Below are 56973 nucleotides of genomic sequence, written 5' to 3'. Positions count from 1 at the left end.
CGACCACTTGGAGGGGTACCTGGGGTGGAGCGATCTTTCGTGGAACAAGACCCTGGAGAGAGTCCTTGAGATGTGGAGCGCTGCGTCCGGTGGCGCCGACGCCGCCATTCGCGGACACCTCGGCCCCGCCCCAAACTAGGCCGCTCGCTTCGGCGCGGTACCCACGCACATCGGTGCCGGTCAGAGGACGGCGGGGCGGGTTCTAGGCGCCTGTCATCATCGCTCGGGGATGCCGTGCAGACGGAGACGACCATCTAGCTCGGAACCACCCTCTAATCGTTCTATCCTCCAGCCATGAGTGATGCATGGGGGACGCCGAGGGAGACTTTGGCCTGGACGTGTCGCTGCCTGAATCATCCAACGACTCTTGAGGTCATTGATCGCTGGTCGATAGCTGACTACGACGTGGAACCGTTCGAGAACACTGCCGCGAAGTGCACTAACTGTCAGATGCCGTTTCTCCTCCAGAGAGACGGTATTCAGACCCCGGACGGGTGGGACATGGGCCCGTACCAGCAGGTTTACCCGGCGGACCGTCAGCCGCTCCCCCACTACGTTCCAGCGAGCATCCGCGACTCGCACGACGAAGCTCTTCGGTGCCTCGGAGTTCGCGCCTACACCGCGGCGACCATCATGGCGTGACGCGGAGTTGAGGCCATCTGCTCAGAGCATGGGCAGGCTCGCGGGACTCTTGCGACCAAGCTCACCACTCTAAAGGACACCGGAACGATCGACGAGAGACTCCATGATTGGTCCTCCGTGGTGCGCGACCTCGGGAACACCGGCGCGCATGATGTGGAAGCAACGCTTACGCGCGAGGACGCAGACGACGCGATCGCCTTCTTCGAGGCGCTGGTGAACTACCTCTACACGTTCAAGCGCCGCTACGAGACGCACCTTCAGCGAAAGACAGTGGAGCAGGACCTCAAAGAACTTCTCTAGTGCCCTGCAGGCGACGTTCCAGCAGGCGCGAGCCCACCCCTTGAATGTTCAGTACGGGGGGATGTAGGAGGAATTGCCCCTTCGGCGCGCGACGCTCGGTCGGCGAGACCGGGCGCCGCGACTCTCCCGCATGGGATGTCGGCGCTGCCGAGTCTAGCGGGAACGCAGGAGAAATGACCGAGGCGCGAAATGACCGAGGCCGCCCGGTGTGCCCGGGCGGCCTGGTCGGAGGGTGTGGGCCGGTGCTCGTACGGAGAGTGCCGGTGGAGGGTGCGGTCAGCCGGTCTGGCGGGCTGCGCGGCGTGCGGCGAGCTCGTCGCCGGTGACGGAGGCGCCCGGCTGCTCGGCGGTGCGCTCGGAGGGCAGCTCGGCGAGCGTCCCCTCGATCTCGCGCCACACGCCGCCGATCGCGATGCCGAAGACGCCCTGGCCGCCCTGGAGCAGGTCGATGACCTCGTCGTTGCTGGTGCACTCGTAGACCGAGGCCCCGTCGCTCATGAGGGTCACGCGCGTCAGGTCGTCGGTGCCGCGCTCGCGCAGGTGCGCCGTGGCGGTGCGGATCTGCTGGAGCGAGATGCCGGCGTCGAGCAGGCGCTTGACGACCTTGAGGATCAGGATGTCGCGGAAGGAGTAGAGGCGCTGGGAGCCCGAGCCGGCGGCGCCGCGGACGCTGGGCTCGACGAGGCCGGTGCGGGCCCAGTAGTCGAGCTGGCGGTAGGTGATGCCGGCGGCGTTGCAGGCCGTGGGACCGCGGTAGCCGGTGTCGCTGGGCAGCGGCGACACGTCGTCGTCGAAGAGCAGCCCCTGCTCCTGCGCCTTGTCGGCGGCCTCGGCCTCGGCCTTGAGGCGGGCTGCGTCGGCGCCCTGCTCGTTCTCGTTGCTAGCCACAGTGACCCTCCAGGTCAGTTCCTCCGCTGAGCGGTAACTCCTGGGGGAAGGGCCCGCCCGGCGGCCGACACGCGGCAACCACAACGGTGGAGTTACAACAGAGACAGTTCACCGTAGGCCCCGGAATCCGGGTTGTCCATCCACGCCGCGGCGTGTCGCCAACCCTCGACCTTCACTTGAGGGTGAGGGTTGAGCGGCGCCACGCCGCGGTCACTCGGACTCGAAGTCGTCGGGTGAGACGTGGTCGAGGAACTCGCGGAACCGCTCCACCTCGTCCTCCTGCTCGGCCGGGACCGCGAGTCCCGCCTCGTCGAGCACGGCCTCCGCGCACACGATGCGGGAGCCGGTGCGCAAGGCCAGCGCGATCGAGTCGGACGGCCGCGCCCCGACCTCAGCGCCGCCGTCGAAGACGAGCTGGGCGAAGAAGATGCCGTCCTGCATGTCGACGATGCGGACCTCGTCGAGCCGCTGGCCGGTCGCCTCGAGCATGTCGCGCATCAGATCGTGGGTCAGCGGACGCGGCGGCGTGACGCCCTGCTGGGCGAAGGCGATGGCGGTGGCCTCGACCGCCCCGATCCAGATCGGCAGGTAGCGCTCCCCCGTCGCCTCGCGCAGCAGCACGATGGGCTGGTTGGAGGGCATCTCGACGCGGACTCCCACGACGTCCATTTCGCGCATGGCCCCACCCTACCCACGCGCCCTGATGCCTGCGCGCGGGCTCCTGGCCCGGGTCACCCCCGGTCGAGACCGACCTTCACCAGCGTCGCGTGCAGTCGCACCGACAGCGCGGCGATCTCGGAGGTGGCGTCCTCGGCGCGGCCACGGGCGGCGGCGTCGCGGCCCCGCGCGAGGGGGGCCACCACCTGCTGGACGAGACCGACCTCGCGGTCGGCAGCGTTCTTGAACGCGCGCAGGTGGCGCGGCTCGAAGCCGTAGTCGGCGAGCTCGCGGGCGGTCTGAGCGACCACGAGGGCGTCGCTGTCGAAGTGGCCGGTGCCGCTGCGCGCGCTCACCAGGCCGTACTGCTCGAGCTCGGAGAGCAGCTCCTCGGAGATCTCCGCGACCTTGAGCAGCTCGCGCCGCGACAGGCGCAGGTCACTGCTGCGGCGGAACGACTCAGGGCTGGGAAGTCCGTCGGCGCTCAGCGCGACCTTGGGGACGGTGGGCACGACCGACTCGATCGCCGGCGGCTCGAGCCCACGGTCGATCGCGTCGAGGTGGTCGCCGATGACCTTGAGCGGGAGGTAGTGGTCGCGCTGCATCGTCAAGATGTAGCGCAGCCTCGACACGTCGTCGCCGGAGAACTTGCGGTAGCCGGCCGCGGTGCGCTCGGGCTTGACGAGTCCCTGGTCCTCCAGGAAGCGGATCTTGGGGATCGTCACCCCGGGGAAGTCGGCTCGCAGCTGGTCGAGGACCTGCCCGATGTTGTAGCGGGCGCCGCGACCCGCCCCCGGGGCCGTCGAGGCACTCACGGATCAGCTGTCCGGGTGGGAGGAGAAGAACACGAGGCGATACTTGCCGATCTGCACCTCGTCGCCGTCGTGGAGCTCGAGGGAGTCAATCCGGTCGCGGTTGACGTAGGTGCCGTTGAGGCTGCCCACGTCGCTGACCGTGTAGCCGCCCCCGGAGCGGCGGAACTCCGCGTGGCGACGCGAGACGGTCACGTCGTCGAGGAAGATCTCGCTGTCGGGGTGCCGCCCGGCGCCGACCACGTCGGTGTCGAGGAGGAACCTGCTGCCGGCGCTGGGGCCGCGCTGCACGACGAGGAGCGCGTGACCGGCGGGAAGCGCGTCGACCGCGGCGGCGTCGACGGGGCTGAGCTGGCGGTCGGAGGACTCGCGCTGGTCCGGGACCCCGAAGGTGATGGTCGCAGTGGTCTCGACCGGGCTGGGACCCGGCTCCTCCCCAGCGAGCAGCTTGGTGCCGCACTGGGCACAGAAGCGGGCATCGTCAGGGTTCTGCTTGCCACAGGCGGTGCAGAACGGCATGGAAAGCTCCTCGACGTATCGACGCTGAACCCTCAGCCGAGGGTTGAGGTTGATGGTTTCCCCGAACCTACCAGCCCGGCGCTGGTCACCGCGGCCGGTCCGGGAGACCCACCGGGGCCGGCGGGCGTCGGCTCAGCCGTCGAGCCCGGACTGGTAGGCGGCCGCGTCCATCAGCCCGTCGAGCTGCGAGTCGTCGGCCACCGTGACCTCGAAGAGCCAGCCCGCCTCGTAGGGGTCGCTGTTGACGAGCTCGGGGGTGGAGTCGAGGGCCGCGTTGGTGGCCACGACCTCGCCGGTCACCGGGGCGTAGATGTCGCTGACCGACTTGGTGGACTCCAGCTCACCGCAGGTCTCCCCCGCCGCCACCTGGTCGCCGACCTGGGGCAGCGAGACGTAGACGATGTCGCCGAGCGCGTCCTGGGCGAAGTCGGTGATGCCGACCCGGACCGAGCCGTCGGCCTCGCCCGGGGTGCGGACCCACTCGTGCTCGCTGGTGTACTTCAGGTTCTCCGGATACACGATGGCTCCTCGCGGGGTCGGGCTGGTGTGGCGTGGGTCGCTCGGCAGGCTACTGGCCGGTGCCGAACTCCGCATACTCAGGCCGGGTCGCGGGGCGGACGCTGGCGATCTCGATCGTCTCGTCCTCCGCCACCTCCACCGACGCGCCGTCGTAGGTCTCCAGCGTCTCGATGGGGCCGGTCGAGAACGTCAGCGCAGTGCGCAGGACGTGGGGGTCGCCGATCACGTCGATGACGTAGGGCGGCTCGAGGAGCTCGCCGTCGAGCTCGATGCCGCCGACGGCGTTCTCGAACGAGCTGTCGGCGCCGAGCCGCACGGAGTCGTTGAACTCGATCGCCTCCGCGCCCGCGGTGCGCAGCTCCTGCACGGTGTCGAGCAGGGACCCGACGTTGACCCGGCTGTCGGACTCGGTGATCGTCACCCGAAGGCCCGGGCCGGCGACCGGCACCAGCCCGGCGATGATGTTGAGCGTGCGCACGCGCTGCTCGGCCTCGGCGAGGGCGGCGGACCGGGCCTGGTTCTCGTCGGTGAGCTCGTCGCGCCTGGCCTCCAGTCGGTCGACCTCGCGACGGGCCCGCTCGGCGGTGCCCGTCAGGCCGTCGAGCACCTCGATGAGCTCACCCTCGCGCAACCCCTCGTAGGTGTCGTTGGCCGCCGTGTCGCGCACCTGGACGACGAACGCGAAGCCGAGGACGGCCAGCAGCACGGCGACGACCCCCTGGCGCCGCGACGGCCGCGTCAGCGCCACCCGCATCCGCGCGCGCCCGGTCGTGGTCCCGGTCGTGGTCCCGGGCTCCGGCTGCGCCTCGGTCCCGGTCTCGGGCGTCGGGTCGTCGCGGTCGGGTCGCTGCTCAGGCATGGAACACGTGCCTGCGGATGGCCGCGACGTTGGCGAAGATGCGGATGCCGAGGACGACGATGACGCCGGTGCTGAGCTGCGAGCCCACGCCGAGCTGGTCGCCGAGGTAGACGATGGCCGCCGCGACCACCACGTTGCTCACGAAGGAGACGACGAAGACCTTGTCGTCGAAGATGCCGTCGAGGTGGGCGCGCAGACCGCCGAAGACGGCGTCGAGGGCCGCGACCACGGCGATGGGCAGGTAGTTCTGCAGGCTGAGCGGCACGTCGGGCGCGAACACGAGGCCGGCGACGATGCCCAGGAGCAGGCCAAGGGCGGCGATCACGGCGAGCTCCCCCCTCCTTCAGGTGCGCCGTCGGGGTCGGCGCTGAGCTCGATCACATCACGAAGCGCGCGTTCGGGCGCAGCCGGCAGGCTGACGTCGTCGACGTTCTGGGCCTCGTAGACGAAGCCGAGACCGTTGACCAGGCCGAACCACTGCTGGCCCTGGGAGGTCTCCACGAGCCGGGCCTGCAGCGTGCGCGGGTCGCCGATCACCGACACGACGTAGGGCGCGTTGACGGGGCGGCCGTTGACGTGGACGGCGCGGTTGGTGTTGCGGATGGCCCCCAGGGCGTTGAGCCGCTGGTCGTTGATGGCGATGGCCTCGGCCCCCGCCTGGAACAGCCCGTCCACGAGCGTGGCGAGGTCCTCGTCGCGGATCTCGCTGTCGACGTCGGCGCCGGGGGCGTTGTCGACCGTGATGCGCACGCCGGGGCCGTGGGCGGCGGAGAAGCCGGTGAGGAGCTCGGCGCGCCGCACGCGGGGGGCGATCTCGTCGAGCTGGCCCCGGATCTTGGTGCTGCTGCTCGCGACGGCTGCGTTGGAGCGGGTCAGCCGGCCGACCTCGGCCTGGAGGTTGCGGACCTGGTCGCCCCGGACGTCGATCTGCTCGATGAGCGCGGCGCGGCCCATCTCGTTGGCCGGCGCCTCCCGGGCGGTCTGCACCGCGACCACCGCCGTCATCGCCCCGAGGGCGGCCACCGCCAGCACGCTCGACCAGTGCGGGCGCGCCACCTTCGGGCGTACGTCGCCGGCCGCGGCCCGCTGCTGGGCGACGTGGGCGTAGTCCTCGTCCATCGAGCGGGCGGTGACCAGCGCGAGCAGCGGGGTGGTGACGTGCTCGGGCAGCCCGCTCGCACCGTCCGCGACCGGCGCGGGAGCGGGTCGCGCCTCAGCCATGGTCGCCTGCCGGTGACGGGTGGCGTGGCGTCTCGCGCAGCAGCGTGCGCACCTGCCAGGCGTAGAGCACCCCGGCCCACCAGTAGAGCCCGATCCCCCACCACGCGAAGGCCCACCCGAAGTTGCGCGCGAGAGTGGCGACGATGCCGTCGCCGTCGCCGAGCAGCAGCAGCGGGAAGGCGTAGAGCAGGTTGAACGTGGCGGCCTTGCCGAGGAAGTGCACCGGGAGCGCCGAGAAGCCCCGGGTGCGCAGGATCGGGACGAGGCCCCAGAGGAGGAGGTCGCGCAGCGGCAGGGCGATGGCCACCCACCACGGGATGATGTCGCGCATGTACAGCCCGACCACGACCGCGAGGATGTAGAGCCGATCGGCCACCGGGTCGAGGATCTCGCCGAGCACCGAGTACTGGTCGAGCCGGCGCGCCAGCCACCCGTCGAGGAAGTCGGTCAAACCGGCCACCATCAGCACGACGAGCGCGATCGCGTCGGCCTCGGGCCCGAGCACCAGCCACAGGAACAGGGGCACGCCGGCCAGCCGCACCACGCTGATGACGTTGGGCACGGTCCAGACGCGAGTAGCTCCCTCGGACACGATCAGACCCTACCGAGCACTCAGCGAGCCTCGACGGCGGACACGTCGTGGTGGGCGGCGTCGCGGATCTCGCCGACGAGCTCCTCGAGGACGTCCTCGAGCGTGACCACGCCGATGACCGTGCCGTCACGCTCGACGACCCGGGCCATGTGGGCCCCCTTCACCTGCAGGCTCTCCAGGGCGTCGTGGAGCAGGTCGTGGGGGTGGACGGAGGCGAAGGGCCGGATCCACTTGTCCTCGATGACGCGCGAGCGCTTGTCGTCCTCGGACTCGAGGGCGTCCTTGATGTGGAGGTAGCCGAGGAGGGTGCCGTCGTCGGCGGCCACCGGGAACCGGCTGAAGCCGGTGGCGGCGCAGACCGCCTCGACGTCGGCCACGGTGGAGCCCGGCGCCACGGTGGCGAGCGTGTCGGTCGTCATCACGATCGAGGCGACCGACTTCTCGGTGAAGCCGAGCGCACCCGCGAGACGGTCGTACTCGTCGGCCTCGATCAGGCCCTCGCCGCGCGACTCCTCGACCAGCGCGGCGACCTCCTCGCGCGTGAAGCTGGAGTGGACCTCGTCCTTGGGCTCGATGCGCAGCAGTCGCAGCACCCCGTTGGCGACCATGTTCATGCCGCCGATGACCGGGCGCAGCACCGTGACGATCACCATCATCGGCGGGCTCAGCACCAGGGCGGCCCGGTCGGCCCCGGCGAGGGCGATGTTCTTGGGCACCATCTCGCCGAGCACGACGTGCAGGTAGACCACGATCGACATCGCCACCACGAACGACACCGGGTGGAGCAGGTCCTCGGGCAGCCGGGCCGCGTGGAACAGCGGCTCGAGCAGGTGGGCGACTGCGGGCTCGCCGATGGCGCCGAGGCCGAGCGAGCAGACGGTGATGCCGAGCTGGGCGCCGGCCATCACCAGCGAGACGTTCTCCATGGCGCGCAGCGTGGTGCGAGCTGCGCGCGAGCCCTCCTGGGCCCGCGGCTCGATCTGGCTGCGGCGCGCGGCCAGCAGCGCGAACTCGGCGCCGACGAAGAAGGCGTTGAGGGCGAGAAGCACGACGGCCAGGCCCACCCCGAAGAGGTCACTGTTCATGGTCGGACTCCCCCACCAGGACCAGGTCGAGCCGGTCGATGCGCAAGCCGTCCATCCTCTGCACGGTCAGGGTCACCAGTCGCTCACGCACCTCGTTGGGATCGCTGCGGTCGGGCACCGGCACCTCGATCCGGTCGCCGGGCTCGGGGATCTTGCCGAGCTCACGCATCACCAGTCCGGCCACGGTGTCGTAGTCCTCGTGGTCGGGCAGCTCGATGTCGGTGACGTCCTCGACCTCGTCGGGGCGCAGCAGCCCGGAGAGGGTCCAGCTGCCGTCGCGGCGCTGCCGGATGCGGGCGCCCAGGCGGTCGTGCTCGTCGGAGATGTCGCCGACGATCTCCTCGACGACGTCCTCGAGCGTCACGATGCCCGCGTGACCGCCGTACTCGTCGAGCACGACGGCCATCTGGAAGCCGTCCTGGCGCAGCAGCGCCAGCAGCGGGTCGAGCCGGAGGCTGTCGGGCACGACGACGGGCTTGACCATCACGTGCTTGATGCGCGTGGTGGCACGCTCGTGGACCGGCACCGCCACCGCGTGCTTGACGTGCACGGTGCCGACGACAGCGTCCTCCGCGTCGAGCACGGGGAAGCGGGAGTGGCCGGTCTGGCGGGCCAGGTCGATGACCGTCGACACGCGGTCGCCGTCCTCGACCGTCGTGGTACGCACGCGCGGCGTCATGATCTCGCCGGCGGTGCGGGTGCCGAACTCGACGGAGCGCTCCACCAGCTCGGCGGTGTCGGCGTCGAGTGTGCCCTGGTCGGCGGAGCGCTGGACGAGCGAGGACAGCTCCTGGGAGCTCCGCGCGGAGCGGAGCTCCTCCTGCGGCTCGATGCCGAGTCGGCGCACGATCGCGTTGGCCGAGCCGTTGAGTGCGCGGATCGGCCCGCGGCTGAGTGCGGTGAAGCCGCGCATGAAGCCCTGGGTGGCGCGCGCGGTCTCGAGCGGCCGGGCGATCGCGATGTTCTTGGGCACCATCTCGCCGAAGATCATCGTGATCACCGTGCCGAGCGCCAGGCCGAGCGCGATGGACAGCGGGCTGACCGCGCCGTCGGGCACGCCCAGCGCGGCCAGCGGCTCGTCGACGAGGTCGGAGATGGCCGGCTCGGCCAGGAAGCCGATGGCGAGGTTGGTCACGGTGATGCCGACCTGGGCGCCGGAGAGCTGCGTCGACAGCGAGCGGAGCGCCAGCTGGACCCCTCGGGCGCCCTCGTCACCCGACGCGGCCGCGCGCTCGACGCCGGGGCGGTCGACGGTGACGAGGGAGAACTCGGCGGCCACGAAGAGGCCGCAGGCAGCCACGAGGGCCAATGACACCAGCAGGAGCAGGAGGGGGGTCACGACGCGCACCCGGTGGTGGTCGGTGCGGTCGTGCGGGGACTTTGACTCTCGTCCATGGCGGCTGCTGCGGGTTCCTTCGTCCGGGGTCGTGGTCGTGGCGGGCCCCGCAGAGGGGGCCGCCGACGCGCCCAAGGGTAACGGTCGGGACCTTCTCGGCCCCAGTCGTCGTGTCGCTTTTGGGGTGGCGGGTCCCCGCGGCCTAGGGTGGCGCCGACACAGGGCGTGCGACAGGTGCCCTCCGGGTCTCGGCGAGGGGCACAATGCGAGCGTGGGCACAGTCTGTCTCGGCTGCCCTCCTCGTCGTCCTCATCGCCACCCTGGCCACGGTCAGCGCCACCGGCGACCCGGGTGACGCCAGCGGGCCCGACGCGGCGCGGATGGTGCAGGGCACCCAGGCCGCCGACGCCGGCCCCGCGCGCCCCAACCTGGTGTTCGTGCTCACCGACGACATGCGCGACGACGACCTCGACCACATGCCGATCACCCGCCGGCTCCTGGCCGACCAGGGCATGGAGTTCACCGACGCGATCTCCCCTCACCCGCTCTGCTGCCCGGCCCGCGCGCAGCTCGCCACGGGCCAGTACGCCCAGAACAACGGCGTGCAGCACAACCGGGGCGTCCACGGGGGGTTCCAGGCCCTCGATCCCACCCGGGAGGCGAGCGCATGGTTCCGCGACGAGGGCTACCGCACGGCGTTCGTCGGCAAGTTCCTCAACGGCTACGGCCCCCGTGACGTCCGGCCCGCCGGCTGGTCGCGCTGGGACGCGCTGACCCGCGGCACCTACGACTACGTCGACTTCACGATGACCAACGACGGCGAGCCGCGTCACCACACCGACGCCTACGTCACCTCGGTCATCGAGGACCACGCCAACGAGGCGGTCCGCGACTTCGCCCGCAGCGGCGACCCGTTCGTCGTCTACGCCTGGCACATCGCGCCCCACTACCGGATCACGCCCGAGGGCGGACGCAGCCTGCCGCTCGCCGAGCCCCGCGACGAGCAGCTGTTCCTCGACGAGCGCCCCGCGTCCTTCGACGACCCCGCCTTCGACGAGGACGACGTCACCGACCAGCCCCGCTACCTCCGCAACCGCGCCCGGGTCTCGCGTCCCGACGTCGCGGCCGAGAACACCGCTCGTCTCCAGGCGCTGCAGTCGGTCGACCGGGCCGTCGGCTCGCTGGTCGAGACGCTGGCGACCGAGGGCGTCCTCGATGAGACCTACCTCGTGTTCGCCTCCGACAACGGCTACTCCCTCGGCGAGCACCGCTACCTCGGCAAGGACGTGCTCACCGACGAGGCCCTCCAGGTCCCGCTGCTGGTCCGGGGCCCGGGCATCGTGCCGGGGAGCACCTCGGCGCTGCCGGTCACGCTCGTCGACCTCCCGGCCACCTTCGCCGCCCTCGCCGGCGTCACCCCGCAGTGGCAGGTCGACGGCACGTCGCTCGCACCGACCCTGCGCGGGGAGGACCAGGCCTTCCGCGACACCACCCTGATCCAGACCGGCCGCACGCTCGGCGACGGCTGGTCGCACCGCGGGGTGCGCACGGAGCGCTACCTCTACGGCACCGACGGGACCGACGGCTTCCTCTACGACCGCCTGCTCGACCCCGACGAGCTGGTCAACCTCGTCGACGATCCGGCCTACGCCGGGGTGCGGGCGGTGCTGGAGCAGCGCCGCCGCGAGCTCACCGAGTGCGCGGGATGGACCTGCAACCAGCAGTTCGGCCCGGTGACCGAGCCGGTGACCGACCCGGTGACCGACCCCACCCAGGGGCCGTCGTGACGGCGTGAGCCAGACGCTCCTCGCCGCCCTGGTCCAGGTCGCTCCGATCGCCGTGTTCCTGGTGGCGATCACGGTGACCGCCGAGGTCGCCCAGCTCGCCGGCGTGTTCGACGTGGCCGCCCACGCCCTCGCGCGGCGCGCCCGGCACCGCGTGCTGCTGCTGTGGCTCGCCTTCGCCGCCCTGGCCGTGGCCTGCACCGTCGTGCTCAGCCTCGACACCACCGCGGTCCTGCTCACGCCCGTCGGCATCGCCGTCGCCCGGCAGACCGGCATCGCACCGCTCCCCTTCGCCCTCACCACGCTCTGGATCGCCAACACCGGCTCGCTGCTGCTTCCGGTCTCCAACCTGACCAACCTGCTCGCCGTGCACCGGCTCGCCGACCTCGACGCCGGTCACGGCGACTACGTGCGGGCGGCGGCGCTCCCGGCGCTGGCGGCCGTCGCTGTCACGCTCCTCCTCATCGCCGTGCTGCAGCGCCGCGCGCTGCGCGGCACCTACGCGGTGGAGCCCCCGGCCGATCCCCACGACCGGGTGCTGCTCGTCGTCGCCGGCGGGGTGTGCCTGCTCATCGGTCCGCTCTTCGCGGTGGGCGCCCCTCCCGCTCTGGTGGCGCTGGGTTCGGCCGGCGTCCTCCTCGCCGTCCTCCGCTGGCGCGCGCCGGGCCTGGTGCGGGACGTCCGACCCCCGTGGCTGATGGCCGGCGCGTTCCTCGTGGTGGCGGGGCTGCTGCGGCTCGCGCAGGGCGAGGGGATGCTCGACTGGCTCGCACCGGCGTTCGGCGCCGGCACCCGGACCCTCGACCTGCTCCACCTGTCCGCCACCGCGGCGCTCGCGGCCAACGCCGTCAACAACCTCCCGGCCTACCTGCTCGTGGAGCCAGCGGCGTCCGACGACGTGCGCCGCCTCGTCGCGTCGCTGGTGGGGGTCAACGCCGGTGCCCTGGTCACCCCCTGGGCGTCGCTCGCCACGCTCTTGTGGCTGCAGCGCTGCCGGGCGGCCGGACTGCGGATCCCGCTGCTGCGCCTGGCCGCCTGGGGGGCGTTGTGCGCGACCCTCAGCGTGACCGCCGCCACCCTCGCGATCCGCTGAGCCGCGATACCCCCCCGGTGACGATCTCCCGCGACGACGTCCTCGCCGCCCGGCGCCGCATCGACGGCCGGGTGCGGCGCACTCCCCTGCTCGCCCCGGCCGGCAGCGACACGCTCTGGCTCAAGTACGAGCACCTGCAGCACTGCGGCGTGTTCAAGACCCGCGGCGCCTACAACCGCCAGCTGGCCGCGCGCGAGCGCGGCGAGCTCGGCCCGGCCGGCGTCGTGGTCGCCTCAGGCGCCAACGCCGGGCTCGCCCAGGCGTGCTCGAGGACGAGCCGGGCATCGCGATCGTGGTGGCGGTCGGGGGCGGCGGGCTCTACGCCGGCTCGGCGACCTCGCCGACGCCGCCCTCCGGGCCGAGCCGCCGGTCTCGGTCCTGGTGGGCGAGGACGACATCGTCGCGGCCCGCGACCACCTCTGGGCCGAGCACCGCATCGCGTCCGAGCACGGGGCGGCGACCGCGATGGCGGCGGTCCTCAGCGGGGCGTACGTCCCGCATGACGGCGGGCGGCTGACCAGCACACAGCAGCGGCGTGGCCCCGGAGGGCCACGCCGCTGTGGTTCGCGTTTTCGGGCCGACCCACTGTCTCTGGGGGGATCCGTGCCACGGCGGGAGGTCGAGGCACGGACGACACGGTGGTGGACCCAGCGGAACGCGGCCGCTCACCTCCTCAGCGTGCTCGCGGCCCGTGGTGTTACGGGCCGGGAGCACCTTTTTCCGCTGGCCCGGACCTCGGGCTCAGTCGGCCTCCCAGTAGGGACCCGGGCGGTAGGGATCCGGCTCGATCGTGGTGACCGGCCGCCGCTCCGTCCGCCACACCGTGCGCCACGTGCCGTCGGGGTTGCGCACCTTGGTCGAGACGCGGAAGTTGAGGTAGGTCGTGGTGTAGGCGTTGCGGGAGTTGCGCTTGTTCTTCCACTGGTAGTCGAAGTTCTTGAGGTACTTCCGCGCCACCCGCTTGCCTTGGATGGTGAAGAGGAGCTCGTCGTTGCCGGGGCTCAGGCTGGCCCAGTTGGACGACCCGGTGAGCACCAGGTGGGAGTCGGGCACGCCGTTGTAGGTGCCCTGGACGACGAGGTACTTCTGGTGGCTGTAGTAGCTCAGGATCAGGTCGTCCTTGCCGTCCTTGTTGAGGTCGTAGTTGTCGTCGGGGTTGAAGTCGAGCCCGGTCGAGCGGAGCGGGATCCGCCCCCGCGGCGTGGGCGCGCCGATGACGCGCTTGGTGTGGTAGCCGATGAGCCCGTAGCTGACCCGCACCTGGCAGCCCTCGATGTACTTCTGCCGGATGGCCGCGGCGAGGTAGTCGCCCCGCCTGCCGCGCATCGTGTGCATCGACAGCGCCAGCCGGGTGCGCTTCTGACCGCCGGCCGCGTCCGGGGTCAGGCACTGCACCTTGCCCAGCGTGTCGAGGATCAGGTCGTTCTTGGCCCCCGACGGCTTGGGCATGATCCACGCGGTGTGCTTGTCGACCGAGTCGTCGCACACGCCGAGCCGGGGCGTCCCGCAGAAGAACTGCGGGGGCTGGCGGGTGTCGTAATCCTTCTTCATGTCGTTGAACAGCCGCACGAACTGCCGGAACAGCTCATGGTCGCCGGAGGTGAAGTAGAGGTCGTTCCACTGGTGGATGTTGGCGTTCTGGGTCATGTTGGCCGAGCCGACGGCGAGCACGTCCCTGGAGCGACCGGCGCGGGAGAACGTGTAGAACTTGGTGTGCAGGTTGTTGTACTCGTTCCTCTTGCTCCGGCACCCGGCCTTGCAGCGGTAGATGAAGCTGCTGCTGCTGCGCTTGGCGCCGATCTCGCGCCGGATGGCCAGCATCGCCCTCGTGTACTGGTGGTCGTTGAGGAGCATCTGCACCTTCACGCCCCGACGGTGGGCGGCGATCAGCGCCCTCGCGACCGGCATCCGGTCGAACGAGTACACCGCGATCCTGATCGTCGACCCCTTGGGCGCGTGGTTGATCGTGTCGATCACCCGGCGTTCGATCCGGTAGTGCCCCTTCTTGAGGTGCGGGTCGTTGAAGAACGGACCCTGCGGCGCCTTCCACCTCTTGCGCTTCGCCCGGGCGGCCTGTTCGGCCGGGTCGGTCTGGGCAGCCGCCGCCTGTTCCGCCGTGGACCCCGGGCTGCCCCCGGGAGCGGCCGCGGCCGTAGGCACGACGGCCTCCGGGGTGCCCAGCACCAGGGCCAGGGTGAGCAGGACCAACAACCTCGACACGTACACGCCTTCCTGACCGCCACCGTCGGGTGGCGTCGTCACGCTCAGGCCCCGTCCCGCACATCGCTGCGCGAGCACGGCCGGGGCACGTCGACCGGGCCCAGCGGTTCGCAGACCCGGTCCGTCCGACAAGAGGAGACGGCGCCGGGCCACGGAAAGTTGCGCACGGATCGCATCCGATCCGGCGCGGGCCGGCTACCCGGCGGCCGGGCCCCCGCTCCGCCCGCCGACGGCGCCCCCTCGGGCACCTCGACCTCGCCAACCCGCGCGCGGCTGGTCGCCGACCAGCATCAGCCCCACGACGCCGGCGACGACGAGCGCATAGGTCGACGGACTCCGCACGAGCGCCGGCACCGCGTCGAGGACGTGGGCCGGGGACAGGTCGCCAGGCAGCATCCGTGACGCCACCGCCGTGGCGCCGTACGCCAGGCCGGCCACCGACCCCAGCGCCGTGGCGCCGCGCGCCGCCGATGCGGGCCAGGAGTGGGGCGTGCTCGTGGCCGCGGTCGTCCTCGGCGTCGCGGCGGTGCCACTAAGAACCCCAGGCCGTCCAGCCCCACGCCCAGGAGGTAGCGCCAGGACCGCAGCAGCGGCCCCAGGAGTCGCGGCCTGCGGTGGTGCCGCGAGCAGCCATCGCCTGCAGCACCGATCCGAGGCCGTAGCAGCAGGCAGCCGCGAACGCGGTGAGGAGACCGAGTGCCACCCAGCGACGCCAACCCAGGTGCGGCAGCGGGGACAGCGCGTGCCGGCTCCCCCTCTCCCCACCCGGACGTGCGCGAGGTGCGCATGTCGCCGGGGCGAACCTGCACGAGGCGGTGCTGCAGGCACTCCGCAAGATCGCCGACGACATCGAGGGGAAACTCATCCGCCCGACCTATCAACGAAGCACGTTCGACCCTCTTCGTCGAAAGTGGAGACAAGCCCCAACTCCCCCAGGACTGGGGTCGCGCTCGTTTCGGACAGTGCGCTCGTGCGGGGGCCCGGCTTGAGCCCCCGCACAGCGTAACCATCACGGTCCGGGCTCGTTGCACCGGAGAGACCCCAGAACGTCACCACGGTTGCCAGCAACCCAACGTGGCGCGCCAACACCCAGGGAACCCTCTTTGGGGACCGGAACGGCGACTGAGCCGTTCCCCCACGAATCGCAACACGGAACACCCAACACCTGAAGGGCAAGACATTGCAGAAGCGCAACATCATCACCGGCCTCATCCTCGCGGGAGCGCTCGTCATCGGTGGCACGGGCGGCGCAGTCGCCGGTGACCTCATCGGCAGCAAGGACATCCGTGACGGCTCGGTCAAGGTGAAGGACATCGCCCCCGGCGCGGTCGAGAAGTTCACCGCCTCCACCAAGGGGGTCCCCGGCCCGGTCGGTCCGGTCGGCCCCAAGGGCGCGGACGGCAAGGACGGTGCCAAGGGCGACCCCGGCAACGCGCTCGTCGGTGCGAAGTACCGCACGCTGACCTACATCAACGGCGGTGGCGGATCGGCCACCGTGGCGTGTGACGACGACCCGACGGTCTCCCAGACCTACACGGCCATCGCGGGGGGCATGCAGGGCGGCACCGTGGACACGCAGGACGACGGCTTCGTGGTGAACTCGTCGTTCCCCGGTCGCATGAACTGGGACGCCGGCACCCCGCGTCCGGGTCGCCTCGACGGCTGGATCGTCCTCGGCAACGGGCAGCAGACCAGCACGCTGACCGTCTGGGCGCTGTGCGTCCCCAACACCAGCATCACCGTGGACGCCGGGACCATCAACAACTGACACCGGCCATCACGACCGGCCGTCGGGGAATCTCTCCGAAGGCTCGGGCGAGACAACCTCCTTCCTGGACGGGCCGGCGGGCCGCGCCCACCGCCTGAGAGGAGATTCGCGGGGGAGTTCTCCTCTCACCCAGCAGGGCCCCGGTGCCACGACATGGCGCCGGGGCCCTGCTTCTTTTCCGCCACACCTGTTGGAGGGGCTACGAGACGACTGGACCCCAAGGCGGGCCATCCGCATGCCGCCGGCGCCGACCTGCGGAAACCAGCGCGATTGCGCGGCCCCACTTGACTGCGGGCCACGTGTGATCGTGCGGAACCCAGAACGCCGAGCTTGGCCCTGAAATGACCCTGAACGTGGGGTCCAGGTGGTCAAACGGCCAAGCCATTGCGGACGCAAACAGGGCTCTGACCTGCGGTCTTTGCAGATCAGAGCCCTGTTTCTCTCGGTCGGGCTGACAGGATTTAGACCTGCTGGCTCGGTGCGCACGTTTCTCCTGGGTGTCGCCGTCCCAAGCGGTCTCGCGCGGTGGAGTGGGGCACACCTCTCTCGCGGCCGGGACGGGCGACCCGCACGCAAGCGATCTGCGCGCTGGTTCGGCCGTGCGGCGGTGGACCTGCCGGTCCGCCAGCCCGCGCGGTCTCAGCTGGTTTTCAGCAAAGATCGTCAGGCACGACGAAGCCCGACTCGTAGGCGCGAATAACCGCCTGCGTCCGGTCACGGACTCCTAGTTTCGCCAGCACGGCCGCCACGTGCGTCTTCACCGTCTCCACGCCGAGGTGGAGCGTCGCGGCGATCTCCGGGTTGGACAGGCCTCGAGCCATCGCCCGCAGCACCTCCTCCTCCCGTGCCGACAAGCGAGCCAGGTCGGGACCGCTCGCGCTCGGTTGCCGCGACCGTTGCCGCACCAGCTCGCGGAGCTTGGCGGGGAACAGAAGGGTGTCCGGTTGGACGGCCAGGCGTACGGCCGCGACGACGTCGTTAGCAGGGGCGCGCTTGAGCAGGTAGCCGCGGGCGCCCGCCAGCAGGGCGTCGTAGACGTGGTCGTCATTCTCGAACGTCGTCAGCACGATCACTGCGGGTGGCCGGTTGCCTGCAGTGATGGTTCGGGTGGCGGTGATGCCGTCGACCCGGGGCATCCGGATGTCCATCAGCACGACGTCGGGGCGCAGCCGGCCGACCTGGGACACCGCCTCGGCGCCGTCCTCCGCCTCGCCCACGACGTCGAGGTCGTCCTCCGTCGAGAGCGTGACAGTAATGCCGCGACGCACCAGGGGCTCGTCGTCAACGAGCAGCACCCGCGTCATCGTGCGGTCCTGATGGGCAGCACCACGCGCAAGCGCCAGCCGTCGTCTGTCGGGCCAGCGGTCGCGTGGCCGCCGATCGCCGTGACCCGTTCCCGGATTCCTCGGAGGCCATGACCGCGCCGGTCCCCCATCCGTCGGGGAGGGGGCGCGGACGTGTTCGTGACCTCGAGAGTGAGAGCACCCCCAGTCCGATCGAGGCGGACCCGACACGGTCCGGAACCGTGGCGCAGGACGTTGGACAAGGCCTCCTGAGCCACCCGGTAGAGCTCCCGGGAGACGACCGGGGGTACGGCGTCGTCAGCGTCGCCAGACCGGTCCTCCATGGTCACGTCCAGGCCAGCGCGGCGGGCGGCAGCGACCAGGTCGACGAGGTCAGCGAGGTCCGGGGTCGGTCGTCGCGTCGTCTCCTCCACCCGCAGCAGCCCCAGCACGTGGTCCAACTCGCCCGCCGCCTGTCGGGCGGCGCTCTCGATCGCCGCCAGCGCCTCGGCGACGAAGCCGGGATCGGAGTGCTGCACCCGGGCTGCCGCAGCGGCCTGCACGGTCACCAGGCTCAGCGCGTGACCGACGCTGTCGTGGATCTCGCGGGCGATCCGGTGTCGCTCGCCCAGCTCCGTCGCCTCCCGCTCCAACCGGTCCACCCGCTCGCGGAGCGACGGTCCGAGCAGCAGAGGAGCCAGCCGGCGCAGCCCAGCCGCCAACAACGCCCCGAGCGCCGGAACGGCAAGGACTGAGGGGAGCACCAACCATGGGCTCTGTTGGAAAGCCAGGAACGGGACCGGCCCCGTCCAAAGGACCAGGGCCGCTCCCGCCAGGACGTGCGCCCACAGCCAGCCCACGCTCCGCCAGCGGTCGTGCCACTGGGTGGACGCCTGCGGGAGCCCGCCGAAGAAGGACACCGCGAGCATCGACTCGGATGCGGTGCCCTCGATCCGTCGTACGGCGGGCAGGGCCCCCACCGCCAGCACCAGGAGCGAACCGATCAGCACGCCGATGGTCACGACGAGCGGCTGCGCAAGTGCAGTGGCCTGGCCCACCGCGGCGGCGAGAAGGGCCGCGAGCATCGTGAACGCCAGGGCCAGGGCCGCGCCGAGCATGACGAACGCCACTCCGAGCAGGGCGCCCGGTCCCAGCACGGCGGTCGCCGCTCGGCGCAGGCTGCTCACCGGGCCATCGTCTCAGGTTCTTGCCCCCGACCGGCTCCCTCGCACGGGGGAGTGCGTGCGGCGGATCGCCGACCGACCGACCCCAGCCCGGAAATCCCGACGCGAGGGAGCGCTGTCCCCCGCGCGGGGGAATCGGCTCCCGCGCCGCGGTGGTGCTGTGGGGTGCATGACTGATACCCATGCCTGCTTCGAGCCGGTTGACGCCTCCGTCGACACAGACGGCGCGTCATCGAGGGTCCACGCGTCCGAGTCGTCCCGGCCGTCCACGTCCGGGTCGGCGGCCTTTCGTCGACTCTGGCGCCAGTGGCCTCGGTGGACCGCGTGGGGTGCCATCGTCTGGTCGGCGGTGTTCGCGACATTCGGGGCAGTGTGGTGGGCCGGCTGGCAGTGGTACCCATTCGCGACCGTCCACGAAGACCGCTCGAGCGCCTCGCTCTTCGAGGGGGCGCCGCCGCACGTCATGGGCCCCCTGTTCCTGGTGCTCGGCGTGGTCGGCGTCGCCAGCGGCTTCGTCATGCTCCAAGAGCACGTCGGCCCGGCACTGCGTCGCGCCGCAACCGGGTACGGCGCCGGCGCTGCCGTGCTGTTCGCCGGCGTAATGTCGGACTACACGCCACTCACCACGCTGGTGATGTGGCCGGCGATGCTGGTGTTCGCCTTCACCGGAGTCCCCGGCGCGCAGGACGGCATCGGCGACATCCTGTATTGGCACCGAGTGAACGTGCTGCTGATCTTCGTCGGAGGGTTGCTGTGGGCGGGAGCGACGCTCGGCCACTACCGCCGTACCCAGGGGGCGTGCAGTCGTTGCGGGCGCGGTGGGCTCCGGCCAGAGCCCACGACCGAACGGTTACTGCGCTGGGGCAGGGCAGGGGTCTGGGTGGCAGTGCTGTCGACGGTCCCGTACGACATCACCCGGCTCGCCTGGTTCCTCGGCTGGCCGCTAGGCCTGTCCGACCCGTTGTACGACAGCCTCGCGGCGACCCCCGGCCTGCTCGCCATCGGGCTGGTGCTCGGGCTGGTCTCGACGGGAGGGGCGATGCTCACGCACGGACTGATCGCCGCGTGGGGAGAGCGGTTCCCGAGCTGGGTGCCGCGACTCGCCCGCAGAAGAGTCCCGGTAATGCTGGCGGTCATCCCGGCAGCCACCGTCACGGTGACAATTCCCGCAGCGTCGGTCATGTTCCTCAACCCCCGGGTCAACGACGGGTTCTCAGCCGAGAACTGGAGCACCTGGGCCCCCAGCCTGATCTGGCTGTTCTGGGCGGTCGGGTTGGGGGTGGCCACGTACTGCTACTGGCTGCGTCGTCGGGGGCCGTGCCAGCACTGCGAGCGCACGGACGGACGGACTTGCGATGATCTTCCTGATCGACAAGGCCGCATCAGGTGACTCGACCTGGCGGGACGTGTGCGACGCCGTCGCTATGGGGAACCTACGACAGCGGAAATAGGGCCACTCCCGCTCGGCGAGCGGCACACGCGCGCACCAGAACTGTTCCTCGCCAGGCTGGCGGCGGTGCCGGAGAGCTGTGGACGATCGATCAGGTCGCCGCACTCTCCCGACACCGCGGCCCGCGTCCTAGGACACTCCTCCTCCGTGATCACCAAGGAGTACTACATCGAAAGGGACCGGTCAGCGCCCGACGTGACGCACCTTCTGCAGAGCTTCGCCGGCCGGAAGACGACGACCCCGCCGAGCGAGTGAGTCTGCGGACTACGCCCGATGACCACTCCAGGAACGAACGTCCGCAGGGCTCCCCAGACCGAGGCAAAGCCGGTCATGCGACAGAGTTTTCGGGACATAAACGTGGCACGAGGCGATTTGGCTCGAAACGCAAGTAGCCCCTGATCAGCGTTTCCGCTGGTCAGGGGCTACTTCTCGGTCGGGCTGACAGGATTTGAACCTGCGACCCCTTGACCCCCAGTCAAGTGCGCTACCAAGCTGCGCCACAGCCCGAGTGCCTCCGGCGCGAAGCCTGCGAAGCGTGGGGAACACTACCGCAGCCCCTCGGCCGCCACGGAATCGACCCGCCCGTTCGCGGCACGGCGCCTGGCCCGACTGGGCCATTTGTCGCCGAACCCCCACGGGCGTGCCCCGGCGGCGGTGAGCATGGACCCTCGACCTGTGGGGGGTTCCGATGCCAGCACTGCCACGCCTTGCTCCGACGATCGCCGCACTCGCGGCACTCGTCGGGCTGGGCCTCACCGCGCCCGGGGCTTACGCGGCACCCGAGACTGCCGTCCACGAGGACGGTGCGCACGCGCAGGCGCTGGCCGAGGCCGTCGCGCTGGCCGACCAGCTCGCCGAGCGCGAGCAGACCCTGACGGCGCTCAACCGACGCGCCGACGCGCGAGACCGGGCCCTCGTCGGACGCCGCGCAGTCCTGGCCGACTACGGCTACCACGGCGACCCGGGCGCCGTGCGGGCCGTGCTTCCGCTGGCGTCGTACGACGTCTCGGCCGGCTTCGGCCTGACCGGCCCGTTGTGGGAGGCCCAGCACGACGGGCAGGACTTCGGCGCGTACGCCGGGGAGCCTGTGGTCGCTGTCGCCGACGGCGTGGTCACCGAGGTGGCGGACGCCGGGCCCTACGGGCTGCGCACGATCCTCACGCTCCCCGACGGCACCGAGGTCTGGTACTGCCACCAGAGCGAGGCGTCGGTCTCGACCGGCCAGCAGGTCCACGTCGCGGACGTCATCGGCAGCGTCGGCTCGACCGGCAACTCCACCGGCCCGCACCTGCACCTGGAGGTGCGGACACCCGACGGCGCGGTCGACCCGATGGACTGGCTGCGGGCGCAGGGGCTCGACCCGTGACCCGCACCCGGCGTCAGCGCTTGCGCTTCTCGCGCGGCTTCTGGTTGATCACGATCGGCGTGCCGACGAAGCCGAACTCCTCGCGCAGGCGCCGCTCGACGAACCGCTCGTAGGCTGCGTCGAGCCGACCGCTCGTGAACAGCACGAACGTGGGCGGCGCGGTCGACGGCTGGGTGGCGAAGAGGATCTTGGGCTGCTTGCCGCTGCGCACGGGGTGCGGGTGCTCGGCGATGAGCCGGCCCAGGAACGTGTTGAGCGCCCCGGTGCCGATGCGCGTCTCCCAGCCCTCGAGCGCCTTGTCGATGGCCGGCACCAGCCGGTCGACGTGCCAGCCGGTGCGGGCGGTGAAGTTGATGCGTGGCGCCCACCGCACCTGCACGAGGTCGCGCTCGATCTCGCGCTCGAGGTAGTGGCGACGCTCCTCGTCGACGAGGTCCCACTTGTTGAAGGCGATGACCATCGCCCGGCCGGCGTCGCGGATCGTCTGGATGATGCGCATGTCCTGCTCGGACACCGTCTGGCTGGCGTCGAGCACCAGCACCGCCACCTCGGCGCGGTCGATGGCGGTCGTCGTGCGCAGGGAGGCGTAGTACTCGTGGCCGGACGCCTGGTTGACGCGCTTGCGGATGCCCGCGGTGTCGATGAACCGCCAGGTCCGGTCGCCGAGGGTGATCAGCTCGTCGACGGGGTCGACGGTGGTGCCGGCGACGTTGTCGACGACGACGCGGTCCTCCTTGGCGAGCATGTTGAGCAACGAGGACTTGCCGACGTTGGGCTTGCCGACGATCGCGATGCGGCGGGGACCGCCGACCTCGTCGAAGACCTCCTCCGGGGTCTCGGGCAGCGCCGCGAGGATCGCGTCGAGCATGTCGCCCGACCCGCGCCCGTGCAGCGCGGAGACCGAGAAGGGCTCGCCCAGGCCGAGGTTCCACAGGCCGTAGGCCTCGGCCTCGGTGCGCTGGTCGTCGACCTTGTTGGCCGCGAGCACGACAGGCTTGCCCGACTTGCGGAGGATCCGCACGACCGCCTCGTCGGCGTCGGTGATGCCGACGGTCGCGTCGACGACGAAGAGGACGGCGTCGGCCAGCGACACCGCCACCTCGGCCTGCCCGGCGATGCGCTCGGCGAGGCCGCGGGCGTCGGGGTCCCAGCCGCCGGTGTCGACGACGGTGAAGGCGCGCCCGTTCCAGTGGGCGTCGTAGGAGACGCGGTCGCGGGTCACGCCCGGACGATCCTCCACGACGGCCTCGCGGCGACCGATGATCCGGTTGACGAGGGTGGACTTGCCCACGTTGGGTCGCCCGACGACGGCCAGGACGGGGGTCGGGCCGGTGGCATCGGTCCCGGGGACGGACCCCGGGGTCGACGCGGACTCGACGTCGGCGTCGTAGTCAGTCATGGGTGATCACAGCTCTCTGGGTGGCTCGACGAGCCCGGTGTCGGGGTCGTCCTCGGATTGTCCCGCAGGAAGGGGCCCGGGCAAGGATCGGCGCGTCTCGGCGAGCGCGGCGGCCAGCTCGGACAGCATGTGCCCCCGGAGCAACACCGAGGTGGCCCGCACCTGTTCCCGCGTACGCGGCCACGGCTGCTGTGTCGTCCGCCACGCCTGCCCGAACACGATGTCGATGGTGTCGCCGCGCCCGGGGAGCGCGTTGGCGCCGCCGCCCGGCGGCCGGGTGCCGATCATCGTGACCGGCACCACCGGGGCGCCGGTGACGAGGGCCAGGTAGGCCGCACCGTGGTGGAAGCGGTGCAGCTCCCCGTCGCCACGGGTGCCCTCGGGGAAGATGCCGGCCACTCCCCCGTCGCGCACGACCCGCAGGCAGGCCCGGATCGCGCCGGGATCGGCGTGGAACCGGTCGAGCGGGATCTGTCCGGAGGCGCGCAGGAAGCGCCCGAGCCGGCCCGCGAACATCTCGCGCTTGGTCAGGGCGTGCACGGGGCGCGGCGAGAAGGTGGCGAGCAGCGGCCCGTCGATGATCCCGACGTGGTTGGCGGCCAGGATCACGCCGCCCGACGCCGGCACCCGGTCCGCGTGGTGCACCGTCACGGGCCACCGCGCCCGCACCAGCCGTGCCGCCACGGGACGCACCCGCTGCAGCACCCGGGTCGCGGGGTGCTCCTCCGCGCTGGTCGGCAGCTCCGCGCGGGTCACGCGGGCCGGACCTCCGCGGCCAGCTCGACGATGCGGTCGATGACCTCGGCGAGCGTGAGGTGGGTGCTGTCGACGTGGACGGCACCCTCGGCCACGGTGAGCGGCGCGGTGGCGCGACCGGAGTCGATGCGGTCGCGCTCGAGCAGCGACTGCTGGGTGCTGGCGACGTCGCTGCCGCCCTGCTCGGCCGCGCGCCGCTGGGCCCGGGCGTCGGGGTCGGCGCTGAGGTAGACCTTGACCTCGGCCTGCGGCCAGACGACCGAGCCGATGTCACGTCCCTCGACCACGATGCCGCCCGCGCCGATCACCTCGCGCTGGAGCTCGAGCAGGCGAGCCCGGACCTCGGGCACGGCACTGACCGGGCTGACCGCGGCCGTGACGTCCTCGCCGCGGATCTCGACGGAGACGTCGGTGCCGTCGACGGTGATGGTCGGGGCGAGCGGGTCGGTGCCGGACTCGATGGTGGGACGCCCGGCGGCGGCCGCGACCGCCGCCTGGTCGCGTACGTCGACGCCCTCGCGCAGCAGCCACCAGGTCATCGCACGGAACATGGCGCCGGTGTCGAGGTAGCGCAGGCCGAGACGTCGGGCCACGCCGCGAGACGTGCTCGACTTCCCCGATCCGGAGGTGCCGTCGACGGCGATGACGAGGGACCTGGAGGGGAGGGTGCTGGCGCTGCTCACGGGCGAGAAGGCTACCGGTGGGTCGTCCAGCCGCGGGATTCGAGAGCGGCCAGCAGGCGCTCGGCGCTGTCGCGCTCGACCACGAGCTCGGTGAGGCCGACCGGTCGGGCCGGGTCGTGGTCGATGCGGACGTCCTCGATGTTGACGCCGATCTCGCCGGCGTCGCCGAAGAGACGGGCCAGCTCGCCCGGGTGGTCGGGCACGGCCACGAAGACCGAGCGGGTCGGCCGCGCCGGGCCGCCGTGCTTGCCCGGGATCGCGGCGGTGCCGGCGTTGCCGCGGGTGAGGATGTCGGCGAGGTCGTCGTCGGCGTCCGAGGCGACCGCCGCCATCAGCGCGTCGAGGTCGGCGCGGACCTCGGCCAGCAGGTCGAGCACCGCCTCGGAGTTGGCCTCGAGGATCTGCTGCCACAACGCCGGGTCGCTGGCGGCGACCCGGGTGACGTCGCGCACTCCCTGGCCCGACAGGGCGAGGTGCTCGGCGGGGGCGGCGGCCAGCCGCCCGGCGACCAGCACCGCGGCGAGGTGGGGCAGGTGGGAGATCCGGGCGACCGCGCGGTCGTGCTCGACCGGCTCCATCACCAGCGGCGCGGCACCGCACTCGAGCACCAGCGCCTCGACGAGCCCCACCGCCTCCGGTCGGGCGTGGGGGTGGGGTGTGACCGCCCACGGGCGGCCGTCGAAGAGCGCGGCGCTGGCAGCCAGGGGGCCGGAGCGCTCGCTGCCGGCCATCGGGTGGGAGCCGACGTAGCGCCCGAGCTCGGCGGGGCCGACGCGGGCCGCGACCGCCTCGAGCGGGGCCGCCTTCACGCTGCCCACGTCGGTGACCACGGCGTCGGTGCGGCGGAGCGCCTCGACGACGGCGTCGCCGACCAGGGCCGGCGGCACGGCCACCACGACCAGCTGCGGACGGTCGGCAGCGGTCGCCGGGCGTCCGGCGCCGAGGCCGTGGGCGGTGCGCAGGTGCTCCTCGGAGGTGTCGCGCAGCGCCACCTCGATCCCGAGCCGGCTGCACACGAGCGCGATCGACGTGCCGATGAGCCCGGCGCCGACGACCTCGACCGGCCCGGTCAGGGCCGGCAGGTCGCCGTCAGCCATGGCTGGTGGTCCGCGCCAGGTCGCGACGCAGGTGCGCCGCACCGTGGAGGTAGGCGTGGGTGATCTCGGCACGCGGCAGGTCGGTCTCGACGTGCGCCATCAGGCGCACGACCCGCGGCATCGAGCCCTCGATCTCCAGCTCGCGGGCGCACACCAGCGGGACGTCGGAGAAGCCGAGCTGGCGCGCGGCATAGGCCGGGAACTCGCTGGTGAGGTCGCTGGTCGCGGTGAAGATGATCGAGATGAAGTCGTCGACCTCGAGGCCGTTGGCCTCCATCACGTCGGTCACCAGCTCGGCCACCCGGTCGAGCATGTGCTCGCGGGTGTCCTCGTCGAGCTGGGTCGCACCACGTACTGCTCTCACTGCCACACGGTGAGCCTAGCGGCGCCGAGTCTCACTGGGTGTGGCCCATCGGCTGGGCGAGATGCGTGGACACCGCGCTGGGTTGCCGTGCCCGAGCCCGAGTGACCTGACCGACGAGCGGTGGGACCTGCTGGGGCCTGCGGACCAGTCCACGGTCCAGAACGTACCCATCCACGGTGTCGCAGGACGTCCCGCTCGTCGGCAGACGCGTGCCCTCATCGCGGCATGCGCCCGGGTGCGTGACCCTCGTTTCAGGGGGCCTCAAGCTCGATGCGCGTCTCGGTGCAACGAAAGCCGGCGCGGCGGAAGGCCGCAACCATGGGCGCGTTGGCGGCATCCGTGGTCGCGGTGACGCGAGGGGCACCCTGCTCGGCGTGGAAGCGGGTGATGAACGCGAGGATCTCGTCCACGTACCCCCGACCTCGGTGCTCGGGGAGCACAGCGAGGTATCCGACGTTGCGGTTCGTCGGGGTCGCTGACGGGATGGCGACACCGACGACGGTGCGGTCAGTCGTGGCGGCCGTGTGCCACCAGGAGCGTTCCCCGGGGCAGGCTCGGTAGTAGGCGATCTCGGCACGGGCCAGCTCGTCGGGGCTGCTGGACTCGAGCTCGCGGCGGGTCATCACGTCCAGCGAGCCCTCCGCAGCGGCGGCGAACAGTCGTACGAACGTGTCGTCGTCGGCCGGCGCGAACACGAGCGAGCCGAGTGCTGGCGGCAACGGTCGATCCGCGTCCCACTGGAACTGGAGTCGCTCGTTGACCCGCGTCATGCCCGCTGCATCAGCGGCACGAGTCTTCAGGTGCATCTCGGCGGCCACGGTCGCATGGTCGCGCCAGTCGTTCGGCAGTCGCATCGTGTGCGGCAGCGGGACGGCCACCCCTCGACGTGACAGGGCCTCGTGTCCCGCATCGAGAAGAGCCCTGGCCAGGCTGCCGCGGTCGGGCACCTGCGCATGAACGTCCCACACGTCCAACGCGATCGGCACGGTCGTGTCCCGGCCCCACCACATCGCTCGCCCGATGACCGCGCCAGACTCGTCGATCGCCAGGACGGACCACTCGGGCCGGATACGGCCCGCCGCGATCTCTGTTGCTACCTCGTCGGCCGAGAGGCCGGTCTCGGCAGGAACGCTCAGTGTCGCCGCGGAAGCCAGCTGCGTGGCCGAGGGCTGGGCGATTCGCATCGCCCGAGTTTCCGCGGCCGCCCCAACCGTAGGCAAACCCATTGTTGCTCATCGGTGGATCCGGTCGCTGACGTCGCCGACAGGGACACACCCAGTCAGAGCTGCGCGCTGTCCATCAGCTCGCCCAGCTCGGCCACGGTGAGCTCGCGCATCGCGCCCGGCCGCAGCCGCGCCAGGGTCAGCGGTCCGATCTGGGTGCGGGTGAGCCGGCGGACCGGGTGCCCGAGGTGTGCGAGCAGCCGCCGCACGATGCGGTTGCGGCCCTCGTGGATGGTGAGCTCCACGATCGAACGGTTGCTGCCCTCGCGCCGCGGGTCACCGCCGAGCACCCGTGCGTGGGTGACGGTGACCGGGCCGTCGTCGAGGGTCACGCCAGCGAGCAGCTCGCGGATGGTGCGGACGTGCACCTCGCCGTCGACCTCCGCGACGTAGGTCTTGTCGACCTGGTGGGAGGGGTGCGCCAGCAGCTGGGCGAAGTCGCCGTCGTTGGTGAGGATGATCAGGCCCTCGGTGTCGGTGTCGAGGCGCCCCACGTGGAAGAGCCGCTCGGGCCGGTCGGCCACCAGGTCGCCGAGCGTCGGCCGGCCCTCGGGGTCGGACATCGTCGACACGACGCCCCGGGGCTTGTTGAGCACCAGGTAGACCTTGTCGCTGATCGGCGGCAGCCGCTTGCCGTCGACGCGGATCACCGCCGTGCGGGGGTCGACCTTGGTGCCGAGGCGGGTGACCACCTCGCCGTCGACCTCGACGAGGCCGTCGAGCATCAGCTCCTCGCACTTGCGGCGGCTGGCCACCCCCGACTTGGCGAGCAGCTTCTGCAGCCGGATGAGGCCGTCCTCGTCGGTCTCGGGGCGCTGCGAGGCGGGCTGGTCGTTGTCGGGGGCGTCGTGCGGCTTCATGCGGGGTCCCTGGGCGAGCGGTGGGGGTGCGGGTGGGGCCGGGAGTGAGGGCGGGAGGTGGTCATGAGACCTCCGTCCCGCCGTCGGGCTCGGTGCCCGACCCGGAGTGGGGCGAGGGGTGCCGGGCGGGAGAGTCGTCGGGCTCGGGCGACGGCTCGGAGGACGTCTCGGGGAGCGGCTCCGGCGTCGGCTCGGGCGCGGCGTCGAGGCCGGCGACGCTGGCGAGCTCGTCCTCCAGGTCGTCCATGTCGGGCAGGTAGGGGGCGAGCTCGGGCAGCTCGTCGAGGGAGGTGATGCCGATGCGCTCGAGGAAGTAGGAGGTGGTGCGGTAGAGGTTGGCGCCGCTCTGCTCGTCCTGCCCGGCCTCCTCGACCAGGCCGCGGGTGAGCAGGGTGCGCATCACGCCGTCGACGTTGACGCCGCGGATGGCGGAGACCCGCGCCCGCGACACCGGCTGCTTGTAGGCGACCACCGACAGGGTCTCCAGCGCGGCCCGGGTCAGCCGCGCCTGCTGCCCCTCCAGGACGAATGCCTCGACGACACCGGCGAACTCCGGGCGCGAGTAGAAGCGCCATCCGCCGGCCACCGACCGCAGCTCGAAGCCGCGGCCCTGCTCGGCGTACTCACGGACGAGAGCGTCGAGCGCCGACTCGACCTCCTCGACGGGGTGGCCCACCACCGAGGCGAGCCGCACCGTGCCGAGCGGCTCGTCGGAGACCATCAGGATGGCCTCCAGCGCGGGACGCAGCTCGGCGACGGGGACGGCGAGGGTCTCGACGTCGAGCTCCTGGTCGACGGACTCCCCCGCCTCGGCCGGGCTGCTGTCGGGCTGCTCGCTCACTGGTCCTCCTCGCGCACACCGGCGGGAGCCGGCAGCGGTACATCATCGTCGTCCGACGGGGCGCCGTCGAACTCGTCGTGGATCTCGACGTCGCCGTCCTCGGCGCCCGTCCAGCGCACCGTCAGCTCGCCGAGCGGCGTGACCTGGTCGAACGACACGGCGCCCTCGCGGAACAGCTCCAGCAACGACAGGAAGCGGGCCACCGTCGTGAGCCGGTCCGGGGAGTCGCCGCAGAGCGCGCGGAACGTCATCGTGCCGCCGCGCCGCAGCCGGTCGACGACCAGCTGGGCCTGCTCGCGCACGCTGACCTTGGCGGCGTGGATGTGCTGCAGCGACACCTCGAGCACCGGCTTGGGCTCCATCGCCCGCGCCGCCAGCCGGGCGAACTCCTCGAGCCCGATGCCGATCAGCACGTCGGGCAGCAGGGTGGCGAAGCGCTCCTCCAGGCCGACCGCGCGCGGGTGGCGGCGCGACTCCGAGGCCAGCCGGTCCTCCATGACCGTGGCCACCTGCTTGAACGCCCGATACTGCATGAGCCGGGCGAAGAGCAGGTCGCGCGCCTCGAGCAGCGCGAGGTCCTCCTCGTCCTCCACGTCGCCCTGCGGCAGCAGCCGGGCCGCCTTGAGGTCGAGCAGCGTGGCGGCGACCACCAGGAACGACGTGGTCTGCTCGAGGTCCCACTGCTCGCCGAGGGTCTTGACGTGGGCGATGAACTCGTCGGTGACCTGGGAGAGGGCGACCTCGGTGATGTCGAGCTTGTGCTTGGCGATCAGCCCGAGCAGCAGGTCGAAGGGTCCCTCGAAGTTGTCCAGGCGGACGGCGAACGCCGGGGCCTCGCTGCCCGGCTCGAGCGAGTCGGCGGGCGCGGCGCCCGGAGCAGCAGGGCGGGCGGCGCTCACTCGGCCAGCAGCCGCTGCACCAGCGCGCTGTCGGCCCCCTGGCCCTCGAGGTCGGCGAGCACCAGCGCGAGCGCCTCGCGCACCAGGCGGCCCCGGTCGACGGCGAGGCCGTGCTCGCGGCGGAGCGTGAGCCGGGCGTGCTCGATGTCGAGGAGCTCGTCGGAGGTGACGTAGACCGTCATCTTCTCGTCGTGGCGTACGCGCCCGCTGGGCTTGCGCGGCCCGGCCGGCTCGGCCTCGTCGGCGACGGCGCGCACCCGCCGCGGCCGGGTGTCGGCCTCGGCCCCCGCGGCGTCGACGGGGTCGGCGGTCGGCCGGAACAGGTCGTCCGCGGCCGGCATGCTCACTCGGCGGGCCACCGGGACAGCACCTCCTTCGCCAGCTGGCGGTAGGCGTCGGCGCCCGTCGACGACGACGCGTAGGACGTGATGGGCTCCCCCGCGACGGTGGCGTCGGAGAACTTCACGGTGCGACGGATGACGGTGTGGAAGACCTTGTCGCCCCACGCCGAGACCAGACGCTCCATCACCTCGCGGCTGTGGAGCGTGCGCCCGTCGAACATGGTGCCGAGCACCCCCTCGATCTCCAGCTTGGGGTTGAGCCGCTCGCGCACCTTGTCGATCGTGGTCTTGAGCAGCGCGACGCCGCGCAGCGCGAAGTACTCGCACTCCAGCGGCACGATGACGCCGTCGGAGGCGGTGAGGGCGTTGACCGTGAGCAGCCCGAGCGAGGGCTGGCAGTCGATGAGGATGACGTCGTAGTGCTCGAGCGCGGGGGCGAGCACGCGCTGCAGGGTCTGCTCGCGTGCGACCTCGTGCACCAGCTGCACCTCGGCCGCGGACAGGTCGATGTTGGACGGCAGCAGGTCCATGCCCTCGATGCCGGAGGGCACGACGACCTCGTCGAGGGACACCTCGCGGTCCATCAGCAGGTTGTAGATGGTGAAGTCCATCTCGTGCGGGTTGAGGCCCAGACCCACCGACAGCGAGCCCTGGGGGTCGAAGTCGACGAGCAGCACCCGGCGCCCGAGCTCGGCCAGCGACGCGCCGAGGTTGATCGTGGTGGTGGTCTTGCCGACCCCGCCCTTCTGGTTGCACATCGAGACGACGCGGGCGCCGCCGTGCTCGGTGAGGGCCGGGGGCTCGGGGAAGGCCGGCATCGGGCGACCGGTGGGCCCGATCGGCTCCTCCGCCTGGAGGGTCGCGGTGGGCGACTCGATCGGGCGCTCGAAGGGGATCGGCTGGGTCACGGGCTGCTCGTCTCGCGGGGTCGGGCCTGGCTGGGCTGTCTGGTGCGGCACCGGCGTCCGCACGAGGGGCGGCATCTGCGGGGCACTGCTGCCCGTGTCGTGACCGGGGAATCCCGCACCGCTCATGTCTGCTCCTCGTGCCTCGTCGTGGCTGGGTCGTGCATCGGGCCTACCGCTCGATTGGACCACGTCGCACGCCCGCGACTTTGTCGACACGTCGACAGTTGTCGCACCAGTTCCGAGACGGTCCCGGCCTGCACCGCGCGGGACTCTACGCGGCCCACGGGGACGGACTCACAGCCGCCTCATCGCCACGGTCGCGATCACCAGCTCGCCGGCGCTGTCGGTGGCGTCGCAGTCCACCCTCGCCTCGATCACCCAGTCGTGGTGCCCCTCGGGGTCGTGGATGGTCTGGCGTACGTCGCGGACCCGGGCCGTGGTGCCCTCCTCGGCGCCGACGGGCTCGCCGACGCGCTCCTCCCCCACGACCAGCAGGTCCGGACCGCGCGCGTCGCCATCGGTGAGGACCCGGTCGTGCTCGGCGTAGTAGTCCTCCAGCGCGGCGTCCCACGCCGACCGGCCGACGACCACCTCGCGCGGCGGGTCGGTGCGGTCGGCGGCGGCGCGCTCGAGGCGTACGAGACCGTCGAGGTCGTCGCGGGAGACCGCGTCCACCCGCGCCCACATCGCGTTGCGCACCATCACCCGGAACGGCCGCTCCTGGCGCGAGAGGGGGCGCGGCGGGGGCGGCGGCTCGTGGTGCGCGACGGACGAGGAGGCGTGGTCGGGGTCGGCCAGCGCCTCCCACTCGTCGAGCAGCGAGGAGTCGGTCTGGCGCACGGTCTCGCCGAGCCACTCGATGACGTCCTCCACCTCGGGGGCACGGTGCGACTCGGGCACGGTCTGCCGCAGCGTCCGGTAGGCGTCGGTGAGGTAGCGCAGCACGAGTCCCTCGGAGCGGGCGAGCTGGTAGCGACCGACGAAGTCGGTGAACCCCATCCCCTGCTCCCACATCTCCCGGACGATCGACTTGGGGCCGAGTGCGTCGTCGGGCAGCCACGGGTGGGTCTGCCGGTAGGTCTCGTAGAGGGCCTCGAGGAGCTCGCGCAGCGGCTGGGGCCAGGTGATCTCCTCCAGCAGCGCCATCCGCTCGTCGTACTCCAGGCCGTCGGCCTTCATCTCCCCGATGGCCTCGCCGCGGGCGGCGTGCTGCTGGGCCATCAGGATCTGGCGCGGTGCCTCCAGGACGGCCTCCACCACCGACACCACGTCGAGGCCGTAGGTCTCGGACTCGGGGTCGAGCACGTCGAAGGCGGCCAGCGCGAAGTGGGCGAGCGGCTGGTTGAGCGCGAAGTCGTCGGGGAGGTCGACGGTGAGCACGTGACGCCGGCCGTGCTCGTCGGGCTCGTCGAGGCGGGTCACGATCCCCGTACGCACGAGCGAGCGCGACAGGCGCAGGGCCCGCCGGGCCAGGCGCAGCTGCCCGCGACGGTCCTCGTGGTTGTCGGTGAGGAGCCGCCGGAGCACCGAGAACGCGTCCTCCTCGCGGGTCAGGACGTTGATCAGCATCGAGTTGTCGACCTTCATCCGGCTGGTCAGCCGCTCCGGCACCCCGGCCACCAGCTTGTCGAAGGTCTGCTCGGTCCACACGACCGTGCCCTCGGGCGGCTTCTTGAGCTGCGCCTTCGACTTCTTCTTGCCGGCGGCGACGCGTGCGGCCGACTTGGCCTTGGCCTGCTCGTTCTCGATGACGTGCTCGGGAGCCTGGACGACGACGTGGCCGGCGGTGTCGTAGCCCGCCCGCCCGGCGCGGCCGGCGATCTGCTGGAACTCGCGCGTGCGGAGCACCCGCTGCCGGTTGCCGTCGAACTTCGCCAGGCCGGTGAACAGCACGGTGCGGATCGGCACGTTGATCCCGACGCCGAGCGTGTCGGTGCCGCAGATGACGCGCAGCAGCCCGGCCTGGGCGAGCGTCTCCACCAGGCGGCGGTACTTCGGCAGCATGCCGGCGTGGTGCACCCCGATGCCGTTGCGCACCATCCGCGACAGCGTCTTGCCGAAGCCCGCCCCGAACCGGAAGGCGCCGATGCGCTCGGCGATGGCGTCCTTGTCCACCTTCTTCAGCGGTCGCCGCAGCAGGTTGGTCGCGTGCTCCACGGCGGCCGCCTGCGTGAAGTGGACGACGTAGACCGGGTCCTGGCCGGTGACGACGAGCTCCTCGAGGGTGTCGTCGAGCGGCTCCATCGACCACCGGAAGCTCAGCGGCACCGGCCGCTCGGCGTCGTCGACGACCGCGGTGTCGCGACCCGTGCGCCGCTGGAGGTCCTCGACGAAGAACGAGACGTCGCCCAGCGTCGCCGACATCAGCAGGAACTGCGCGTCGACCAGCTCGAGCAGCGGCACCTGCCACGCCCAGCCCCGGTCGTGCTCGGAGTAGAAGTGGAACTCGTCCATCACCACGAGGCCGACATCGGCCGAGCGTCCCTCGCGCAGCGCGATGTTGGCGAGCACCTCCGCGGTGCAGCAGATGATGGGCGCGTCGGGGTTGACCGCGGCGTCCCCGGTCAGCATCCCGACGTTGTCGGCGCCGAACACCTCGATGAGCGCGAAGAACTTCTCGCTGACGAGCGCCTTGATCGGCGCGGTGTAGAAGCTCACCTCGTCGCGCGCGAGCGCCGCCAGGTGGGCGCCGATCGCCACCAGCGACTTCCCCGACCCCGTCGGGGTCGCGAGGATGACGTGGTTGCCGTCGAGGACCTCGATGACCGCCTCGTCCTGGTGGGGGTAGAGCTCCAGCCCACGGTCGGCGACCCAGCCCGTGAAGGCGTCGTAGACCGTGTCCGGGTCGGCGCCCGTGGGGACCCGGGTGTCGAGGCGCACTGGGTCCGGCATGTCTCGATCCAACCATCCGCGCACGCGTCGACGCTCGCGGGGGCGCGCGCCCGGTGCCGGTTTCGTGGGCGCGGCCGGCATGCAACCGCCGTGAAACCGCGCGCGTCGATCGTGGCCGTCATGACCACACCACATGACTCCCCCTCCGCGCCGGGACCCGCCGTCTCCGCCACCGGCCTCGTCAAGCGGTTCGGCGACCAGCGCGCGGTCGACGGCATCGACCTCCGGGTGCAGCGCGGCGAGGTGTTCGGCGTGCTGGGCCCCAACGGCGCCGGCAAGACGACCATGATGCGGATGCTCGCGACCTTGCTGACGATCGACGAGGGCGAGGCGAGCATCCTGGGCCACGACGTACGCACCGCACCCCACGCCGTGCGTCGCACGCTGGGCGTCACCGGCCAGGACGCCTCGGTGGACGAGAACCTGACCGCCACCGAGAACCTCTGGCTCTTCGCCCGGCTGCAGGGTCTCGGGCGCACCGAGGCCCGCGCCCGCGGGGCCGAGCTGCTCGAGCAGTTCGACCTCGTCGAGGCCGCGAGCAAGCCGATCTCGGCCTTCTCAGGCGGCATGCGCCGCCGCCTCGACCTGGCCGCGAGCCTGCTGACCAGGCCGCCGGTGATCTTCCTCGACGAGCCGACCACCGGCCTGGACCCGCGCACCCGCGGCCAGGTGTGGGACACCGTCCGCGACCTGGTGCGCGACGGCTGCACCGTGCTGCTGACCACGCAGTACCTCGACGAGGCCGACCAGCTGGCCGATCGCATCGCGGTGATCGACCGCGGGCGCAAGGTCGCCGAGGGCACCTCCGACGAGCTGAAGTCGTCGGTGGGCCAGTCCACCCTGCAGCTGCAGCTCGCCGACCACGCCGACCTCGCGGTCGTCGCCGAGGAGACCCTCCGCCTGCTCGGCGAGGAGGCCGTGCTCACCCCGGAGTCCCGGCGGGTCAACGTGCCCCTGGCCCGCACCGACCAGAGCGTCGACGTCCTCGTCTCGCTCCGCGACCGCGGGGTCGCCATCGAGTCGGTGACCGTGCAGAAGCCCTCGCTCGACGAGGTGTTCCTCGCCCTCACCGGCCACGACACCCACGACACCCCGGCCGGGGCGCAGGACGAGCGCGGCGACCGGACCGACGAGACAGACGAGACCAGCGAGATGGAGACCGCCCGATGAGCACCGCGACCCTGCCCGAGCCCGCCGCCGGCCCCACCGCGGGTCCCACCACGGAGCGCGTCGGCGTGGCCGACACGATCAGCCAGACCATGACCCTCGCGTGGCGGGCGACCAAGAAGATGCAGCGCAGCCTCGAGGTGATGTTCGACGTCACCATCCAGCCGCTGGTCTTCACCGCGATGTTCGCCTACATCTTCGGCGGCGCCATCTCAGGCGACGTCGACAGCTATCTCCCGCTCATCATCCCGGGGCTGATCGGGCAGACCGTGCTGACCGCGTGCGTGGCCACCGGGGTCCAGCTGCGCACCGACATGGACACCGGGGTGTTCGACCGGTTCAGGGTGCTGCCGATCTCGCGCATCGCACCGCTGGCGGGGCCGATGGTGGCCGACCTGGTGCGCTACTTCATCGCCTCGGTGCTGACCTTCGGGGTCGGCATCGCCATCGGCTACCGGCCCGGCGGCGGCGTCGCCGGGGTCGCGGGCGCGGTGCTGCTCGCGATGCTGGCCGGCTGGTCGCTCGCGTGGATCTTCACGCTCTTCGGGATCCTCGGCCGCAACGCCCAGGGCGTGCAGGGCATCTCGCTGCTGGTGATGTTCCCGCTGACGTTCCTGTCCAACGCGTTCGTGCCCACCGAGACGATGCCCGGGCCGCTGCGCGCGTTCGCCGAGGTCAACCCGGTGTCGCTGGTGATCAGCGCGATCCGCGACCTGGCCAACGACGGCGCCGTCACCACCGACGTCGCCTGGGCGCTGCTGGGCTGCGCCGTGCTGATCGCGGTGTTCGCCCCGCTGGCCGTGCGGGCGTTCAGCCGGAGGACGTGACCCCGCCCGCCCAGGCGCGCCGCAGCCGGTCGACGGCTGCGGCCGCCTCGGGCACGAGCTCCGGTCCCGGGCGGTCGGCCAGCTCGCCGACGAGGCGGCCGAGCCGCCCGGGCTCCGCGGCGTCGGCGAGGGCGACCATCGACTCCCACGCCATCACCGGCACGCTGCGGTTGTAGGCCCATCGGTGCGCCACGGCGAGCAGGAACATGCCGTCCGAGCGCTGGTCGGGCGGACCCCAGCGGACCACCCACGCGCCGAGCGCGATGAGCAGGACGCCGTTGAGCGGCAGGTCGGTGAACCACAGCGTGCCCGGTGGGGTCCGGCCTCCCGGTCCGACGACCCGGTCGCGCAGCTCGTCGGCCACGGGGTCCGCGGCCCCGGTGCCGTGACGCGCACGGCAGACCAGTGCGGCCGCGGAGATCATCGGCGCCCACGGCGACACGGCCGGCCCGCTGTCCGCGTCGACGACCATGTCGACGAGCGCGTCGTAGCGCCGGATCCCCTCGGCGCCGTCACCCCGGGCGAGGGCGACCTCGGCCTGGGCGGCCTGCCACGCCACCCGGGCACCGATCTGCGCGGCCGCGCCACCCGGTGGTCCGACGGCGTCGAGGACCGCGACGGCCCCCGCGACGTCGCCGTCCAGCAGCGGTGACAGGGCGGTGGCGACCTGGAGGCTGTAGGAGTCGGTGACGGAGTGGATCTGCTCGAGCAGCGGCCACGCGACGGCGGCGTGCCGCGCGGCCTCATGGTGCGCGCCCGCGGTCATCGCGAGCTGGCTGAGCTCGGCGTGCACGGACGCCCGCAGGAAGACCGAGAGCCGGTGCCGCAGCGCCTGCTCGGCGTACGCGCGCGCGGCGTCGACGTCGCCGGCGTTCTCCGCGACGATGCTCGCCCACATCAGCAGCGCGCCGGCGAGGCCGGCCCCGGTCTGCTCCGCCGCGACGCGCGCGAGCCGGGCGGGCGTGTCCTCGTCGACCTGCAGCACGGTGCGGCCGATCAGCCCCCACGCGCCCGCGGGCGGCTCCCCGCGGGTCAGCAGGTCGCAGAGCCCGCCCACCTCCACGCCGGGGACCCACGTCACGTGGACCAGCAGCACGCCCGCCGCCTCGAGGGCGTCGTGGCGCGCCTCGTCGGGGACGTCCCAGCCCGACAGCACCTCGACGGCCGCGTCGCAGACGGCGAAGATCTTCGGCTGGTCGCCGGTGATGGTCCACAGGCTGCCCAGCAGCGCGACCATCCGGGCCACGAGAGGGCGGTCGCCGATGGTCAAGGCCCGGCGCAGCACGTCGGTGAGGTTGTTCTGCTCCCGCACGAGGAGGTCGACCTGCGCGACCTGCTCGTCGGAGACGACGAGGTCGCGACACCGTGCGGCGAGGTGTGCGGCCCATCCGTGCAGCGCGTCCAGGGCCTCGGGGGTCTCGCCGCGCCGGGCCAGCTCGGCGGCGGCGTACTCACGTATCGTCTCGAGCGGCCGGAATCGCGCGGTCGCGCCGTCGTCGACGAGGACGAGCATCGACTGCTCCACCAGCGCGTCGACGAGGTCGGGGCCGTCGCGGCCGAGGACGGCGGTCGCCGCCGCTCGGTCGAACCCGTCCTGGAACACCGACAGCCACGCCAGTGCCCGCTGCTCAGCGGCCGTGAGGAGGTCCCACGACCAGCCGATCACCGCGGCCAGCGTGCGGTGGCGGTCGGGGGTGCTCCGCTCCCGGCTGCTCAGCGCGGTCAGGCGGTCGTCGAGCGCCGCGGCCACCTCAGGCACGGTCATGGTGCGGACCCGCGCGGCGGCGAGCTCGACGGCGAGCGGCAGTCCGTCGAGCCGGTCGACCACATCGCCGACGATGGCCGGGTCGAGCACCGCGTCGGGCCGGGTGGCCGACGCGCGCCGCACGAACAGCTCGCGGGCGTCGTCGGGCGAGAGCTGGGTCAGCGGCACGACGCGCTCGGCGGCCAGCCGCAGCGGGGCGCGGCTCGTGGCGAGCACCTGGAGGTCACGGGTCGTCGCCAGCAGGAACGCCACGAGGGACGCGACGGGCTCGAGCACGTGCTCGCAGTTGTCGAGCACGAGCAGCGTCGGCCCGGAGTCGAGCTCCTGCGCCAAGCGGCTGCGGACGTCGGCCTGCTCGGCCGGCGTGAGCGCGAGGCGGGTCGTCACCGACCCGCGCACGCCGAGCGCCGCGCCGACCGCGACCACGACGTCGTCGCCGGCGCCCACGCCGACGAGCTCGACGACGTGCACGTGGGGCAGCACGGACTCGCGGGCCAGCACCTGCGCGATGCTGGTCTTGCCGATGCCCCCGGGACCGAGCACCGTGACCAGCCGCGACGCCGCCAGCGCCGAGCGCAGCCGGGCCAGGTCCTGCTCGCGGCCCAGGAGCCCGGCGCCGTCGTACCTCAGCCCGGTGCGCACCGGGTCGTCGGCGGCCAGCAGCTCGCGGTGCAGCCGCTGCAGCTCGGGCGCGGGGTCGACGCCGAGGCGTTCGGCGAGGTCGAGGCGGTAGTCCTCGTAGCGGCCGAGCGCGACCGCGGGCCCACCGACGGCCGCGATGCTGCGGAGCAGGTCGACCAGCACGCCGGACTCGTCGGTCCACCGAGCGGCGGCCGCCTCCAGCAGCGGCACCGCCTCCGCGTGGCGGCCCTGGCGGGCCAGGGCCCGTCCCAGGAGGTCGTCGGCGGCGTCGAGCGTCCGGGCTGCCAGGGACCTGAGCCGGGCCAGTGGTCCGGGCGCGTCGTCGGTCGCGGGCTCGGGCCACGCCCGCGCCCACTCGGCCAGCTCGGCCGCCCGCACCGCGTCACCGGCGCGGAGGGCCTCCCGCGCCTCCGAGACCGCGAGACCCAGTGCCAGCACGTCCACCTCAGCGGCGTCGACGCCGAGCCGGTAGCCGGTCTCGGTCAGCTCGACGACCTCCGGCGCCGTCGCGGCCCGCAGCCGCGAGACGATGACCTGGAGCGCCTTGCCGGGGGCGGCGGGCGGGTCGTCCTCCCAGACCTGGTCGACGAGCTGCGCCACGCTCAGGCCGCGCGGCTCGAGCACCAGCGCGGCCAGCAGCGCGTGCGGGCGGGCCCCCACGACAGGGGCGTCGTCCCACGACGGCGCCCCGAGCAGCCGCAGCCGGACGCGCTCCCCCGTGGTCACTCGCGCGCTCGCGGGTGGGCGGTCGCGAAGACCTCACGCAGGTTGTCGACGGTGACCAGCGTGTAGACCTGCGTCGTGGTGACGGACGCGTGGCCCAGGAGCTCCTGCACCACGCGGACGTCGGCGCCGCCGTCGAGCAGGTGCGTCGCGAACGAGTGCCGCAGGGTGTGCGGCGACACCGAGGCGGTGACGCCCGCCCGCTCGGCGGCCTTCACCAGCACCGCCCAGGCGCTCTGCCGCGACAGGCGACCGCCGCGGGAGTTGAGGAACATCGCCGGGCCGCCCTTGCCGGTGCCGACCAGCTCCGGGCGCGCGCGCGTGAGGTAGGCCGCCACGGCCTCTCGGGCGTAGCCGCCGACCGGCACCAGCCGCTCCTTGCCGCCCTTGCCGCGCAGCAGCACCGTGCCGTCGTGCTGGTCGAGGTCGTCGACGTCGAGCCCGACCGCCTCGGAGATGCGGGCACCGGTGCCGTAGAGCAGCTCGAGGAGCGCGCGGTCGCGCAGGGCCAGCGCCGTGCCGGGCGCCCCGGCCGCCTCGAGGATGGCCTCGACGTCCGACAGCGGGAGCGCCTTGGGCAGCCGCTTGGCCGGGGTCGGCGGCTTGACCGCCGCCGCCGGGTCGCCAGCGGCGAGACCGTCGGAGACGGCGAACTTGTGGAAGCCGCGCACGGCGACCACGGTGCGCGCCGCGGACGACGCGCCCAGCGGGGGGTGGGTGTCGCTGCCCTCGCGCAGGCCGACCAGGAACGCGACGACGGTCGCCTCGGTGACCGCGTCGAGCTCCTCGATGCCCTGGCCGGCGAGGAACTCGACGTAGCGGCTCAGGTCGCGCCGGTAGGAGCTGAGCGTGTTGGCCGCCAGCCCGCGCTCGACCGCGAGGTGGTCGAGGTAGGTGCGGACCGCGCGGCCCAGCGGCGCCCCGGGGCTCACCCGAGGACTGTCTCCGGTGCCACCGACTCGATGCCGACGGCGTCGCCGACCGGTGCGTTGGTGAGCTTCCCGGCGTGGGTGTTGAGGCCGTGGACGAGGCTCGGGTCCTCGCGCAGCGCCCGCTCCCACCCCTTGTCGGCCAGCGCCACCGCGTAGGGCAGCGTCGCGTTGGTGAGCGCGTACGTCGAGGTGTTGGGCACCGCGCCCGGCATGTTGGCCACGCAGTAGAACACCGAGTCGTGCACCTCGTAGGTCGGGTCGTCGTGCGTCGTGGCGTGCGAGTCCTCGAAGCAGCCGCCCTGGTCGATCGCGATGTCGACCAGCACCGAGCCGGGCTTCATCCGCGCCACCAGGTCGTTGCTGACCAGCTTCGGCGCCGCCGCACCGGGGATCAGCACCGCGCCGATGACCATGTCGGCCTCCATCACCTGCTGCTCGATCGCCAGCTTGGACGACGCCAGGCCGTGCACCCGGTTGTTGTAGCGCCAGAACGACATCCGCAGCTTGTCGAGGTCGGTGTCGAGCAGCGTCACGTCCGCGCCCATCCCGAGCGCGATGTTGGCGGCGTTCTGCCCCGAGACGCCCGCGCCGATGATCACGACCTTCGCGTTGGCGACACCGCCCACGCCGCCCATCAGCACCCCGCGACCGCCGTTGGCCTTCAGCAGCGCGTGCGCGCCGACCTGCGGCGCGAGGCAGCCGGCGACCTCCGACATCGGGTAGAGCAGCGGCAGCCCACCTGAGGGCAACTGGACCGTCTCGTAGGCGATGGCCGTCACCCGGCGCTGCAGCAGCTCCTCGGTCAGCGGCTTGTCGGCGGCCAGGTGGAGGTAGGTGAAGAGGGTCTGGCCGTCGCGCATCCGCGCGTACTCCTCGGCGACCGGCTCCTTGACCTTGAGCACCATGTCGGCGGCGCCCCACACGTCGTCGGCCGTCTCGAGCATCCGCGCCCCCGCGGCGACGTACTCCTCGTCGGGGATCTGCGAGCCGCTCCCGGCGCCCCGCTCGATCATCACCTCGTGACCGTGCTGGACCAGCTCGTGGACACCGATGGGGGTCAGAGCCACGCGATACTCGCGGTTCTTGACTTCCTTGGGGACGCCGACCTTCATGCCTTGCTCCTCCGGGATCCGGGGCCTCACGGCGTGGGCCGCCTCACAGCGTGGGCGAGACTACTCCCGAGGCGGCCTACGGGGCCGTCAGGACTCCCCGACGCTTCAGCACGTCGTAGGCGAGCACCGCCTGGACCAGCGGGCCCTGCCGCACGCGGCCGTCGAGGACGGCGTCGAGGAGATCGGCCATCGACACCCAGAAGTGCTCCATCTCGGCCTCTTCGTGCTCCATCGCGAAGTCGCCTCGCGGGGCGTGCGAGAGCCCGCGCGCCAGGAAGATGTCGTGCACCTCGTTGCTGATGCCGGCGCTGGAGAACGTGCTCAGCAGCTGCTGCCAGTGGGCGGCCTCGAGCTCGACCTCCTCGCGCAGCTCGCGCTTCGCGGTCTCCACGGCCGGCTCGTCGCCCGCGTCGCGCAGTCCCGCCGGCAGCTCGACGAACTCCCGCCCGCTCGTGTGGCGGTACTGCCGCAGGCACATCACCCGCTCGTCGTCGTCCACCGCCAGCACCACGACCGCACCGGGGTGCTCGAGGCTGATCCGGCTGAACTCCTCGGAGTGCCCCGGGCGGGTGATCATGTCCTCGCGCAGCGCCACCACCCAGTCGTCGCGGTGCAGGTAGTGGCTCGACACCACCGGCCACGCCATCGGCCGGTCGGCGAGCTCCTGCGGTCCGTCGTCCCCGTTCCGGTCTCCCATGCGCCAGACGCTAGCCCAGGCGGCGACGTCGACGGGTGGGTGAGTAGGTTCGGCCCATGACGTTGGCGACGCTCACCAAGGACGAAGCGCAGACCCGGTCCGACCTCCTCGAGGTCCAGCGCTACGACATCGACGTGGACATGACCGGCCTGCTGGAGGGCGAGGTGTGGCGGTCGACGAGCACCATCACGTTCACCTGCTCCGAGCCCGGCGCCACGACCTTCGTGGACGTCGCCATGGACGTGGCGCGAGCGAGCCTCAACGGCCACGACATCGACGTGTCCGCGGCCGCCGACGGCCGGCTGCCGCTGCCCGCGCTGGCCGCCGACAACGTGCTGGTCGTCGAGGCGAGCACGACCAACACCGACACCGGCGAGGGCGTCCTGCGCACGGTCGACCCCACCGACAAGCTGGTCTACGTCTGGACCAGCCTCGAGCCCGACGAGGCCCGGCGGGTGTGGGCGTGCTTCGACCAGCCCGACCTCAAGGCCCCGCACCGGTTCGTGGTCACCGCTCCGTCGTCGTGGCTGGTCACCTCCAACGGTGCCCCGGAGTCGGTGGTGGACGCGGAGACCGGCGACGCGCGCGTGTGGACCTACCCCGACACGCCCCGGCTCTCGACGTACGTCGTGGTGGTCAACGCCGGCCCGTTCCACGAGGTGCGCCGCCAGCACGACGGCTACGACCTGGGGTTCTACTGCCGCCAGTCGCTCGTGCCGATCCTCGAGCGCGACCTCGACGAGATGGTGACCCTCACCCGCCAGGGCCTCGCCTTCTTCGGCGAGCGCTTCGGCTACCCGTTCCCACAGGAGCGCTACGACCAGGTCTTCGTCCCCAACCTGGGCGGCGCGATGGAGAACTGGGGGTGCGTGACCTACGGCGACGGCCAGCTCTTCCGCACTCCCCCGACCCACGCGCAGCGTGCGGTGCGCGCGGAGTTCATCTTTCACGAGATGGCCCACATGTGGTTCGGCGACCTCGTGACCATGCAGTGGTGGGACGACCTCTGGCTCAACGAGGCCTTCGCGTCCTGGGCGGCCAACTGGGGGATGGCCGCGGCCAGCGAGTTCACCGAGCAGTGGGCCACGTTCCTCGCTGCCTCCAAGCGCACCGCCTACGAGATGGACATGAGCCCGGCCAGCCACCCGATCCGCGGTGCCGTGCCCGACGTGGCGTCGGCGATGTCCAACTTCGACGCCATCACCTACGTCAAGGGCCAGAGCGTCCTGCACCAGCTCGTCGCCTACATCGGCGAGGACGCCTTCGTGGAGGGCCTGCGCGACTACTTCAGCCGCTACGCCTTCTCCAACACCCGCCTCGACGACCTGATGGACTGCTACGCGCGGGCCTCGGGCCGCGACCTGTCCGCCTGGACCCGGGCGTGGCTCGACGAGGCGGGCACCGACGTCATCACGCTGGCCGACGGCGAGCTGGTGGTGCAGGCACCCGGCACCCAGGACCCCCGGCCGCACCACCTCGACATCGCCGTCTTCGACGCCTCGGGCGACACGCTCGTGCCGGCCGGTCGCTCCTCCCACGAGGTCACCGGCCCGCGCACGCCCGTCGATCTCCCCGGCGGCGACCTCCGCCTGGTCAACGCCGGCGACTTCACGTTCGCCGCCGTCAAGCCCGACGACACGTCCCTGCGCCTGATGCTCGAGCGCATCCACCAGCTCGAGGACCCGCTCGACCGGGCCCTCGTCGCGGCGACCGCCGGCCAGCTGCTGCTGCTCGGCGACGTCGCCCCTCGCGACGTGTCGGCCGCGCTGACCCGGGCGCTGGCGTCGGAGACGAGCCCCGCGCTCATCGAGCCGTTCCTCGCCCAAGCGCTGCAGGTCGCCGACCGGTGGGCGCCGGCCGCCGAGTCGCCCGCGCTCCTGGCCGCGCTGGCCGACGCGGTCGTCGGCCTCGTGGACCTGCCCGACGCCCGGCAGGCGGCGCTGCGCACCCTGGCCGCGTCAGCCTCCGCCGCCGCGCACTGGGCCGTGCTCGAGGCGGCCGCCGCGGAGGCGACCGACCTCGACCTGGCGTGGCGGATGGCGGTGCGCCGCGCCGAGCTCGGCGACTACGACGAGGACGCCGTGCGCCGGCTCCTCGAGTCCGACCCCGACCCCGACGCCGCGATGCGTCGGCTCTCGGTGCTCGCCGCCCGTCCCGACGTCGAGGCCAAGGAGGAGGTGTGGCGGGCGTTCTTCGTCGACTACGCGGTGCCCGCGAGCCGGGAGACGCTCGTGCTCGGCTCGACGTTCTGGCGTCCCGGGCAGGCCGAGCTGCTCGCCCCCTACACCTACCGCTACCTCGAGGAGCTGCGCACGCTCAAGGGCGGCCTGCTCAACCAGGGCCTCACCATCCGGGCGATGTACCCCCTCGGCGCCGGCGACGAGGACTTCCTCGCCGCCGCCGAGAACGCCGCCGAGGACACCGCCCTGATCGCCTACGCCCGCAACCAGCTCCGCTCGAACTCCTTCGTCCTCAGCCGCATCCTGCAGGCCCGCCGCCTCTGACCGGGGCGCTCCGGCTGTTCGTCCACGTGGGTTCGTGGCACGCGGTACGACGGCCAACTGATCAAGCTCCCAGCGGAGAGCTTCGCGGATGCCACATCCGCAGAGGTTGTGTGTTCGGGGAGGGAGAAGAGCGCTCATGGTCGGTGTTCGTCGGCCGAGCAGTGGACCCACCTCGCGCGGACATCTGCGACCGTGCGTTGCGCTACGTCCTGCTGGATGCAGCGCCGACGGTTCGAGCGGACAGTCCGGCTCTTCCGCGCAGGAGGTTCCCTCTGTCGAGGAGCCAGCGCCGGGTCCGCTAGATCGGTCGAACTCCGGCCAACACTGCCGGGCCGTGCTGGGCCCAGCTGCCGGTGAGCGTCTGCTGGACGGCTACCTCGGTTCCGATCACGCGAACGACGACCAGGTCGAACTGTTCGGTCCGTACGACCGTCGTCGAGCCCTCCTCGCGGCAGTTGACCGCCTCCACCTCCGCCACGGGGGTCCCCTGGTTCCCGCTGCCCCGCACCTCCGCGGTGGCGGCCCGTGGTTGAAGGCGCCCCTCCATGTCGACGAGCTCTTCGGCCTGGGTGCCGCCGGTCAGTACAGCGGTCGCGAGCGCCGTCGCCCACACCGGGTCGCCGCACCCGTCGTACACCCAGCGCGTTCCGAGCACGGAGTGCTCGGTGGTGCCGATGAGGAACTCCTCGGCCCCGACCAACGGCGCCCCCCGGTAGGTCAACGGGACGTGGAACACCGAGCCGTCACGAGACTGCAGGAGGAGAGCCTCGATGCCCACCACGCCGGCCGGATCGTCGAACCTGTAGGCGCCCACCTGCTCGAGGTCCGTCACGTCGGTGACCCAGGTCTGCCGCGGCAGCCAGCTGGCGAGCAGCTGCAGCTTGGTCGGATTCAAGGTCGCCTTGTGGATGAGAGCCATGGCCACGACCATAGGCGCCCCACCTTCGGCACAGACGCTCGGACGCCACGATCGTGGGTCCCTCCGCCCGCATGCCACGTGGCAGCGGACAACGACTGCTGGCCGCTAGCGCTCGGAGGGAGACCCTGGGCGGGCTTCACCGCGCCAGATGTCGAGGTGCCAGGCTCCGTCGTAGGTGTAGATGATGCGCAGGTGCCGGCGATCCGGAGAGCCCTGCCAGAACTCGACGCGAGACGGGACCATGCGCCACAACCTCCAGTCCTGCGGATCGACACCGGCGCGGGCGGCCTCGCTGCGGGCTTCGTGGTCTGCGACACACTCTCGTCTGGATGCTTCGACAACAGGGCCGCGCGCACGCACGGCTCGCACGAGCGGCTGCCACCACAGGTTCAACGCGGCCGAAGGATGCTTCTCGAGCTGCTGACCCTTCTGCGACGATGCGGCGCCAGCGAACGCCCAGCCTTCGGTGTCGACTGCCTTGAGGATCAGCGTTCTGGCATCCGGGACTCCCTCGTCGTCGACGGTTGCCAACGTAGCGGCGATCGGCTCGGCGACACCCTGCTCTAGGGCGACGTCCAGCCATTCCTGGAAGAGCTGTACGGGGTCGGGAGGCAGATCAGTCGGGTCGATGCTGGGTGCGGTCCCGGTCAGGGAGGGGATCCGGCGCATGTCCTCCGCGCTCGTCGTGGCCATGATCCTAGGTTCGCACGTGCACCCGGAGGCACGACTGACGGCAGTCAGGACAGGCCACACCCGCACGCTCGTCGTAAGATCCGCTCGCATCGTTCGCTGCAACCCACGTGCACGTCCGAAACCAGATGCCAGCGCGTGCTCGCTCCGGGTGCGACGATGACCCGGTGACCGCCGAAGGGGCATTCGAGCGGCTGGACGCTACGCCCCCACTTCCTCGTTCGATCTGGGTGCTTGCCTGGGCCTCGCTGGCGGGCCAGGTGCTCCTGGTCCTCCGACATGGAGGTCGCGTCGGCGAGGAAGCGTCGCAGGTCCTGTCCATGATCCTCGGGGCCCTGCTGGTCGGCTACGTGTCCGCTGGCGTCGTCCGGGCCCGCCGCGTCCGCATCGTGCTTGCCTGGGTCCTACTGACGCTGGGTTTCATCGGCGGTCTTGCCGATCTGGTCTCGATCCACGGCCTTGGTCAGACAGCCCCCGCGGTGCTCGCGCTCACTGCCAGTGCCGGGGCTCTCGCCGGACTCGCAAAGTTCTGCCGCAGCGATTGGTACGCATGGCAGCAGACGCGTCCGTCAGCCCGCGCAGGTGCGCCCATCGGCCAACTCGTCGTGATCGGGGTGCTCGTAGGCGTGCTGGGTGGCTACGTCGGATCGGTTGACGCCGGGGTCACTGCGCGGGTCGACGTCAACGTCGGCTGATCCGCCCGCGGGCGCAGGTGCAGGTGCGTCTGACCGAATCCGGCCCGGTCACGGGCCGGCCGGGGCTCAGGCCTCGACTGCCTCGTCCTTGCGGCGCAGGCCGGACTCGTCGAGCGGGAACCGCTCGGAGCGCTGGCGCTCGATGGCCGCCCCGATGAGTCCCGCGAAGAGTGGGTGCGGGCGGGTGGGCCGCGAGCGCAGCTCGGGGTGTGCCTGGGTGGCGACGTAGTAGGGGTGCACGTCGGCGGGCAGCTCGACGAACTCGACCAGGCCGAGCTCGGGGTTGACGCCGGAGAAGACCATGCCCGCCCTCGCCAAGGTGTCGCGGTAGGCGTCGTTGAACTCGTAGCGATGGCGGTGGCGCTCCTCGACCGTCGCCTCGCCGTAGGCCGCCCGCACCACGCTGCCCTCGGCGAGGTCGGCCTTCTGCAGGCCCAGCCGCATGGTGCCACCGAGATCGCCCGCGCCGTCGACGAACTTCTTCTGCTCCTCGATCGTGGAGATCACCGGCTCGACGGTGTCGGGGTCGAACTCCGTCGACCCGGCCTTGGTCAGCCCGGCGACGTTGCGGGCGTACTCGATGACCATGCACTGCAGGCCCAGGCACAGCCCGAGGGTCGGGATGCCGTGGGTGCGGGCGTAGTGGAGCGCGCCGAGCTTGCCCTCGATGCCGCGCACGCCGAAGCCGCCGGGCACCAGCACGGCGTCCACGTCAGCGAGGTGCCGGGCGGCGCCGGCCTCGGTGCGGCACTCGTCGGAGGCGACCCAGCGGATGTTGACCTTGGCGTCGTGGGCGAAGCCGCCGGCGCGCAGCGCCTCGCTGACGGAGAGGTAGGCGTCGGGCAGGTCGATGTACTTGCCGACCAGCGCGACCGTGACCTCCTCCGACGGGTTGTGGACGCGGCGCAGCAGCTCGTCCCAGTCGGTCCAGTCCACGTCGCGGAAGGGCAGGTCGAGGCGGCGCACGACGTAGGCGTCGAGGCCCTCGCGGTGCAGCACCTTGGGGATGTCGTAGATCGACGGCGCGTCGGCGCACGTGACGACGGCCTCGTCATCGACGTCGCACATCAGCGCGATCTTGCGCTTGATGCCGGCGGGCAGGTCGCGGTCGGCGCGGCACACGATCGCGTCGGGCTGGATGCCGATCGAGCGCAACGCGGCGACGGAGTGCTGCGTCGGCTTGGTCTTGAGCTCGCCGGACGGCCCGATGTAGGGCACCAGCGAGACGTGGATGAAGAAGCAGTTGTCCCGCCCGATCTGGTGGCGCGTCTGGCGCGCGGCCTCGAGGAACGGCAGTGACTCGATGTCGCCGACCGTGCCGCCGACCTCGGTGATGACCACGTCGAAGTCGGGCCCGCCCATCGCGAGGATGCGGTCCTTGATCTCGTTGGTGATGTGCGGGATGACCTGCACGGTGTCACCGAGGTAGTCGCCGCGTCGCTCCTTGGCGATCACCGTCGAGTAGACCTGGCCGGTCGTCACGTTGGCGATCTGGTTGAGGTCGGTGTCGAGGAACCGCTCGTAGTGGCCGATGTCGAGGTCGGTCTCGGCCCCGTCGTTGGTCACGAAGACCTCGCCGTGCTGGAACGGGTTCATCGTGCCGGGATCCACGTTGAGGTAGGGATCCAGCTTCTGCATCGTCACGCGCAGGCCGCGCGCCTTGAGCAGGTTGCCCAGGCTGGAGGCCGTGAGCCCCTTGCCGAGGGAGGAGGCGACGCCTCCGGTCACGAACACGTGCTTGGTCGGCGTGTGGCTCTTCACGGGCTTCGATCCTACCCGAGCGGGACGGGTCCGTCGGCACCCGACGCACCGAAGGCGCCACCGGGCGCGGTCAGCGAGCGCTGGAGTGTGAGGATCGTCGCTACCCGGCCGGCTGCGGTGTCGATGCCGTCGAGGCTGGCGACGCCCGCCGAGGCCGGGTCGGCACGGAACCGGCCGAGCTGCCCGGTGCCGCCGTCGGCCGTGACCCCCACCACGACCACGCCGGTCGCCTGAGCCGCGAGGCCCTGGGCGAGCCCGGCGAGGATGGCGTCCGACCCGTCGTCCTCGGCGTCGGTCCCGAGCACGAGGAGCACCAGCGGCGAGCGCTCGGCGACCTCCCCCGGCTCGGCCATCAGGCCAGCCCCGCTGATGGCGTCGGCGATCGCGCGCGCCTTGCCGTTGACGCCCTGGCCCTCCGCGTCCTTGGAGGCCACGGCGAGGCCGAGCAGCTGGCCGAGGCGGTCGTACGTCGACGCGTCGGCGGCGACGTCGCCCTCGGCCTGCTGGGTCAGCAGCTGGCTGCCCAGCGTGTCGACGAGCGACTTCTGGGCGGGGTCGACGAGGTCGTCGGCGAGGTCGTAGCGGGCGCTCACGGTGCCACCGGCGGCCGTCACCTGCTCGCCGAGCGCACCCACCAGCTGCTCGTCGGCGCCGGGCACCGTCACCAGGGCGACCGACCGCTCGGCGAGACGGCCGCCGACGGTGGCCGGGCCCACAGCCGACACGAAGCTCTCGGTGTAGTCGACCTGCGCCTGGTCGTCGGCGGGTGTGGTCTCGCGGTCTCCCGCGGCGGTCGCGACGGTGGGACCGACGTCGGAGAGCGGGCCGCCGCCCAGGACGATCCCGGCCGCGAGGGCCAGGAACACGGCGACGATGGTGAGCAGGTGGTGGCGCAGGGTGATCAAGGGAGCATTCCTCGTACGTCGTCGATCAGGTCGGTCGTCGCGCCGGAGACCCGGGGCGACACGTCGTCGACCCACTGCTGGCCGACGGGGGTGACGCTCACGGCGGCGGCGAGCGCGAGCACGCCGGCGGCGATGGCCCCGGCCAGGTGCCGCGGTCGTACGGCGCCGTCGTAGAGCCGCGCGACGGCGGCGGCGTCGACCAGGTCGGGGCCGAGCTTGAGCCGGGTCAGGAAGGTGCTGGCCAGACCGGCGCGGCGCTGGTCGAGGAACTCGTCGAGCGTGGCGTGCATGCCGACGCCGACGATGAGGGCCGCGTCGTGGGCGGCGGCCAGCAGCAGCGCGGCGTCCTGCGTGGTCGCGGTGGTCTCGAAGCGCAGCGCGCGGATGCCGAGCCGCTCGAACGGCTCGGTCACGTCGCGCTTGGCCCCGCGCTGGACGAGCACGACGACGTCGCGGGCGCGGCGCAGGACGGCGGCGGCGGGCAGGTCGTCGGAGCCACCGGTCACGACGACGACGTCGGGGCGGTGCCCCGCGCCGACGAGGGCGTCGGCGCCACGGTCGACGCCGACCAGGACGGGCCGCTGCTCGCGCAGGAACGGCTTGATGGCGCGCAGCTCGTCCTCCCAGCCGTGGGAGCGGACGGCGACGACCACGGGCCGACCGGCCATCTCGGTCGCGGTGGTCGGCACGCCGTGGCCGTGCAGGAGCAGGTCCTGCTCGCGGCGCAGGAACTCGGTGCTGTTGTGGGTCAGGCTCTCCAGCTGGGCGGTGAGGCCGGAGCGGGCACGGTCCATCTCGCCCCGGACCAGCTCGTCGGTCAGCTCGCGGCCGTCGGCCACGAGGGTGTCGCCGACGTGCACCGCTCCCCCGTCGACGCGCAGCGCGGCGCCGTCCTTGACGCGGTCGAAGACCTCGGAGCCGGTGCTGTCGACGACGGCGAGCCCGGCCTCGACCAGCAGCTCGGGGCCGAGGTTGGGGTAGCGACCCGAGATCATCGGGCTCGCGTTGACGACGGCGACGACACCGGCGTCGACCAGCGCCTGCGCGGTGGCGCGGTCCATGTCGAGGTGGTCGAGGACGGCGACGTCGCCCGGCTGCAGGCGACCGAGCACGCTCGCCGTACGCCGGTGGACGCGGGCGGGGCCGTGGACGCCGGGGAGGGCGGGGGCTTGGCGGGTGCGGACTGCGAACTTCATGACCCCGCCATGGTCTCAGCCGGGTCCCGGCCTCCCGGGGAGGCACGCCCGCTCGGGCGCGGCGGCCTCCAGCAGCTCGCGGGCGTGGGCGCGGGCGCTCTCGGAGTCCTCGAGCCCGGCGAGCATCCGCGACAGCTCACGCTCGCGATCATCGTCGCCGAGCGCGACCAGGCCGGACGTGGTGACCGTGCCGTCGCTCGACTTGTGCACCACCACGTGGCGGTCGGCGTAGGCGGCCACCTGCGGCAGGTGGGTGACCACGAGGACCTGGGAGGCACGGGCCAGCGCGGCGAGTCGACGTCCCACCTCGATGGCGGCCTTGCCGCCCACGCCGGCGTCGACCTCGTCGAAGACGAACGTCGGCACCGACCCGGTCTCCGCCAGCGACACCTCGAGCGCCAGCATCACGCGGGAGAGCTCGCCGCCGGACGCCCCCTTGTGGAGGGGACGCGGCTCGGCGCCGGTGTTGGCGGCGAGCAGGAGCTCGACGTCGTCGACCCCGTGCGCCGCGGCGCGCACCCACCGCCCGTCGACCAGCAGCTGCGGGCCGGCGGGGGTCTCCGGGGCGGGGGTCTCCTGCTGCGTCACCGCGACGGTCACCGTGGCGTGGGGCATGGCCAGCGAGGTGAGCTCCTCGCTCACCGCGACGCCGAGCCGCCGGGCGGCCTCGGTGCGCTGGGCGCTCAGCGTGGACGCGAGCTCGCCGAGCTCGGCGCGGATGCGGTCGCGGCGCGACTCGAGCTCGGAGATCCGCCCGCCGGTGTCCTCGAGGTCGAGCAGCCGCTTGGCGCCGTCCTCGGCCCACGCCAGCACCTCGTCGATGCTCTCGCCGTACTTGCGGGTCAGCGCGGTCAGCGCCGCCCGGCGCTCCGACACGGCCGCCAGCCTCGCGGGGTCGGTCTCCAGGGAGGCGGCGTAGGACGCGACGTCGCCGGCCACGTCGACCAGCAGGTGGCCGAGCTCGGCGAGCCGGTCGGCCAGCTCGCCGGCCGCCGGATCGTGCTCGCGCACACCCTCGAGCGCCTGTCGGGCCGTGCTGGTCGTGGCGAGGGCGTCGGGGGCGCCCTCCTCGCTCGAGAGCGCCTCTCGGGCCGTCTCGGCGGCGGTGCGGAGCGTGTCGGCGAAGCCGAGCCGGGTCTCCTCGGCCGCGAGCTCCGCGTCCTCGCCGGGCCTCGGGTCGACGGCCTCGACCTCCCCCAGGCCGAAGCGCAGCTGGTCGGCCTCCCGGGCCCGCTCGCGGGCGGAGCCGACGACCTCGGCCAGGGTGCGCTCGGTGACGACCAGCTCGGACCACCGGGCGGCGTAGGCCGCGGCGGTCGCGGCCAGCTCGTCGCCGCCGAACCGGTCGAGCGAGGCGCGCTGCGCGCCGGGCCGGAGCAGGCGGTGCTGGTCGGACTGGCCGTGGACGGCGACCAGCGGCTCGGCCACCTCGGCCAGCGTGGTCACCGGGACCGAGGCCCCACCGACCCAGGCCCGGGAGCGTCCCTGCGCCGCGACGTTGCGCGCCAGGACGACCTGCCCGTCCTCGACCTCGCCGCCGGCGTCCTCGACGGCCCCGCGGAAGCCGGGAAGCGCGGTCGCGGCGACGACCCCCTCGACCCGGGCCTGCTTGGCCCCCGAGCGGACGGCCCCCGGGTCGGCCCGGCCGCCCAGCAGCAGGCCGAGCGCGGTGACGACCATCGTCTTGCCGGCGCCGGTCTCACCGGTGATCACGGTGAGGCCGGGGCCGAGCTCGAGCGTCGACGACTCGATGACGCCGAGCTGGCTGATCCGCAGCTCCTCAAGCATCGTGGTCCCCGTTGTCGCGCCGGCGACGCTCGGCGGCGCCACGCCAGCCCTCGACCGGCAGGTCGAACTTGGCCACCAGCCGGTCGGTGAACGGCGCGTGGTGGAGCCGGACCAGGCGCACCGGACGGGCGCCGCGGCGCACCTCGATGCGCGCGCCCGGCGGCAGGTCGACCGTGCGCCGGCCGTCGCACCACAGCACGCCCGAGCCCTCGGTGTTGGACAGCACCTCGACGGCGAGCACCGACGTCGGCGCCACCACCATCGGGCGGGCGAACAGCGCGTGCGCGCTCAGCGGGACCATCAGCAGGGCCTCGACCTCGGGCCACACCACCGGTCCACCGGCGCTGAAGTTGTAGGCGGTGGAGCCGGTGGGCGTGGCGCAGACGACCCCGTCGCAGCCCCACCGGGACAGCGGGCGCCCGTCGACCTCGACGACGACCTCGAGCATCCGCTCGCGGGCCGCCTTCTCGACGCTCGCCTCGTTGAGCGCGAAGGTGGAGAACAGCACCTCCTTGCCGACCATCACGCACACGTCGAGGCTGAGCCGGTCCTCGGCGGTGTAGTCGCGCGCGACGATCGCGGCGATCGTCGACGCGACGTCCTCCTGCTCGGCCTCGGCGAGGAACCCGACGTGGCCGAGGTTGACGCCGAGCAGCGGGGTGCTCGTCTCGTGGGTCAGCTCCACGGCCCGCAGGATGGTGCCGTCGCCGCCGATGACCAGGGCCAGCTCGCAGCCCTCACCCGGCCTGTCGTCGGCCCGGGTGGTCTCGACGAGGACGTCGGAGTCGTCGAGGCCCAGGTCGGCTGCCTCGTCGGCAAGCAGGCGTACGCCGATCCCGTGGGCCGTGAGCGTCTGCACGCACTCGCGGGCCACGTCGTGCACCTGGGGGCGGCCGGTGTGCGCCAGCACCAGGACACGGCGCGGGGGGCTGTTGCTGGTCACGGGTCCACCCTCTCACCCGCCACCCCCATCGACCCGGCGCGCTCCACCTCGGCGCGGATCTCGTCCGCCCCGACGGACGCCGGCCCGTGCCGCAGCAGCAGGAAGAACTCGACGTTGCCGGACGGGCCCGGGAGCGGGCTCACCGTGACCGCGACCGCACCCCACCCGCGCTCGGCGGCGAGGTCGGCGATCGTGGTGACCGCCTCGGCCCGCAGGGCCAGGTCACGGACCACTCCCCCCTTGCCGACCCGGTCCTTGCCGACCTCGAACTGCGGCTTGACCATCAGTGCCAGCGCGCCGTCGTCCCGCGTGACCGACAGGAGCGGGTCGAGGACGAGGGCGAGGGAGATGAAGGACAGGTCACCGACCACGAGGTCGACGGGCTCGCCGATCACGTCGAGGGTCAGCTCACGGATGTTGGTGCGGTCGTGGACCTGCACGCGGGCGTCGCTCTGCAGCGACCACGCGAGCTGCCCGTAGCCGACGTCCACCGCCACCACCTCGCGCGCGCCGGCCCGCAGCAGCACGTCGGTGAAGCCGCCCGTGGACGCGCCGGCGTCGAGGCACCGCTTGCCCCGGACGGTCAGGCCGTGCTCGGCGAACGCCGCCAGCGCGCCGGCGAGCTTGTGCCCGCCCCGGGAGACGTAGTCGACCGACGACGGGTCGTCCTTGACCACGATCGCGACGTCGGTGGTGACCCCGGTCGCCGGCTTGGTCGCGACGGCCCCCGACACCGTCACCCGACGGGCGGCCACCAGCTCGCTGGCGTGATCGCGCGAGCGGGCGAGGCCGCGCCTGACGAGCTCCTGGTCGAGGCGAAGGCGTCTGGGTGGCACGGTGGCTCAGGCGCCCGGGTCGGCGCCGGGCGCGTCGGGCCGGGCGTCGAGCGCACGCCGCAGCTGTTCGTGGGCCCGCTCGAAGACGGCGACGTGGCCGGAGACGGGGATCCCGTCCAGCCCCGCCACGTCGGACAGCACGCGGTCGACGGCCTCGACGCCGGTCGGCTCGTGCTCGGGCACCTCGCTCATGGCCGCGAGCCTACTCGGCGCCGAGTCGCCGGACGGGTCCGGGCGGCGTCGTGTCGGTGACGTCGGCGGGGCTCCCGCTGTCGTCGAGGTGACGCCAGCACGCGGTGGCAGCGACGCGCCACCAGTCGGCGTCCGACCCCTCGCCCGACACGCTCAGTCGGCCCCTGTCGACCCGGGCCATCCAGCCGCCGAGCTCCGCGGCGCGCTCGCTCACCGCGGGGGCCGGATGGGTCTCGAACAGCCCGTCCATCGTCGGTGAGATGTAGGTCGGGCGGAGCCGGGGCGGAGCCGCTGCCAGCTCGTCGAGCCACGTCACCCCGGTCAGCACGAGCAGCGAGGGCGCGTCGATCGCGTGGGCGCCCTCGATGTCGGTGTCGAGGCGGTCGCCGACCATCAGGGGCCGGTCGCCACCCGCGCGCAGCACGGTCTCCTCCATGAGCGGCTTCTCGGGCTTGCCCGCCACCACGGCGTCGACGCCGGCGAATCCGGTGATCGTGCGCACGAGCACGCCGTGACCGGGCGCGAGTCCGTAGGGGGTGGGGATCGTCAGGTCGGCGTTGCTGGCCACGTAGGGCAGCCCGCCGCGCACCAGGGTGGCCGCACGCATGATCTCGCGCCACCGCACGTCGGGTCCGTAGCCGCTCACCACGGCCACCGCGCCCTCCGGGTCGTCGACCGGCACCAGACCCGCCTCCAGCAGTGCGACCCGGAGACCCTCGCCGCCCAGGAGCAGCACGCGGGCGCCCGCGCCGTGCTCCTCGACGAGCAGCCGGGCCGCGGCCTGTGCCGACGTGACCACGTCCGACGGATGGGCGTCCACCCCGACCCCGACGAGCTTGTCGACCACCTGCTCAGGCGTGCGTGAGGCGTTGTTGGTCACGAACGCCACGTGGCGCCCGTCCTGGCGCACCTTGTCGATGGCCTCCGCGACTCCCGCGATGGCCTCGGTGCCCACGTAGACCACCCCGTCGAGGTCGAACATGACCAGGTCGTGCGCCTCCACGAGCGGCGTCGTCGACTCCTCGAGCATGGTCCACCCCTTTCCGGATTGTGACGAGCGTCCCCCTACGATGCTCCGATGGACTCCGCCACCGTCGTGCCTCCGTACGTGGCGAAGCCCCTCGAGCTGCTCCCGTTCCGGGCGGTGATGCTGGCACCGGCGCGCGTGGGTGACCCCGCCTCCGCGCGAGCACTGGCGCGACCCTATCGCGACGTCGCGGGGCGGCTGACGCAGTGGATGGCCCGTGGTGACGCGAGCGCCGACACCGAGCCCGCGCTCTACCTCCACGAGTACACCTCCGGCGGCCTCACCGTGCGAGGACTGGTCGGTGCCCTTCGCGTCTCGCGCCGCGCGGAGACGCTCGAGGAGCGGGTGGTGTGGCCGCACGAGGCGATCCACCCCGAGCAGGCCGGCGAGCTGGCCGACCGCATGCTGCAGATGGACCTCAACCCCGCCCCCATCCTTCTCGTGCACCACGGCCGCCGCGAGCTCCGCGAGCTGGTCGCCGAGCTCACGCGAGCCGAGCCTGACTGGCGCTACCTCGACCGCACCGGACAGCGACAGCGGCTCTGGGCCGTGCGCGACGACGCGACCGTCGCGCGGATCGGGAGCCTCATCGCCGACAGCCGATGCCTCCTCGCCGACGGCCACCACCGCTACGCGGCCTACCTCCGACTGCAGGAGCAGCACCCGGGCACGCCCTGGGACTCCGGACTCGCGATGCTGGTCGACCAGGCCGACACTCCCCTCTTCCTCGGCGCCATCCACCGCACGCTGCCCGGCGTCGGGCTCGACGCGCTGCTCGACGGGGCTCGCCGGGCGGGAGCCGCGGTGACGCAGCAGCCCCGCCCCCGGGCGCTCGGGGCCCTCGACAGCACTCACATGGTGCTCACCGACGGGGACGCCTGGTACGCCGTGGCGCCGGACGGGCTCGAGCGCGAGGCCGCGGTGTCCTGGCTCCACGACCACGTGCTGCCCCGGCTGCCCCGACCGCCGCGCCGCATCCACCACCACCACACGGTCGACGAGGCGCTGGCCGCGACGTCGGCCGCGGCGCCCGGCGTGCTGCTGCCGAGCCCGGACTTCGAGCAGGTGCAGGCCCTCGTCGAGTCGGGCGGGCTCCTGCCCGAGAAGGCGACGTCGTTCCAGCCCAAGCCGAGCCTCGGTGTGATCATGCGGCCGGTGCTCGACGGATGATCCGTCCCGACGACGCCTCGACCTCCACCCGCGAGCGCGTCGCGCCGCCGGCCTGGTAGAACCGGCACCGCACGGCGCCCACCACCTCGACGACGTCACCCGGGCGCCAACCCACGACGCGGCGTCGCAGCACCGCGGTCCACGCCGTGCAGGGAATCGAGTCGACCCGCTGCCCCGACGCGGAGCCGCTCACCCTGCCCGTCGCCGGCGGGCGCTCCACCGACACCCGGAAGGTCACCAGGCTGTCGCCGCTGGGCAGCTCGACCGTCATCGGGACGCTGCTGAGCCGCCCCGTCAGTCGTACCTCGTTGATCGCCTCGTCCGAACCGGCAGGCGTGCTCCGGGCCGCGGCCCTCGTCTGTCCTGTGCTCACCATGCACCTCCTGCCTCCGACTCTGACGGGGAGGACGGACAACAGCGGACCCGTGGTCGCAACGGCTGTGGACGACACCGTTCTCAGGCCGCCTGTGGACGGTGAGCGGCCAGGCAGCACGCGCCGAGTGCGCTCCGGACGATGCCATGAAATGCAGAAGTGGGGCCACCCGAAGGTGACCCCACTTCCACAATGTATGTCCGGCGGCGTCCTACTCTCCCACAACCTCTCGGTTGCAGTACCATCGGCGCTGAAAGGCTTAACTTCC

53 protein-coding genes, 1 tRNA gene, 1 rRNA gene and 1 pseudogene (1 of these 56 only partly in view) are annotated in these 56973 nt (G+C 72.4%); 13 read left to right on the top strand and 43 right to left on the bottom strand.

The genetic code is table 11. The annotated features are described in order from the left end of the window. Both AC3X7Z_RS18980 and AC3X7Z_RS18975 read left to right on the top strand, forming a co-directional pair. Positions 1-139 carry the 3' end of a hypothetical protein gene (locus AC3X7Z_RS18980; RefSeq protein WP_489976885.1) on the top strand. Its footprint begins 917 nt before the window's first position, so only the last 139 of its 1056 coding nucleotides appear in the window; its start codon lies beyond the left edge, outside the window; the stop codon is at positions 137-139. Positions 140-657: 518 nt separating this feature from the next. After that, positions 658-942: a DUF4145 domain-containing protein gene (locus tag AC3X7Z_RS18975; protein ID WP_489976929.1), complete on the top strand. Its 285-nt coding sequence runs from the start codon at positions 658-660 to the stop codon at positions 940-942. A gap of 276 nt (positions 943-1218) precedes the next feature. Here the strand turns inward: AC3X7Z_RS18975 and AC3X7Z_RS18970 are convergent, their stop codons facing one another. The 11 genes from AC3X7Z_RS18970 to AC3X7Z_RS18920 all read right to left on the bottom strand — a co-directional run bounded on the left by AC3X7Z_RS18970 (position 1219) and on the right by AC3X7Z_RS18920 (position 9433). Next, positions 1219-1830, bottom strand: coding sequence for a MerR family transcriptional regulator (locus tag AC3X7Z_RS18970; protein WP_186342229.1), 612 nt, complete (start codon positions 1828-1830; stop codon positions 1219-1221). A 210-nt stretch (positions 1831-2040) separates the two neighbouring features. Beyond that, positions 2041-2508: a bifunctional nuclease family protein gene (locus AC3X7Z_RS18965; protein WP_186342230.1), complete on the bottom strand. Its 468-nt coding sequence runs from the start codon at positions 2506-2508 to the stop codon at positions 2041-2043. A gap of 53 nt (positions 2509-2561) precedes the next feature. Beyond that, positions 2562-3302 (bottom strand): transcriptional regulator FtsR, encoded by a 741-nt coding sequence (gene ftsR, locus AC3X7Z_RS18960; protein WP_186342231.1) that lies wholly within the window; start codon positions 3300-3302, stop codon positions 2562-2564. 3 nt (positions 3303-3305) lie between these two features. After that, positions 3306-3818, bottom strand: coding sequence for an FHA domain-containing protein (locus AC3X7Z_RS18955; protein WP_186342232.1), 513 nt, complete (start codon positions 3816-3818; stop codon positions 3306-3308). Between the two features lie 132 nt (positions 3819-3950). Then, positions 3951-4337, bottom strand: a complete 387-nt coding sequence (gene gcvH / locus AC3X7Z_RS18950) for a glycine cleavage system protein GcvH (protein ID WP_241005094.1) — start codon at positions 4335-4337, stop codon at positions 3951-3953. A 49-nt stretch (positions 4338-4386) separates the two neighbouring features. Next, the gene (locus AC3X7Z_RS18945; RefSeq protein ID WP_186342234.1) at positions 4387-5196 is read right to left on the bottom strand and encodes a DUF881 domain-containing protein; all 810 of its coding nucleotides are present in this window, start codon (positions 5194-5196) and stop codon (positions 4387-4389) included. Continuing rightward, positions 5189-5521 carry a small basic family protein gene (locus AC3X7Z_RS18940; protein WP_186342235.1) on the bottom strand — a complete coding sequence of 111 codons (333 nt, stop codon included), beginning with the start codon at positions 5519-5521 and terminating at the stop codon, positions 5189-5191. The genes AC3X7Z_RS18945 and AC3X7Z_RS18940 overlap by 8 nt, the downstream gene beginning before the upstream one ends. Further along, positions 5518-6417 carry a DUF881 domain-containing protein gene (locus AC3X7Z_RS18935; RefSeq protein WP_186342236.1) on the bottom strand — a complete coding sequence of 300 codons (900 nt, stop codon included), beginning with the start codon at positions 6415-6417 and terminating at the stop codon, positions 5518-5520. Before AC3X7Z_RS18935 ends, AC3X7Z_RS18940 begins: the two co-directional genes overlap by 4 nt. Beyond that, positions 6410-7009, bottom strand: coding sequence for a cardiolipin synthase ClsA (clsA, locus tag AC3X7Z_RS18930; protein WP_241005095.1), 600 nt, complete (start codon positions 7007-7009; stop codon positions 6410-6412). Before clsA ends, AC3X7Z_RS18935 begins: the two co-directional genes overlap by 8 nt. A 20-nt stretch (positions 7010-7029) precedes the next feature. Next, a complete protein-coding gene (locus AC3X7Z_RS18925) occupies positions 7030-8094 on the bottom strand; it encodes a hemolysin family protein (protein ID WP_186342237.1) in 1065 nt (354 codons plus the stop codon). Next, complete coding sequence (locus tag AC3X7Z_RS18920) at positions 8084-9433, bottom strand: hemolysin family protein (protein ID WP_186342238.1); 1350 nt, start codon at positions 9431-9433, stop codon at positions 8084-8086. The genes AC3X7Z_RS18925 and AC3X7Z_RS18920 overlap by 11 nt, the downstream gene beginning before the upstream one ends. A gap of 260 nt (positions 9434-9693) precedes the next feature. Here AC3X7Z_RS18920 and AC3X7Z_RS18915 point away from each other — a divergent pair, with 260 nt between their 5' ends. From AC3X7Z_RS18915 to AC3X7Z_RS18905, 3 genes and pseudogenes are all read left to right on the top strand, one after another. After that, positions 9694-11217 (top strand): sulfatase-like hydrolase/transferase, encoded by a 1524-nt coding sequence (locus AC3X7Z_RS18915; RefSeq protein WP_186342239.1) that lies wholly within the window; start codon positions 9694-9696, stop codon positions 11215-11217. Positions 11218-11221: 4 nt separating this feature from the next. Then, complete coding sequence (locus tag AC3X7Z_RS18910; protein WP_489976884.1) at positions 11222-12307, top strand: SLC13 family permease; 1086 nt, start codon at positions 11222-11224, stop codon at positions 12305-12307. Next, positions 12193-12513 (top strand): annotated as a pseudogene (locus AC3X7Z_RS18905) (hypothetical protein); the annotation flags it as partial. The gene AC3X7Z_RS18910 and the pseudogene AC3X7Z_RS18905, both read left to right, overlap by 115 nt. A gap of 535 nt (positions 12514-13048) precedes the next feature. Here AC3X7Z_RS18905 and AC3X7Z_RS18900 read toward each other — a convergent pair. After that, complete coding sequence (locus AC3X7Z_RS18900; protein WP_489976883.1) at positions 13049-14527, bottom strand: phospholipase D-like domain-containing protein; 1479 nt, start codon at positions 14525-14527, stop codon at positions 13049-13051. Positions 14528-15707: 1180 nt separating this feature from the next. Between AC3X7Z_RS18900 and AC3X7Z_RS18895 the strand changes: the two genes are divergently transcribed. Beyond that, the gene (locus tag AC3X7Z_RS18895; protein WP_489976882.1) at positions 15708-16295 is read left to right on the top strand and encodes a hypothetical protein; all 588 of its coding nucleotides are present in this window, start codon (positions 15708-15710) and stop codon (positions 16293-16295) included. 650 nt (positions 16296-16945) lie between these two features. Here AC3X7Z_RS18895 and AC3X7Z_RS18890 read toward each other — a convergent pair. Together AC3X7Z_RS18890 and AC3X7Z_RS18885 are read right to left on the bottom strand one after the other, a co-directional pair. Then, positions 16946-17599: a response regulator transcription factor gene (locus AC3X7Z_RS18890; RefSeq protein ID WP_186342246.1), complete on the bottom strand. Its 654-nt coding sequence runs from the start codon at positions 17597-17599 to the stop codon at positions 16946-16948. Continuing rightward, positions 17596-18765, bottom strand: a complete 1170-nt coding sequence (locus tag AC3X7Z_RS18885; RefSeq protein ID WP_186342247.1) for a sensor histidine kinase — start codon at positions 18763-18765, stop codon at positions 17596-17598. The genes AC3X7Z_RS18890 and AC3X7Z_RS18885 overlap by 4 nt, the downstream gene beginning before the upstream one ends. A 346-nt stretch (positions 18766-19111) precedes the next feature. On the opposite strand from AC3X7Z_RS18885, the gene AC3X7Z_RS18880 reads away from it, so the two are divergent. Continuing rightward, the gene (locus AC3X7Z_RS18880; protein WP_186342248.1) at positions 19112-20152 is read left to right on the top strand and encodes an NYN domain-containing protein; all 1041 of its coding nucleotides are present in this window, start codon (positions 19112-19114) and stop codon (positions 20150-20152) included. 493 nt (positions 20153-20645) lie between these two features. Here the strand turns inward: AC3X7Z_RS18880 and AC3X7Z_RS18875 are convergent. Beyond that, positions 20646-20719, bottom strand: a tRNA-Pro gene (locus AC3X7Z_RS18875). A gap of 181 nt (positions 20720-20900) precedes the next feature. Here AC3X7Z_RS18875 and AC3X7Z_RS18870 point away from each other — a divergent pair. Then, on the top strand, positions 20901-21578 hold the full coding sequence (locus AC3X7Z_RS18870; protein WP_186342259.1) for a M23 family metallopeptidase: 678 nt from the start codon (positions 20901-20903) through the stop codon (positions 21576-21578). Between the two features lie 13 nt (positions 21579-21591). On the opposite strand, the gene der is transcribed toward AC3X7Z_RS18870, so the two are convergent. From der to AC3X7Z_RS18810, 12 genes are all read right to left on the bottom strand, one after another. Continuing rightward, complete coding sequence (gene der / locus AC3X7Z_RS18865; protein ID WP_186342260.1) at positions 21592-22977, bottom strand: ribosome biogenesis GTPase Der; 1386 nt, start codon at positions 22975-22977, stop codon at positions 21592-21594. A 6-nt stretch (positions 22978-22983) separates the two neighbouring features. Beyond that, positions 22984-23733 carry a lysophospholipid acyltransferase family protein gene (locus AC3X7Z_RS18860; protein WP_186342261.1) on the bottom strand — a complete coding sequence of 250 codons (750 nt, stop codon included), beginning with the start codon at positions 23731-23733 and terminating at the stop codon, positions 22984-22986. After that, complete coding sequence (gene cmk, locus AC3X7Z_RS18855) at positions 23730-24416, bottom strand: (d)CMP kinase (protein ID WP_186342262.1); 687 nt, start codon at positions 24414-24416, stop codon at positions 23730-23732. The genes AC3X7Z_RS18860 and cmk overlap by 4 nt, the downstream gene beginning before the upstream one ends. An 11-nt stretch (positions 24417-24427) precedes the next feature. Further along, positions 24428-25513, bottom strand: coding sequence for a prephenate dehydrogenase (locus AC3X7Z_RS18850; RefSeq protein WP_186342263.1), 1086 nt, complete (start codon positions 25511-25513; stop codon positions 24428-24430). Then, positions 25506-25877, bottom strand: coding sequence for a chorismate mutase (gene aroH / locus AC3X7Z_RS18845; protein WP_241005096.1), 372 nt, complete (start codon positions 25875-25877; stop codon positions 25506-25508). Before aroH ends, AC3X7Z_RS18850 begins: the two co-directional genes overlap by 8 nt. Before the next feature lie 251 nt (positions 25878-26128). Further along, positions 26129-27061, bottom strand: a complete 933-nt coding sequence (locus AC3X7Z_RS18840) for a GNAT family N-acetyltransferase (RefSeq protein WP_489976881.1) — start codon at positions 27059-27061, stop codon at positions 26129-26131. Positions 27062-27156: 95 nt separating this feature from the next. After that, complete coding sequence (locus AC3X7Z_RS18835) at positions 27157-27960, bottom strand: pseudouridine synthase (RefSeq protein WP_186342266.1); 804 nt, start codon at positions 27958-27960, stop codon at positions 27157-27159. A gap of 61 nt (positions 27961-28021) precedes the next feature. Further along, complete coding sequence (scpB, locus tag AC3X7Z_RS18830) at positions 28022-28801, bottom strand: SMC-Scp complex subunit ScpB (protein WP_489976880.1); 780 nt, start codon at positions 28799-28801, stop codon at positions 28022-28024. Next, complete coding sequence (locus AC3X7Z_RS18825) at positions 28798-29700, bottom strand: segregation and condensation protein A (protein ID WP_186342268.1); 903 nt, start codon at positions 29698-29700, stop codon at positions 28798-28800. The genes scpB and AC3X7Z_RS18825 overlap by 4 nt, the downstream gene beginning before the upstream one ends. Beyond that, positions 29697-30059 (bottom strand): hypothetical protein, encoded by a 363-nt coding sequence (locus AC3X7Z_RS18820; RefSeq protein ID WP_241005097.1) that lies wholly within the window; start codon positions 30057-30059, stop codon positions 29697-29699. The genes AC3X7Z_RS18825 and AC3X7Z_RS18820 overlap by 4 nt, the downstream gene beginning before the upstream one ends. Next, positions 30044-30949 carry a ParA family protein gene (locus AC3X7Z_RS18815; protein WP_489976879.1) on the bottom strand — a complete coding sequence of 302 codons (906 nt, stop codon included), beginning with the start codon at positions 30947-30949 and terminating at the stop codon, positions 30044-30046. The genes AC3X7Z_RS18820 and AC3X7Z_RS18815 overlap by 16 nt, the downstream gene beginning before the upstream one ends. Before the next feature lie 294 nt (positions 30950-31243). Continuing rightward, the gene (locus AC3X7Z_RS18810; RefSeq protein ID WP_489976878.1) at positions 31244-33841 is read right to left on the bottom strand and encodes a DEAD/DEAH box helicase; all 2598 of its coding nucleotides are present in this window, start codon (positions 33839-33841) and stop codon (positions 31244-31246) included. A 120-nt stretch (positions 33842-33961) separates the two neighbouring features. Between AC3X7Z_RS18810 and AC3X7Z_RS18805 the strand changes: the two genes are divergently transcribed. Then, entirely contained in the window at positions 33962-35011 is a 1050-nt protein-coding gene (locus AC3X7Z_RS18805) for an ATP-binding cassette domain-containing protein (protein WP_489976877.1), read from the top strand. After that, positions 35008-35835, top strand: coding sequence for an ABC transporter permease (locus AC3X7Z_RS18800; protein ID WP_489976876.1), 828 nt, complete (start codon positions 35008-35010; stop codon positions 35833-35835). Before AC3X7Z_RS18805 ends, AC3X7Z_RS18800 begins: the two co-directional genes overlap by 4 nt. Here the strand turns inward: AC3X7Z_RS18800 and AC3X7Z_RS18795 are convergent. From AC3X7Z_RS18795 to AC3X7Z_RS18780, 4 genes are all read right to left on the bottom strand, one after another. Continuing rightward, the gene (locus AC3X7Z_RS18795; RefSeq protein WP_489976875.1) at positions 35819-38968 is read right to left on the bottom strand and encodes an AfsR/SARP family transcriptional regulator; all 3150 of its coding nucleotides are present in this window, start codon (positions 38966-38968) and stop codon (positions 35819-35821) included. The genes AC3X7Z_RS18800 and AC3X7Z_RS18795 overlap by 17 nt on opposite strands. Beyond that, positions 38965-39897 (bottom strand): site-specific tyrosine recombinase XerD, encoded by a 933-nt coding sequence (xerD, locus tag AC3X7Z_RS18790; protein WP_489976874.1) that lies wholly within the window; start codon positions 39895-39897, stop codon positions 38965-38967. Before xerD ends, AC3X7Z_RS18795 begins: the two co-directional genes overlap by 4 nt. After that, complete coding sequence (gene ald / locus AC3X7Z_RS18785; RefSeq protein ID WP_489976873.1) at positions 39894-41009, bottom strand: alanine dehydrogenase; 1116 nt, start codon at positions 41007-41009, stop codon at positions 39894-39896. Before ald ends, xerD begins: the two co-directional genes overlap by 4 nt. Before the next feature lie 76 nt (positions 41010-41085). Next, positions 41086-41706, bottom strand: a complete 621-nt coding sequence (locus AC3X7Z_RS18780) for an NUDIX domain-containing protein (protein WP_186342275.1) — start codon at positions 41704-41706, stop codon at positions 41086-41088. A gap of 56 nt (positions 41707-41762) precedes the next feature. On the opposite strand from AC3X7Z_RS18780, the gene pepN reads away from it, so the two are divergent. Next, positions 41763-44210, top strand: a complete 2448-nt coding sequence (gene pepN, locus AC3X7Z_RS18775; RefSeq protein ID WP_489976872.1) for an aminopeptidase N — start codon at positions 41763-41765, stop codon at positions 44208-44210. A gap of 298 nt (positions 44211-44508) precedes the next feature. Here pepN and AC3X7Z_RS18770 read toward each other — a convergent pair whose 3' ends face one another. Both AC3X7Z_RS18770 and AC3X7Z_RS18765 read right to left on the bottom strand, forming a co-directional pair. Further along, positions 44509-45129, bottom strand: coding sequence for a CG0192-related protein (locus AC3X7Z_RS18770; RefSeq protein ID WP_186342277.1), 621 nt, complete (start codon positions 45127-45129; stop codon positions 44509-44511). A gap of 105 nt (positions 45130-45234) precedes the next feature. Next, positions 45235-45822 carry a pyridoxine/pyridoxamine 5'-phosphate oxidase gene (locus AC3X7Z_RS18765; RefSeq protein WP_186342278.1) on the bottom strand — a complete coding sequence of 196 codons (588 nt, stop codon included), beginning with the start codon at positions 45820-45822 and terminating at the stop codon, positions 45235-45237. Positions 45823-45986: 164 nt separating this feature from the next. Between AC3X7Z_RS18765 and AC3X7Z_RS18760 the strand changes: the two genes are divergently transcribed. Then, positions 45987-46514, top strand: a complete 528-nt coding sequence (locus tag AC3X7Z_RS18760) for a hypothetical protein (protein WP_489976871.1) — start codon at positions 45987-45989, stop codon at positions 46512-46514. Positions 46515-46580: 66 nt separating this feature from the next. On the opposite strand, the gene pyrG is transcribed toward AC3X7Z_RS18760, so the two are convergent. The 8 genes from pyrG to AC3X7Z_RS18720 are packed head-to-tail and all read right to left on the bottom strand — an operon-like array spanning position 46581 to position 55165. After that, the gene (gene pyrG / locus AC3X7Z_RS18755) at positions 46581-48275 is read right to left on the bottom strand and encodes a CTP synthase (RefSeq protein ID WP_186342279.1); all 1695 of its coding nucleotides are present in this window, start codon (positions 48273-48275) and stop codon (positions 46581-46583) included. Positions 48276-48286: 11 nt separating this feature from the next. Beyond that, on the bottom strand, positions 48287-49180 hold the full coding sequence (locus tag AC3X7Z_RS18750; protein ID WP_489976870.1) for a copper transporter: 894 nt from the start codon (positions 49178-49180) through the stop codon (positions 48287-48289). Continuing rightward, the gene (gene steA, locus AC3X7Z_RS18745) at positions 49177-50376 is read right to left on the bottom strand and encodes a putative cytokinetic ring protein SteA (RefSeq protein ID WP_489976869.1); all 1200 of its coding nucleotides are present in this window, start codon (positions 50374-50376) and stop codon (positions 49177-49179) included. Before steA ends, AC3X7Z_RS18750 begins: the two co-directional genes overlap by 4 nt. Positions 50377-50391: 15 nt before the next feature. Further along, positions 50392-52164 carry a DNA repair protein RecN gene (gene recN, locus AC3X7Z_RS18740; protein WP_186342282.1) on the bottom strand — a complete coding sequence of 591 codons (1773 nt, stop codon included), beginning with the start codon at positions 52162-52164 and terminating at the stop codon, positions 50392-50394. Beyond that, positions 52157-53107 (bottom strand): NAD kinase, encoded by a 951-nt coding sequence (locus AC3X7Z_RS18735; protein WP_186342283.1) that lies wholly within the window; start codon positions 53105-53107, stop codon positions 52157-52159. The genes recN and AC3X7Z_RS18735 overlap by 8 nt, the downstream gene beginning before the upstream one ends. After that, positions 53104-53943 (bottom strand): TlyA family RNA methyltransferase, encoded by an 840-nt coding sequence (locus AC3X7Z_RS18730; protein ID WP_186342284.1) that lies wholly within the window; start codon positions 53941-53943, stop codon positions 53104-53106. The genes AC3X7Z_RS18735 and AC3X7Z_RS18730 overlap by 4 nt, the downstream gene beginning before the upstream one ends. A 6-nt stretch (positions 53944-53949) precedes the next feature. Next, a complete protein-coding gene (locus AC3X7Z_RS18725) occupies positions 53950-54135 on the bottom strand; it encodes a hypothetical protein (protein ID WP_489976868.1) in 186 nt (61 codons plus the stop codon). A gap of 10 nt (positions 54136-54145) precedes the next feature. Then, positions 54146-55165, bottom strand: a complete 1020-nt coding sequence (locus tag AC3X7Z_RS18720) for an HAD-IIA family hydrolase (protein ID WP_489976867.1) — start codon at positions 55163-55165, stop codon at positions 54146-54148. 48 nt (positions 55166-55213) lie between these two features. Between AC3X7Z_RS18720 and AC3X7Z_RS18715 the strand changes: the two genes are divergently transcribed. Continuing rightward, complete coding sequence (locus AC3X7Z_RS18715; RefSeq protein ID WP_489976866.1) at positions 55214-56332, top strand: DUF1015 family protein; 1119 nt, start codon at positions 55214-55216, stop codon at positions 56330-56332. On the opposite strand, the gene AC3X7Z_RS18710 is transcribed toward AC3X7Z_RS18715, so the two are convergent. Both AC3X7Z_RS18710 and rrf read right to left on the bottom strand, forming a co-directional pair. Further along, positions 56307-56705, bottom strand: a complete 399-nt coding sequence (locus AC3X7Z_RS18710) for a single-stranded DNA-binding protein (protein ID WP_489976865.1) — start codon at positions 56703-56705, stop codon at positions 56307-56309. The genes AC3X7Z_RS18715 and AC3X7Z_RS18710 overlap by 26 nt on opposite strands. 198 nt (positions 56706-56903) lie before the next feature. Next, a 5S ribosomal RNA gene (gene rrf, locus AC3X7Z_RS18705) occupies positions 56904-56973 on the bottom strand; the annotation flags it as partial.

The organism is Nocardioides sp. Z24_21, from assembly GCF_058134345.1.
This window is presented reverse-complemented; position numbering and strand designations above follow the sequence as displayed.

Excerpts from the sequence above, each read along its gene's own strand:
- AC3X7Z_RS18915 (WP_186342239.1), top strand. The coding sequence starts at position 9,694 with ATGCGAGCGTGGGCACAGTCTGTCTCGGCTGCCCTCCTCGTCGTCCTC.
- pepN (WP_489976872.1), top strand. The coding sequence starts at position 41,763 with ATGACGTTGGCGACGCTCACCAAGGACGAAGCGCAGACCCGGTCCGAC.
- AC3X7Z_RS18725 (WP_489976868.1), bottom strand. The coding sequence starts at position 54,135 with ATGAGCGAGGTGCCCGAGCACGAGCCGACCGGCGTCGAGGCCGTCGAC.
- AC3X7Z_RS18935 (WP_186342236.1), bottom strand. The coding sequence starts at position 6,417 with ATGGCTGAGGCGCGACCCGCTCCCGCGCCGGTCGCGGACGGTGCGAGC.
- AC3X7Z_RS18890 (WP_186342246.1), bottom strand. The coding sequence starts at position 17,599 with ATGACGCGGGTGCTGCTCGTTGACGACGAGCCCCTGGTGCGTCGCGGC.
- AC3X7Z_RS18925 (WP_186342237.1), bottom strand. The coding sequence starts at position 8,094 with ATGAACAGTGACCTCTTCGGGGTGGGCCTGGCCGTCGTGCTTCTCGCC.
- AC3X7Z_RS18965 (WP_186342230.1), bottom strand. The coding sequence starts at position 2,508 with ATGCGCGAAATGGACGTCGTGGGAGTCCGCGTCGAGATGCCCTCCAAC.
- der (WP_186342260.1), bottom strand. The coding sequence starts at position 22,977 with ATGACTGACTACGACGCCGACGTCGAGTCCGCGTCGACCCCGGGGTCC.
- AC3X7Z_RS18770 (WP_186342277.1), bottom strand. The coding sequence starts at position 45,129 with ATGGCTCTCATCCACAAGGCGACCTTGAATCCGACCAAGCTGCAGCTG.
- AC3X7Z_RS18780 (WP_186342275.1), bottom strand. The coding sequence starts at position 41,706 with ATGGGAGACCGGAACGGGGACGACGGACCGCAGGAGCTCGCCGACCGG.
- recN (WP_186342282.1), bottom strand. The coding sequence starts at position 52,164 with ATGCTTGAGGAGCTGCGGATCAGCCAGCTCGGCGTCATCGAGTCGTCG.
- ald (WP_489976873.1), bottom strand. The coding sequence starts at position 41,009 with ATGAAGGTCGGCGTCCCCAAGGAAGTCAAGAACCGCGAGTATCGCGTG.
- steA (WP_489976869.1), bottom strand. The coding sequence starts at position 50,376 with ATGAAGTTCGCAGTCCGCACCCGCCAAGCCCCCGCCCTCCCCGGCGTC.
- AC3X7Z_RS18715 (WP_489976866.1), top strand. The coding sequence starts at position 55,214 with ATGGACTCCGCCACCGTCGTGCCTCCGTACGTGGCGAAGCCCCTCGAG.
- AC3X7Z_RS18850 (WP_186342263.1), bottom strand. The coding sequence starts at position 25,513 with ATGGCTGACGGCGACCTGCCGGCCCTGACCGGGCCGGTCGAGGTCGTC.
- AC3X7Z_RS18720 (WP_489976867.1), bottom strand. The coding sequence starts at position 55,165 with ATGCTCGAGGAGTCGACGACGCCGCTCGTGGAGGCGCACGACCTGGTC.
- AC3X7Z_RS18800 (WP_489976876.1), top strand. The coding sequence starts at position 35,008 with ATGAGCACCGCGACCCTGCCCGAGCCCGCCGCCGGCCCCACCGCGGGT.
- AC3X7Z_RS18870 (WP_186342259.1), top strand. The coding sequence starts at position 20,901 with ATGCCAGCACTGCCACGCCTTGCTCCGACGATCGCCGCACTCGCGGCA.
- AC3X7Z_RS18765 (WP_186342278.1), bottom strand. The coding sequence starts at position 45,822 with ATGGCCACGACGAGCGCGGAGGACATGCGCCGGATCCCCTCCCTGACC.
- AC3X7Z_RS18810 (WP_489976878.1), bottom strand. The coding sequence starts at position 33,841 with ATGCCGGACCCAGTGCGCCTCGACACCCGGGTCCCCACGGGCGCCGAC.
- AC3X7Z_RS18805 (WP_489976877.1), top strand. The coding sequence starts at position 33,962 with ATGACCACACCACATGACTCCCCCTCCGCGCCGGGACCCGCCGTCTCC.
- AC3X7Z_RS18835 (WP_186342266.1), bottom strand. The coding sequence starts at position 27,960 with ATGAAGCCGCACGACGCCCCCGACAACGACCAGCCCGCCTCGCAGCGC.
- AC3X7Z_RS18840 (WP_489976881.1), bottom strand. The coding sequence starts at position 27,061 with ATGCGAATCGCCCAGCCCTCGGCCACGCAGCTGGCTTCCGCGGCGACA.
- AC3X7Z_RS18955 (WP_186342232.1), bottom strand. The coding sequence starts at position 3,818 with ATGCCGTTCTGCACCGCCTGTGGCAAGCAGAACCCTGACGATGCCCGC.
- AC3X7Z_RS18945 (WP_186342234.1), bottom strand. The coding sequence starts at position 5,196 with ATGCCTGAGCAGCGACCCGACCGCGACGACCCGACGCCCGAGACCGGG.